At 73.8% G+C, this 56,193-nt stretch carries 52 protein-coding genes (2 of these 52 running past the window's edge); 21 read left to right on the plus strand and 31 right to left on the minus strand.

What is annotated here, in order from left to right; translation table 11 throughout:
* Window positions 1-560 carry the 3' portion of a lactate racemase domain-containing protein gene (locus BMY61_RS18985; RefSeq protein ID WP_042445410.1) on the plus strand. It extends 724 nt beyond the left edge of the window, so the window shows 560 of its 1,284 coding nt (coding positions 725-1,284); the start codon falls outside the window, past its left edge; its stop codon occupies window positions 558-560.
* Between the two features lie 2 nt (window positions 561-562).
* On the plus strand, window positions 563-2,089 hold the full coding sequence (gene larC / locus BMY61_RS18990; RefSeq protein ID WP_075003970.1) for a nickel pincer cofactor biosynthesis protein LarC: 1,527 nt from the start codon (window positions 563-565) through the stop codon (window positions 2,087-2,089).
* Between the two features lie 10 nt (window positions 2,090-2,099).
* Here larC and larB read toward each other — a convergent pair whose 3' ends face one another.
* The 4 genes from larB to BMY61_RS19010 all read right to left on the minus strand — a co-directional run bounded on the left by larB (window position 2,100) and on the right by BMY61_RS19010 (window position 6,049).
* Entirely contained in the window at window positions 2,100-2,783 is a 684-nt protein-coding gene (gene larB, locus BMY61_RS18995; RefSeq protein WP_042445414.1) for a nickel pincer cofactor biosynthesis protein LarB, read from the minus strand.
* A complete protein-coding gene (larE, locus tag BMY61_RS19000; RefSeq protein ID WP_082014906.1) occupies window positions 2,776-3,789 on the minus strand; it encodes an ATP-dependent sacrificial sulfur transferase LarE in 1,014 nt (337 codons plus the stop codon). Before larE ends, larB begins: the two co-directional genes overlap by 8 nt.
* Window positions 3,790-3,952: 163 nt before the next feature.
* Window positions 3,953-4,963, minus strand: coding sequence for a LacI family DNA-binding transcriptional regulator (locus BMY61_RS19005; RefSeq protein WP_042445417.1), 1,011 nt, complete (start codon window positions 4,961-4,963; stop codon window positions 3,953-3,955).
* 9 nt (window positions 4,964-4,972) lie between these two features.
* Window positions 4,973-6,049, minus strand: a complete 1,077-nt coding sequence (locus BMY61_RS19010; protein WP_082014907.1) for an NADP-dependent oxidoreductase — start codon at window positions 6,047-6,049, stop codon at window positions 4,973-4,975.
* Window positions 6,050-6,149: 100 nt separating this feature from the next.
* On the opposite strand from BMY61_RS19010, the gene BMY61_RS19015 reads away from it, so the two are divergent.
* Both BMY61_RS19015 and BMY61_RS19020 read left to right on the plus strand, forming a co-directional pair.
* A complete protein-coding gene (locus BMY61_RS19015) occupies window positions 6,150-7,079 on the plus strand; it encodes a LysR family transcriptional regulator (RefSeq protein ID WP_042445421.1) in 930 nt (309 codons plus the stop codon).
* A 316-nt stretch (window positions 7,080-7,395) separates the two neighbouring features.
* The gene (locus BMY61_RS19020; protein ID WP_161791226.1) at window positions 7,396-9,030 is read left to right on the plus strand and encodes an ABC transporter substrate-binding protein; all 1,635 of its coding nucleotides are present in this window, start codon (window positions 7,396-7,398) and stop codon (window positions 9,028-9,030) included.
* A gap of 79 nt (window positions 9,031-9,109) precedes the next feature.
* Here BMY61_RS19020 and BMY61_RS19025 read toward each other — a convergent pair whose 3' ends face one another.
* From BMY61_RS19025 to BMY61_RS19055, 7 genes are all read right to left on the minus strand, one after another.
* Window positions 9,110-9,682 carry a GNAT family N-acetyltransferase gene (locus tag BMY61_RS19025; RefSeq protein WP_042445427.1) on the minus strand — a complete coding sequence of 191 codons (573 nt, stop codon included), beginning with the start codon at window positions 9,680-9,682 and terminating at the stop codon, window positions 9,110-9,112.
* A 135-nt stretch (window positions 9,683-9,817) separates the two neighbouring features.
* Complete coding sequence (locus tag BMY61_RS19030) at window positions 9,818-10,786, minus strand: hypothetical protein (protein WP_042445430.1); 969 nt, start codon at window positions 10,784-10,786, stop codon at window positions 9,818-9,820.
* The gene (locus BMY61_RS19035; RefSeq protein WP_042445433.1) at window positions 10,783-11,466 is read right to left on the minus strand and encodes a cytochrome b N-terminal domain-containing protein; all 684 of its coding nucleotides are present in this window, start codon (window positions 11,464-11,466) and stop codon (window positions 10,783-10,785) included. Before BMY61_RS19035 ends, BMY61_RS19030 begins: the two co-directional genes overlap by 4 nt.
* The gene (locus tag BMY61_RS19040) at window positions 11,463-11,651 is read right to left on the minus strand and encodes a hypothetical protein (RefSeq protein WP_042445434.1); all 189 of its coding nucleotides are present in this window, start codon (window positions 11,649-11,651) and stop codon (window positions 11,463-11,465) included. The genes BMY61_RS19035 and BMY61_RS19040 overlap by 4 nt, the downstream gene beginning before the upstream one ends.
* 35 nt (window positions 11,652-11,686) lie before the next feature.
* On the minus strand, window positions 11,687-12,556 hold the full coding sequence (locus tag BMY61_RS19045) for a universal stress protein (RefSeq protein WP_042445437.1): 870 nt from the start codon (window positions 12,554-12,556) through the stop codon (window positions 11,687-11,689).
* A 38-nt stretch (window positions 12,557-12,594) separates the two neighbouring features.
* Window positions 12,595-15,345, minus strand: coding sequence for a bifunctional acetate--CoA ligase family protein/GNAT family N-acetyltransferase (locus tag BMY61_RS19050; RefSeq protein ID WP_042445440.1), 2,751 nt, complete (start codon window positions 15,343-15,345; stop codon window positions 12,595-12,597).
* Between the two features lie 112 nt (window positions 15,346-15,457).
* The gene (locus tag BMY61_RS19055) at window positions 15,458-16,438 is read right to left on the minus strand and encodes an Acg family FMN-binding oxidoreductase (protein ID WP_042445443.1); all 981 of its coding nucleotides are present in this window, start codon (window positions 16,436-16,438) and stop codon (window positions 15,458-15,460) included.
* Between the two features lie 404 nt (window positions 16,439-16,842).
* Here BMY61_RS19055 and BMY61_RS19060 point away from each other — a divergent pair, with 404 nt between their 5' ends.
* Window positions 16,843-17,292 (plus strand): DUF6325 family protein, encoded by a 450-nt coding sequence (locus BMY61_RS19060; RefSeq protein ID WP_174514484.1) that lies wholly within the window; start codon window positions 16,843-16,845, stop codon window positions 17,290-17,292.
* A 24-nt stretch (window positions 17,293-17,316) separates the two neighbouring features.
* Complete coding sequence (locus BMY61_RS19065; protein WP_042445446.1) at window positions 17,317-17,649, plus strand: SHOCT domain-containing protein; 333 nt, start codon at window positions 17,317-17,319, stop codon at window positions 17,647-17,649.
* Between the two features lie 118 nt (window positions 17,650-17,767).
* On the opposite strand, the gene BMY61_RS19070 is transcribed toward BMY61_RS19065, so the two are convergent.
* A complete protein-coding gene (locus BMY61_RS19070) occupies window positions 17,768-20,146 on the minus strand; it encodes a phosphoketolase family protein (protein WP_042445449.1) in 2,379 nt (792 codons plus the stop codon).
* A 233-nt stretch (window positions 20,147-20,379) separates the two neighbouring features.
* Between BMY61_RS19070 and BMY61_RS19075 the strand changes: the two genes are divergently transcribed.
* The 8 genes from BMY61_RS19075 (at window position 20,380) to BMY61_RS19105 (ending at window position 27,180) form a co-directional block, all read left to right on the plus strand.
* Window positions 20,380-20,994 (plus strand): Rv1733c family protein, encoded by a 615-nt coding sequence (locus tag BMY61_RS19075; RefSeq protein WP_042445451.1) that lies wholly within the window; start codon window positions 20,380-20,382, stop codon window positions 20,992-20,994.
* Window positions 20,995-21,114: 120 nt separating this feature from the next.
* Window positions 21,115-22,554 (plus strand): MBL fold metallo-hydrolase RNA specificity domain-containing protein, encoded by a 1,440-nt coding sequence (locus tag BMY61_RS19080; RefSeq protein ID WP_042445453.1) that lies wholly within the window; start codon window positions 21,115-21,117, stop codon window positions 22,552-22,554.
* Between the two features lie 133 nt (window positions 22,555-22,687).
* Window positions 22,688-23,206, plus strand: a complete 519-nt coding sequence (locus BMY61_RS19085) for a CBS domain-containing protein (protein WP_052438550.1) — start codon at window positions 22,688-22,690, stop codon at window positions 23,204-23,206.
* Window positions 23,207-23,281: 75 nt separating this feature from the next.
* Window positions 23,282-23,428, plus strand: a complete 147-nt coding sequence (locus tag BMY61_RS46295; RefSeq protein WP_161791227.1) for a hypothetical protein — start codon at window positions 23,282-23,284, stop codon at window positions 23,426-23,428.
* Between the two features lie 20 nt (window positions 23,429-23,448).
* A complete protein-coding gene (locus BMY61_RS19090) occupies window positions 23,449-24,018 on the plus strand; it encodes a flavodoxin domain-containing protein (protein ID WP_042445460.1) in 570 nt (189 codons plus the stop codon).
* Window positions 24,019-24,106: 88 nt separating this feature from the next.
* Window positions 24,107-25,300, plus strand: a complete 1,194-nt coding sequence (gene chrA / locus BMY61_RS19095; RefSeq protein WP_042445463.1) for a chromate efflux transporter — start codon at window positions 24,107-24,109, stop codon at window positions 25,298-25,300.
* 88 nt (window positions 25,301-25,388) lie between these two features.
* On the plus strand, window positions 25,389-25,787 hold the full coding sequence (locus tag BMY61_RS19100; protein WP_042445466.1) for an SHOCT domain-containing protein: 399 nt from the start codon (window positions 25,389-25,391) through the stop codon (window positions 25,785-25,787).
* A gap of 13 nt (window positions 25,788-25,800) precedes the next feature.
* Window positions 25,801-27,180: a cation:proton antiporter domain-containing protein gene (locus tag BMY61_RS19105; RefSeq protein ID WP_042445469.1), complete on the plus strand. Its 1,380-nt coding sequence runs from the start codon at window positions 25,801-25,803 to the stop codon at window positions 27,178-27,180.
* Window positions 27,181-27,183: 3 nt separating this feature from the next.
* Here BMY61_RS19105 and BMY61_RS19110 read toward each other — a convergent pair whose 3' ends face one another.
* The 3 genes from BMY61_RS19110 to BMY61_RS19120 form a co-directional block, all read right to left on the minus strand.
* Window positions 27,184-27,555, minus strand: coding sequence for a pyridoxamine 5'-phosphate oxidase family protein (locus BMY61_RS19110; RefSeq protein WP_075003971.1), 372 nt, complete (start codon window positions 27,553-27,555; stop codon window positions 27,184-27,186).
* A gap of 88 nt (window positions 27,556-27,643) precedes the next feature.
* Window positions 27,644-28,405, minus strand: a complete 762-nt coding sequence (locus BMY61_RS19115) for a response regulator (RefSeq protein WP_082014908.1) — start codon at window positions 28,403-28,405, stop codon at window positions 27,644-27,646.
* 166 nt (window positions 28,406-28,571) lie between these two features.
* Window positions 28,572-29,444 carry a universal stress protein gene (locus tag BMY61_RS19120; RefSeq protein ID WP_042445472.1) on the minus strand — a complete coding sequence of 291 codons (873 nt, stop codon included), beginning with the start codon at window positions 29,442-29,444 and terminating at the stop codon, window positions 28,572-28,574.
* A 333-nt stretch (window positions 29,445-29,777) separates the two neighbouring features.
* On the opposite strand from BMY61_RS19120, the gene BMY61_RS19125 reads away from it, so the two are divergent.
* Window positions 29,778-31,376, plus strand: a complete 1,599-nt coding sequence (locus tag BMY61_RS19125) for an ATP-binding SpoIIE family protein phosphatase (protein WP_075003972.1) — start codon at window positions 29,778-29,780, stop codon at window positions 31,374-31,376.
* On the opposite strand, the gene BMY61_RS19130 is transcribed toward BMY61_RS19125, so the two are convergent.
* The 5 genes from BMY61_RS19130 to BMY61_RS19150 all read right to left on the minus strand — a co-directional run bounded on the left by BMY61_RS19130 (window position 31,361) and on the right by BMY61_RS19150 (window position 37,749).
* Complete coding sequence (locus BMY61_RS19130; RefSeq protein WP_042445475.1) at window positions 31,361-32,110, minus strand: SDR family oxidoreductase; 750 nt, start codon at window positions 32,108-32,110, stop codon at window positions 31,361-31,363. The genes BMY61_RS19125 and BMY61_RS19130 overlap by 16 nt on opposite strands.
* Window positions 32,111-32,189: 79 nt before the next feature.
* Window positions 32,190-32,729 (minus strand): cupin domain-containing protein, encoded by a 540-nt coding sequence (locus tag BMY61_RS48610; protein ID WP_063773220.1) that lies wholly within the window; start codon window positions 32,727-32,729, stop codon window positions 32,190-32,192.
* Window positions 32,730-32,847: 118 nt separating this feature from the next.
* Window positions 32,848-35,628 carry an ATP-binding protein gene (locus BMY61_RS19140; protein WP_082014909.1) on the minus strand — a complete coding sequence of 927 codons (2,781 nt, stop codon included), beginning with the start codon at window positions 35,626-35,628 and terminating at the stop codon, window positions 32,848-32,850.
* A gap of 48 nt (window positions 35,629-35,676) precedes the next feature.
* A complete protein-coding gene (locus tag BMY61_RS19145) occupies window positions 35,677-36,651 on the minus strand; it encodes an AraC family transcriptional regulator (protein WP_042445485.1) in 975 nt (324 codons plus the stop codon).
* A gap of 105 nt (window positions 36,652-36,756) precedes the next feature.
* On the minus strand, window positions 36,757-37,749 hold the full coding sequence (locus tag BMY61_RS19150; RefSeq protein WP_143094431.1) for a hypothetical protein: 993 nt from the start codon (window positions 37,747-37,749) through the stop codon (window positions 36,757-36,759).
* Between the two features lie 295 nt (window positions 37,750-38,044).
* Here BMY61_RS19150 and BMY61_RS19155 point away from each other — a divergent pair, with 295 nt between their 5' ends.
* Window positions 38,045-38,302, plus strand: coding sequence for a hypothetical protein (locus BMY61_RS19155; protein ID WP_042445493.1), 258 nt, complete (start codon window positions 38,045-38,047; stop codon window positions 38,300-38,302).
* Between the two features lie 14 nt (window positions 38,303-38,316).
* Here BMY61_RS19155 and BMY61_RS19160 read toward each other — a convergent pair whose 3' ends face one another.
* From BMY61_RS19160 to BMY61_RS19170, 3 genes are all read right to left on the minus strand, one after another.
* Window positions 38,317-39,822: an MFS transporter gene (locus BMY61_RS19160; RefSeq protein WP_042445496.1), complete on the minus strand. Its 1,506-nt coding sequence runs from the start codon at window positions 39,820-39,822 to the stop codon at window positions 38,317-38,319.
* An 87-nt stretch (window positions 39,823-39,909) separates the two neighbouring features.
* Entirely contained in the window at window positions 39,910-41,154 is a 1,245-nt protein-coding gene (locus BMY61_RS19165; protein ID WP_236655950.1) for an MFS transporter, read from the minus strand.
* Between the two features lie 58 nt (window positions 41,155-41,212).
* Complete coding sequence (locus BMY61_RS19170; protein ID WP_042445499.1) at window positions 41,213-41,764, minus strand: manganese efflux pump MntP; 552 nt, start codon at window positions 41,762-41,764, stop codon at window positions 41,213-41,215.
* 181 nt (window positions 41,765-41,945) lie between these two features.
* Between BMY61_RS19170 and BMY61_RS19175 the strand changes: the two genes are divergently transcribed.
* A complete protein-coding gene (locus tag BMY61_RS19175) occupies window positions 41,946-42,977 on the plus strand; it encodes a DUF6528 family protein (protein WP_042445503.1) in 1,032 nt (343 codons plus the stop codon).
* Between the two features lie 63 nt (window positions 42,978-43,040).
* Here BMY61_RS19175 and BMY61_RS19180 read toward each other — a convergent pair whose 3' ends face one another.
* From BMY61_RS19180 to BMY61_RS19195, 4 genes are all read right to left on the minus strand, one after another.
* On the minus strand, window positions 43,041-43,595 hold the full coding sequence (locus tag BMY61_RS19180) for an adenylate kinase (protein WP_042445506.1): 555 nt from the start codon (window positions 43,593-43,595) through the stop codon (window positions 43,041-43,043).
* Between the two features lie 262 nt (window positions 43,596-43,857).
* Window positions 43,858-44,784 (minus strand): HesA/MoeB/ThiF family protein, encoded by a 927-nt coding sequence (locus tag BMY61_RS19185; RefSeq protein ID WP_042445508.1) that lies wholly within the window; start codon window positions 44,782-44,784, stop codon window positions 43,858-43,860.
* Window positions 44,781-44,960: a hypothetical protein gene (locus BMY61_RS46300; protein ID WP_042445511.1), complete on the minus strand. Its 180-nt coding sequence runs from the start codon at window positions 44,958-44,960 to the stop codon at window positions 44,781-44,783. The genes BMY61_RS19185 and BMY61_RS46300 overlap by 4 nt, the downstream gene beginning before the upstream one ends.
* A 147-nt stretch (window positions 44,961-45,107) precedes the next feature.
* On the minus strand, window positions 45,108-46,259 hold the full coding sequence (locus BMY61_RS19195) for an AI-2E family transporter (protein WP_082014911.1): 1,152 nt from the start codon (window positions 46,257-46,259) through the stop codon (window positions 45,108-45,110).
* Window positions 46,260-46,441: 182 nt separating this feature from the next.
* Between BMY61_RS19195 and BMY61_RS19200 the strand changes: the two genes are divergently transcribed.
* From BMY61_RS19200 to BMY61_RS19210, 3 genes are all read left to right on the plus strand, one after another.
* Entirely contained in the window at window positions 46,442-47,095 is a 654-nt protein-coding gene (locus tag BMY61_RS19200; protein WP_042445514.1) for a GAP family protein, read from the plus strand.
* 156 nt (window positions 47,096-47,251) lie between these two features.
* Entirely contained in the window at window positions 47,252-49,312 is a 2,061-nt protein-coding gene (locus BMY61_RS19205; protein ID WP_236655951.1) for an MMPL family transporter, read from the plus strand.
* A gap of 106 nt (window positions 49,313-49,418) precedes the next feature.
* Complete coding sequence (locus BMY61_RS19210) at window positions 49,419-51,551, plus strand: SpoIIE family protein phosphatase (RefSeq protein ID WP_082014912.1); 2,133 nt, start codon at window positions 49,419-49,421, stop codon at window positions 51,549-51,551.
* 2 nt (window positions 51,552-51,553) lie between these two features.
* On the opposite strand, the gene BMY61_RS19215 is transcribed toward BMY61_RS19210, so the two are convergent.
* Window positions 51,554-52,408, minus strand: a complete 855-nt coding sequence (locus BMY61_RS19215; protein ID WP_042445522.1) for a universal stress protein — start codon at window positions 52,406-52,408, stop codon at window positions 51,554-51,556.
* A 121-nt stretch (window positions 52,409-52,529) separates the two neighbouring features.
* On the opposite strand from BMY61_RS19215, the gene BMY61_RS19220 reads away from it, so the two are divergent.
* Window positions 52,530-53,468: an oxidoreductase gene (locus tag BMY61_RS19220; protein ID WP_042445525.1), complete on the plus strand. Its 939-nt coding sequence runs from the start codon at window positions 52,530-52,532 to the stop codon at window positions 53,466-53,468.
* 73 nt (window positions 53,469-53,541) lie between these two features.
* On the opposite strand, the gene BMY61_RS19225 is transcribed toward BMY61_RS19220, so the two are convergent.
* The 3 genes from BMY61_RS19225 to BMY61_RS19235 all read right to left on the minus strand — a co-directional run.
* Window positions 53,542-54,708, minus strand: coding sequence for a hypothetical protein (locus BMY61_RS19225; protein ID WP_042445527.1), 1,167 nt, complete (start codon window positions 54,706-54,708; stop codon window positions 53,542-53,544).
* A 325-nt stretch (window positions 54,709-55,033) separates the two neighbouring features.
* Window positions 55,034-55,315 carry a hypothetical protein gene (locus BMY61_RS19230; RefSeq protein WP_143094432.1) on the minus strand — a complete coding sequence of 94 codons (282 nt, stop codon included), beginning with the start codon at window positions 55,313-55,315 and terminating at the stop codon, window positions 55,034-55,036.
* Between the two features lie 110 nt (window positions 55,316-55,425).
* Window positions 55,426-56,193 carry the 3' portion of an esterase/lipase family protein gene (locus BMY61_RS19235; RefSeq protein WP_042445531.1) on the minus strand. Its footprint extends 192 nt past the window's final position, so the window shows 768 of its 960 coding nt (coding positions 193-960); its start codon lies beyond the right edge, outside the window; the stop codon is at window positions 55,426-55,428.

The following is a 56,193-nucleotide window of genomic DNA, read 5'->3' on the forward strand; positions in this document are numbered from 1 at the left end:
GCGCCCTGCACGCCGCCGCCTACGGCACCCCCGAGGACGCCTGGGCAGCGGCGGCGGACGTCTCCGCGGAGACGCACGTGCGCTACCTGGACGCGCCGGTGCGCCGCGTGCTGTCGGTGATGCCGGAGAAGTACCAGGACATCTGGACCGCCGCCAAGGGCTTCTACAAGCTGGAGCCCGTCGTCGCCGACGGCGGCGAGGTCATCCTCTACGCCCCTCACGTCACCCGGATCTCCGAGATGCACCCGGAGATCGAGGAGATCGGCTACCACTGCCGCGACTGGTTCACCGGCCAGTGGGACCGCTTCGAGCACCTGCACTGGGGCGTGCTGGCCCACTCCACCCACCTGCGCGGCGCCGGCACCTGGGATCCGCAGCACGGCGAGCGTTGCCGGGTCACGGTCACCCTGGCCACCGGCATCCCCGAGGACGTCGTGCGCGCCGCCAACCTCAACCACCTCGACCCGGCCGCGGTCGACCTCGACGCCTACCGAGCCGACCCCGACACCTTCGTGGTGCCGCAGGCCGGTGAGGTCCTCTACCGGCTGCGGAGCAGCTGAGGATGCACGCTGCCTGGATCGACGCGGGCTCGGGCGTGGCCGGGGACATGCTGCTCGGCGCGCTCGTCGACGCGGGTGCGCGGCTGGACGGCCTGCAGGCCGCGGTGGACGCGGTGGTCCCGGGCTGCGTGCGGCTGCGCGCGGAGCAGGTGATCCGTGCCGGGTTGCGGGCGACCCGCGTCCACGTCGAACCGTTGCAGGCCGACCAGCCGCACCGCACCTGGCGGACGATCCGCGCGCTGCTCGACGACGCGACGCTGGCCGAGCCCGTCCGCACGCGCGCGGTCGCGGTCTTCACCCGGCTCGCCGAGGCAGAGGCCCGCGTCCACGGCGTGACCGCCGACGACGTGCACTTCCACGAGGTCGGCGCGTGGGACTCCATCGCCGACGTGGTCGGCGTCTGCGCGGCGCTGGACGCTTTGGGCGTCGAGCGGTTGACGGCCGGTCAGGTGGCGGTCGGCTCGGGACGGGTCCGGACGGCGCACGGGGAGCTACCGGTGCCGGTTCCGGCGGTTGCGGAACTCGCCGTGGGGTGGCGGGTGTTCGCGGGCGGCGCGGGCGAGCTGGCCACGCCGACGGGGATGGCCCTGGTCACCGCGCTCGCGGCGGTGTGCGAGGACCTGCCGCCGCTGCGCCTGGACGCCGTGGGCGTCGGCGCGGGCGGCCGCGACACCCCGGGGCGGCCCAACGTGGTGCGGGTGCTGGTGGGCTCGGCGCCCGAGCCCGAACCCGAGCCTGAGTCGGAGCCCGAGCCTGAGTCCGAGCCTGAGTCGGAGCCCGAGTCCGAACCCGAGCCTGAGTCGGAGCCCGAGCCTGAGTCCGAGCCTGAGTCGGAGCCCGAGCCCGAGCCTGAGTCCGAGCCTGAGCCTGAGTCCGAGCCTGAGCCTGAGTCCGAGCCTGAGCCTGAGTCCGAGCCTGAGCCTGAGTCCGAGCCTGAGCCTGAGTCCGAGCCTGAGTCTGAGTCGGAGTCCGAGCCTGAGCCTGAGCCTGAGCCTGAGCCTGAGCCTGAGTCCGAGCCTGAGCCTGAGTCCGAGTCCGACACCGGCGATCCCGGTGAGGCCGTCGTCCTGGAGGCGAACGTCGACGACCTCGACCCGCGCGTGTGGCCCGCCGTACTTGCCGCGCTGCTTCACGCGGGCGCGTCCGACGCGTGGTTGACGCCGGTGCTGATGAAGAAGGGCCGCCCCGCGCACACCCTCTCCGTCCTGGCGCGACCCGACCGCGCCGCCGCGCTGCGAGCCGTCGTCTTCCGCGAGACCACGACCCTCGGCGTGCGCGAGCATCGCGTGCGCAAGACCGCGCTCGCGCGCTGCTGGGCCGAGGTCGAGGTCTCCGGCGCCGCACTGCCCGTCAAGGTCGGCCACCAGGACGGCGTGATCGTCCAGGTCACCCCGGAGTTCGACCCCGCCGCGCGCCTCGCCGCCGCGCTCGACCTCCCCGTCCGGACGGTGCTGGCCGCGGCCGAGCACGCCGCCGCCGCGCGCGGTCTGATCCAAGGGCGGCCGATCCCGGCGGACCTCGGCGGCTGAGCCCCGTCGCTCAGGCCTGCGGCGCCGCGATCTGGGCCGCGAGGTGGCCCGCGCCGTAGCCGTTGTCGATGTTGACCACCGCCACGCCGGGGGAGCAGGCGTTGAGCATCGACAGCAGCGGCGCGACCCCGCCGAACGCCGCCCCGTAGCCCACGGAGGTCGGGACGGCCACGACCGGCGCCGACACCAGCCCCGCCACGACGCTCGGCAGCGCCCCGTCCATCCCTGCCGCGACGACGAGCACGCGGGCCCGGCGCAGCAGGTCCAGTCGGGCCAGCACGCGGTGCAGGCCCGCGACGCCCACGTCGACCACCAGCTCGGTGGCGCGGCCCAGGTGAAGCGCGGTCAGCTGTGCCTCGCGGGCGACGGGCAGGTCCGAGGTGCCCGCCGCCAGGACGACCACGAGGCCGCCGGAGGGCTCCGGTGGCAGTGGCGGCCAGGCCAGCAGGCGGGCGTCGGTGTCGTGGCGGGCATCCGGCAGCTCGGCGAGCACGGCACGGGCGAGCTCGGGCGCCGCCCGGGTGAAGAGGGTCGGTGCGGCCCGTTCGGCGACGGCGGCGGCGATCGCGCGGACCTGGTCCGGCGTCTTGCCCTCGCAGTAGACCGCCTCCGGATAGCCACGGCGGGCCGCCCGGTCGTGGTCGAGGTGGGCGAAGTCCTCCAGTGCTGCGGGCGGCGTCCAGCGGTCAGTCACGGGTCGTCACCTCTCCGGCGCGCGGTGCCTCGGTCGTCGGTACGTTGGTGCGCGCTGCCTGGACCGACGGTACCTCGGCCGCCCTTGCCTCGGCGCCCGCTGCCTGGGCCGACGGTGCCTGGGCCGCCCTCACCTCGGCGCGCGGCGTCTCGCCCGGCCGCACCTCGACCAGCGGCAGCGTGAACGCACCGGACTGGATGCCCGCCAGGTCCAGGGCGACCATCCGGAAACCTGCCCCGCGCACCGCCGCAAGCAACGGCTCGCGCAGCGGTCCCGCCGCGCGGGCGAGGTCCTCCACAGGCAGCTCGACGCGGGCCACCTCGCCGTGGTGCCGCACCCGGCCGTCGCCGAAGCCGAGCGCACGCAAGGCGTGTTCGGCCTGCTCGACCTGGGCCAGCTTGGCCGGGGTGACCTCCTCGAAGTGCGGGATCCGCGAGGCCAGGCAGGGTGCGGCCGGCTTGTCCGCGCAGGGCAGCGCGAGAGCGCGGGCGATCCGTCGGACCTGCGCCTTGTCGATCCCCGCGTCCGCGAGGGGACGCAGCACCGCGTGCAGGGTCGCCGCGCGGCTGCCGGGCCGGTCCGGGCGCAGCACGTCGTCGGCGTTCTCGCCGTAGGCGACGGCGGCGAGACCGTGCGCGGCGGCCACGGACTCCGAGATCCGGGTGAACAGCTCGTTCTTGCAGTGGAAGCAGCGGTCCGGGCCGTTGGCCCGGTAGGCGGGCAGCTCGCCCTCGGCGGTCTCCACCTCCACCAGACGGGCGCCCAGGTGCGCGGCGACACGGTGCGCCCCGGCTCGCTCGTCCGAGGCCAGGCTCGGCGAGACACCGAGCACCGCCACGACCTTGTCGCGTCCGAGCGCGCGGAGCGCCAGGGCCAGCAGGACGGAGGAGTCCACACCGCCGGAGAAGGCCACCCCGAGCGGCGCGCACCCGCGCAGCAGCGCGGTCACCCGTTCCTCGGCCCGCGCCTCCGCACCGGACAGGGCGGCTGTCAGGGGGTCGGTCACCTGCTACCTCCTCGACGCACAGGCACACGCGCACATGGGCCCACGCGCACACGCGCCCAAAGCACCGGATCGGCGCCTGTGCGCGACTCTAGGCCGCGCCGCCACCGGGCCGGCAACCTGTTGCCGCGTGTTGTCGTGCGCTTGTGGCCGCTTCCGGCCGACGTCAGTCGGCGTGTCGGCGGCGTGCCGCCGTGGACGCGCGGACGACGAGCTGTGTCGGCAGCGTCAGCACGGGCTGCGCACGCAGCGGTTCGCGGTCGAGCTGGCGGTGCAGCTCCAGGAACGCCTGCGAGCCGATGGCCCGCAACGGCGCGGCGACGGTGGTCAGCGGGGGTGTGCAGATGTCCGCGCCGAAGATGTTGTCGAAGCCCACCACGCTCGTCTGCCCGGGCACGTCGACCCCCGCCTCGGCGAGGCCGCGCAGCAGGCCGATCGCCAGCAGGTCGTTGTAGGCGACGACGGCGGTGGGCCGGGCGCGCAGCAACTCCGCCGTGGCGGCGAGCCCGCCCGAGACGGTGGGTGCGGGGGAGCCGACCCGGGTGACCTTCAGGCCGTGCTCCGGGCCGAGGTCCAGCAGCGCGCGCCAGCGCCGCCCGTCCGCCCAGGACGCGGCCGGGCCGGCGACGTAGGTGACCGCGTGGTGGCCCAGCTCCCGCAGGTGGGCGAGTGCGCTGCGGACCCCCGCCTCGGTGTCGGCCACGACGCAGCGGCTGCCGGGGACGATCCGGTTCAGCACCACCAGGGGCCGCTGCTTGGCGATCGCCCGGATCGCCCGGTCCGAGCTCCGCGAGCTGGCCAGCACCATCCCGTCGACGCCGGGCAGCAGCCGCTCCAGGGCGGTGCGCTCGTGCTCCTCCGACTCCTGTGCGTCGGCCAGCAGCATCGTGTACCCGGCGCGGGCCGCCGCCTCCTCGACGCCGCGGATGATGCCGAAGTGCACGGGATTGGTCACATCCGAGACGATCAGCCCGACAGCGCCCGTCCGTCCGCTCTGCCGCGCCCGCGTGAGCGGGTTCGCCCGGTAACCCAGCTCGCCGGCCGCCGCGTGCACCCGCGCGGCCGTCTCCGCGCCCACCCGCCCGGGCCGCGAGAACGCCCGCGACACCGTCGACGGCGCCACGCCCGCCAGCCGGGCCACGTCGTAGATGGTCGGTGCACGCCCTTCCTCGCTCACCCCCGCATGCTAAGCCCGGCCCGACGACCCCGGCCCGGCCACCAGCTCCGGCCCGACTCCGCGGGGCGCCGGGGCCGGGGTCTCGCTCTCGGCGCGGATGATGATCTTGCCGGTGTGGTGGCCGCGGAGCATGCCGAGGAAGGCGTGGACGAGGTGCTCGAAGCCGTCGACGACGGTGGTGTCCTCCACCAGACGGCCGCTCTGCAGGTGGGGGACCGCGAAGGCGTGAAGCTCGTCCTGGAGGTCGCGGTAGTTGCTGACGAGGAAGCCCTCCATGCGGAGGCTCTTCTCCACCAGGTCGGCGTGGTCGAAGCGGGGTGGCGGGGCGTCCGGGGTGTTGTACTGGCTGATCGTGCCGATGCGGACGATGCGGCCGAACTCGCGGAGCGCGCCCACCGCCGCGGACAGCTGCTCGCCGCCGACGTTGTCGACGAAGACGTCGATGCCGTCCGGGGCGGCCTCGGCGAGCAGGTCGGCGGTGGGGCCGTCGTGGTAGTCGAAGGCCGCGTCGTAGCCCACCTCGCCGGTGAGGTGGGCGACCTTCGCCGCGGAGCCGGCGCTGCCGACAAGGCGTCCCGCGCCGAGCAGGCGGGCGAAGCGGCCGGTGGCGGTGCCGACGCCGCCGGCGGCGCCGGAGACGAAGAGGTCGTCGCCCTCGCGCAGGCGGGCGATGCGGGTCAGGCCGACGTAGGCGGTCAGGCCCGTGCCGCCCAGGATGCTGAGGAACGCGGTCAGCGGGACGCCGTCGAACCGGGGCAGGCGGCGGATCTCCGCAGGAGAGACGACCGCGTGCGTGCGCCAGCCCTGGCGGTGGAGGACGATCTCGCCCTCGGGCAGCTCCGGCGTGCGCGAGGCGACCACGCGTCCGAGCGTGCGGCCCTCCAACGGGGTGTGGAGCGCGAAGCCGCCTGGGGCGTCGTCCATCATCTCGCGGTGGTACGGGTCGACGGACCAGTAGAGGTTCTCCACCAGGGCGGTGCCGGAGGCGGGTGCGGGGAGGGCGGACTCGACGACGGCGAAGTGATCGGTGGTGGGGAAGCCGTACGGGCGGGCGGTCTGGTGGACGGTGAGCGCGGTGTCGTTCATGCGGGGACGGTAGGACGGGAATGCGTTCCCCCGGCAGCGGGTTGCGCTCATATGACGCACCGTTCCATGAGCAGTCCTCATACCGTGAGGTGAGCGCCCTGTGGCCCGCACGACCGAAGGCGATCTCGCCCCCCACGAGCTGCGGATCCTGGTGGCGGTCGCCGATTCCGGCGGCTTCTCGTCCGCCGCGCAGGCGCTGGGGCTGACCCAGTCCGCGGTCTCCCACTCGGTGCGCGGCAGCGAGGGCAAGATCGGCGTGGTGCTCTTCGAGCGCGGGCGCGGCGGGGCCCGTCCCACTCCGGCGGGGGAGAAGGCGGTGACGCACGCGCGCCGCGTCCTGCGGCTGCTGGACGTGCTCGCCGCCGAGGCGCGCGGGGCGGCCCGGGCAGCTGGGGCGGACGGCGTCGGGCCGGAGGCGGCGGGTCCGCTGCGGATCGCAGCGTTCCGCAGTGCGGCGCTGCACCTGCTGCCACCGGTGCTGCAGCGGCTGCGCGCCCGGTGTCCGGGGATCGAGCCGCAGGTGCGGATCGTGCGCGAGGTCGGGCGCGGGACGGCGGGCGAGGTGGCCGACGGACGGGCGGACATCGCCCTCGCGACCTTGGACGGCTCCACGCCGCTGCCGGCGGGGGTGGTGGCGCACGGGCTGCTGGAGGAGGAATACGCGCTGGTGCACCCGGCAGGTCGTGGCGACCCGCGATCCCTCCCGCTGGTCGACTGGGTCGAGAACTGCGGGTCGTACACGCGCGCCTGGTGGGCTGCGCAGGACTGGATCCCGAAGGCGACGGTCGAGGCCGAGGACGACGGAGCGGTGCTCTCGCTTGTGAGCAGTGGTCACGGAATGGCGATCATGCCCGCGCTCTCCCTGATGGGAGCACCGCACTCGGTCGAGATCACCGATCTCGGTCCGGAGCGGCCGACCCGCCGCATCGGATACGTCACCACCCCTGAGCTGGCAGGTTCTGCCGTCGTCCGGGCTCTGGTGCGAGAACTGCGGGCTGTTGGTACGCGGTCGACCGCTGTGGCGCGCTGACCCCTGGCGTGCGGTGAAATCGGCCTGACATCGCGTCGACACCGAATTGACACTGATCCACCATCACACCCACCCGTCCGGCCGGGTGCCGCGGGGCGCGGTGGGCCCGGGCCCAAGTCGGATTTGCGTGGACAGGAGCGCTCAAATCGTCTGCGAACCGGCTGCGTTGGGGTGCGAATGAGCCAGGGGCCGGTTGCATGTGCATGCAAGCGGTATGGGAGGCTGCCACATCACGATCTTCGCGAGCCTGTGGACGCCCTGTGCCGGGGTGCCGCAGGGCGTCGCTGCACAGCCGACCAGGGAGATACGGAACACCATGTCAGCAGTCAAGCGGCTGGCAGCACTGAGCTGCGTAGGCCTGATCGCCACCACCACCGGGTGCGGCTCCTCGAAGCAGGGTTCCTCCGTGGCGGGGGCTCCCAACGTGGTCATCAAGGTGGGCTCGGCCAACGCGTACTCCACCCTCGACCCGGCGCAGGCCTACGACATCGGCGCGTGGGACCTCTACTACAACATCTACCAGGGTCTGATGACCTACCCGCCCGGCTCGAACACCCCGGCCGAGGACGCGGCCCAGAAGTGCGGCTACACCGACACGACCGACGAGACGTACAAGTGCGTCCTGCGCCCGAACATGAAGTTCTCCAACGGTGACCCGCTGAACGCCGCCGCGGTGAAGTTCTCGATCGACCGCGTCATCGCGATCGCCGACGCCCAGGGCCCGTCCCCGATCCTGAGCTCCACCATCAAGTCGGTGGAGACCCAGGGCGACAGCACGGTCGTCTTCCACCTGAAGGTCCCGGACGCCACCATGCCGGCCCGTCTCGCCTCCGGCGTCGCGTCGATCATCGACCCGAAGACGCTGCAGGCGAACAAGGAGGCGGCGACGGACGACACCAACGTCGTCGGCTCCGGCCGCTACATGATCGACTCGGTCAGCTTCACCGGCTCGGGCGCCAACAAGCAGCCCAGCGAGGTCAAGCTCTCGCTGAACCCCAACTACCAGGGTGCCGCCTCGCCCCCGCGCAACTCGGGCATCGACCTGAAGTACTACGCGGACCAGACCGGCACCAAGAAGGCGCTGGACAGCCAGGACGTCGACGCGGTCATCGCCGACCTCAGCGCCGACGACGTCGTCGCCATGCAGCAGAACCAGCAGCTCGGTACGGGCCTGCAGGTGGACTCGGGCCCGGGCGGTGGTATCCACATGCTGGCCCTGAACACCGTCGCCGGCCCCTTCACCAACCCGGCGCTGCGCAAGGCGGTGGCCGAGCTGGTCGACCGGAACGCGATCGTCTCCCAGGCGTTCAACCACACCGTCAACCCGGCCTACACGATCCTCCCCGCGGGGATCACCGACGCGACCAACAGCTTCGCCAACACCTTCGGCCGGCAGGCCTGGACCGCCACCAAGGTCAAGGAGCAGCTGAAGAAGGCCGGGGTGACCCTCCCGGTCACCATCACCTACTCCTACTACAGCAGGGGTGACCAGGCCATCACCAAGGAAGCCCAGCTGCTCCAGCAGGAGCTGGAGCAGGACGGCCTGTTCAAGGTCTCGCTGAAGGACTACATGACGCACGGCAAGCTGGCGGCCGCGCTGCTGAACGTCAAGAAGCCCATCTTCGACATGTACTCGCTGACCTGGTACTCCGACTACCTCGACCCCGACGACTACGTGAACCCGCTGATCGGGAAGCGCAACATCGTCTTCAACGGTTACGCCGTGTCGCAGAGCCTGATCGCCAAGGCCCTGGGGAAGAGCCCGCGCCTGCAGGCCCAGGGTGACTACACGACGATCCAGAACGACGTGGCCGACTACGTGCCGCTGATCCCGCTGTGGGAGAGCAGCCAGTTCGCCGCCACCCAGGCGGACGTCACCGGCGTGCCGCTGACGATGGACAGCTCGGGCAACCCGCGCTGGTGGATGATCGGCAAGAACGGCACCTCCTGATTTCTCAGGGCACCGCGCGACCCCGGCAGGGCAACCCTGCCGGGGTCGCGCGCGTTCCGGCCCGGTCAGGCCGTCATGGTCAGGCCGTCATGGAGAAGCGCCGGCACACGTGGACGCGGGCGAACTCGCCCCGCAGCCTCTCCTCCTGGGCCAAGGGCGCGTGCAGGAACGCGCGGACCGGCCGCAGGTCCGCACCGGCCGTGACGACGGCGCGCTGCGGCTCGGCGGGATCGGTGTACAGGTCGGCGTAGACGTGCAGGTAGTGGTCGCTCTCGGCGAAGCCCACCGACCGGTACCAGGCGAGGGTCGGCTCGTGGTCCCGGGTCCAGGCGTCCAGCACGTCCGCCCCGGCGGCGCGCACCCGCGCGCGGGTCTCCTGCAGCAGCCGCGTGCCCAGCCCCCGGCGCTGGTGGTCGGGGTGGATCGCAACGGTGTCGATCGTCGCGAGGCCGCCCTCGATGCCGGTGTCCATGATGCCGACGACGTGGTCGTCCCCGTCGACCACGACCAGCTCCGGCCCGGGCGCCGCGATCGCGGGCTTGGTCCGCTCGACGGCGTCGAAGTACGGGGTGCTCAGGAAGGACAGGACCCTGCAGCGCAGCCAGGAGTTCTCGTCGTCAGCGGTGTACGTGCGAAGCGTGTAGGTCGTCAAAGTCGTGATCCTCTGCAGGCGTGACGGTGGGCGTACGGCGGCTGCGAGGAGAGGTGATCACGTCCTTGATTCTGAAGGGCTCATGCCAGCCCGACAACCGATTTGCGTGGTGTCGAGCGGGCAGGCCGGACCGCGTCAGGTCCTTGCTGTGCCGGGGTTGGGTGTCGGGTGGTCGCGGTACCAGTCGCGCCAGATGAGCTTGTAGACGCGGGTCAGGCGCGGGATGTCGCGCAGGCCGGGGATGAACGGCAGGAGCAGGAGCAGGGCGCTGAGCAGGGCCATGGTGCCCCAGACCAGGGCGTCGGCGTTGGTCGAGCTCTTGTAGGGCTGGACCTGGTACCAGAACGTGTACAGCCACAGCCAGGCCTGGCCCGGGTAGTTGCCGGTCTCGTTCATCATGCCCCACTGGTCGCCGCCCAGGTGCTGGGTCCGGGCCTGGTCCTGGAGGTAGGAGCCGTCGGCGAGGAAGAGCAGGGCGCGGGTGTAGTCGGTCTGGAAGTAGTGCCCCTCGGCCAGGAGTTGGGCGTCCAGCGTGCCGGACTGACCGAGCTGCAGCAGCCGGGCGGTGAGGACCGGGACGGGGCCGTAGTCACCTGCGGCGACCTTGGCGGGATCGCCGTTCGGCGCCTTGCCGAGCGCGTCGGAGTAGGCGCCGGTCCACTTCGTCTGCTGGTCCGCGGAGGCGGCGTTCCACCGGGCCAGGGCGGCGGTGACGGCGGCCGGCTCCGGGGTCTGCCGCAGTGGCTGGAGCACGAAGTCGTTGGCGGTGTCGATGGGGTGCTTGACGCCCGCCCACGTTTGCAGCGGGAGCGGGCCGAGCTTCTGGCCGTCGGCGGCGGTGTTGTACGGCGGCCCGTACTGCGCGGTGGCGCTGGTGCCGCCGAGCTCGGTCACCGCCGTGGCGGTGAAGTCCGCCGGGTCGGCCTGCGACCAGGTGGCGACGGTGACGGGCTTCTCGTCGGGGGAGGAGAACACGGCCGCGAGGCCGAAGGTGAGCAGGGTGACCGCGATGACGGCGATCACGGCCTCCTTGACCAGGTCGTAGGGCCGGGTCGGGAAGGCGTGGCTGTCCGGGGTCTGCTCGCGGGTGCGTCCGCGCTTCACGGCCGGTCCTCCTTCTCGCTCGTGTTCTCGTCCTCGGGCGGGACGGCGCCGATCGGCGGGACGATGCCGCGCCGGCGGACCAGCACCAGGTGCCAGACCGTCAGCACACCGATCGCTGCGGGCAGCAGCACGATGTGCCACATGAGCATCTGGCCGAAGTCCATGACGTTGAAGTACGCGCCGATGCCGACGGAGTTGAGGCCGTCCTTGGCCTGGGTGGAGATCCACTGCGAGTCGAGGTTCTGCTGGGCCAGGTAGCCGGTGAAGGCCGTGCCGATCGAGGCAAGGAAGGCGACCACACCGGTCATCCAGGTCATCGCGCGCTTGCCGCGCCACGCGGCCATGAAGAACTTGCCCCACAGGTGGATCACCATGAAGGCGAGGAACAGCTCGACGCTCCACAGGTGCATGCTGTTGACGTAGTGGCCGAGCGAGGACAGGTGCCACCACTGCGGGCCCTTCAGCGCCAGCACGCAGCCGGTGCCGATCACGACGGCGAGCGCGGCGACGGTGAGCACGCCGAACAGGTAGATCCACGAGGACATGTAGGCGGGCTGGCTGTCCGGGAGCAGCCGGTCCGGTGGGAGCTCACGCAGTGCCCGGCGGCGCAGCGCGCCGGTCCAGTTGTGCGTGTCCAGGTGCTCGGCGAGGTGCTCAGTGGGGTGCTCGGTGGCGCTCATCTGCGGCCTCGCTTCCGGGGGAAGGGCAGCAGGATCGCCGCGACGAACGCGATCAGCATCAGGCCGATGACCACCAGGTTGGCCACGGATATCTGGATCACGCCCCAGTGCAGGTAGTGGCCGGGGCCGTTCAGGTCGATGGGCGCGGCGAGCAGCCGCGCCGGGAGGGGCGGGAGGGTGAGCATGGGATCACCTCGTCGAGGACCGGAGGGCGGGGGCGTCAGGCGTGCGGGACGATCGCGACGGCGCTGTGGCCGTAGTGGATCGCCGCATGGGCGGCGGGGCCGATCGCGGAGACGGCGCGGTGCCGGCGCCGGCCGAGGACGAGCAGCGCGGCGTGTTCGGCCTCGTCGACCAGGACGTGCGCGGCGCTGCCGGTGCGCACGTCGAAGTGCAGCTTGACGTCGGGGTACTTCTCCGCGAGCGGCTCGACCAGCGTGCGCAGCTTCTCGGTCACGTCCGCGCGCACGGCCGTGCGCTCGGCCTCGCCGGGCGGGATCGGGCCGAGGGCCCACCAGAACGACGGCAGCCACGCGTGCACGATGCGCAGCGCCGTCCGGCGTCGCTCGGCCTCGGCCAGTGCGAACTCGACGACGGGGGCGGTGTCCTGGCCTACCTCGTCCTGGCCTACCTCGAGGCCGAGGACGACACCGTGGCGCGGCAGGCGCGGGTCGGCGTGGTCGCGGACCAGCACCACGGGGTGCTCGGCGCGGGCCGCCACGGACAGGGCCGTCGAGCCGAGCAGTAGGCCGGCGAAGCCGCCGGTGCCGCGCGAGCCGAGGACGAGGGTGTTGCCGCGTTCGGCCGCGTGCAGCAGCTGGGTCGGCGCCTCACCCCCCAGCAGCTCGTAGTCGACCTGGAGGCCGAGGTGCCGGGTGCGCAGGTCCTCGACGGTGCGGGTGAGCAGGTCGACGGCCTCGTTCTGGAGTTGCACGTAGGCGTCGGGCACGGGCGTGCCCTCGCGGTGCGGCCAGTGGGCCAGGACGAGGCGCAGCGGGGCTCCGGTCATCGTGGCCTCGGTCGCGGCCCATTCGGCGGCGGCCAGGCTGGGCTTGGAGCCGTCGAAGCCGACGATCAGGGGGAGTGCCATGGCAACGGTCCTTTCCGTGGGAGAGCGGTGGGCGGGGGTCAGGCGGGCTCGCCGGGGGCGTCGGGAAGGCGGCGCAGACGGCGCAGGTAGGGGTCGGGGGTGCGACGTGGTTCGAGGCGGATCCGGGCGTCGACGCAGACGGCTCCGTCAGGGCCGCAGATCAGTGGGTTGAGGTCGGCCTCGGCGAGCTGCGGGAGGTCGGCGGCTATCCGGCCGAGGCGGGCCAGCAGGTCCGCCAGGCGCTCCAGGTCGACACCCGGGTTGCCGCGGTAGCCGAACAGCAGCGGCGTGGTGCGCAGCGAGGTGATCATCGCGTCGGTGTCGGCGTCGGTGAGGGGCGCGAGTCGGGCGGTGCGGTCGTCGAGCAGGTCGGCGGTGGTGCCGCCCGCGCCGAAGACGACCAGCGGGCCGAAGACCGGGTCCTGGACGACGCCCGCCAGCAGCTCCATGCCGGCCGGCTGGCGGGCCTGGACGAGCACGCCGTCCAGACGCTCGCCGAAGCGCGCGACGAAGTCCGCATACACGGCGCGGACCCGGTCCGGCTCGGCGGCGGTGATCCGCACGGCGCCGAGGTCGCTCTTGTGGACCTGGCCGGGCCAGTGGGCCTTCAGGACGACCTCGCCACCGACGCCGGTTCGGGCGAGCACGGCGGCGGCTTGGACGACCGCCTCCTCGCCGTCGCACCAGATCGCGTCCGCCATCGGCAGGCCGTAGCAGGCCAGCAGTCGGGCGACGAGGGGCGGTTCGAGCCAGCCGCCGTCCGGGTGCTGGGAGAGGTGGCGCTCCACCAGGGCGGCGGCGTCCGTCGGGCGGCAGCCGGGCGTCTCCCGCTCGGTCGAGAGCGGCTGGGCGAGCCAGCGCGAGCGGCGCAGCGCCTGCGCCAAGGCGCGGGCGGCCGACTGCGCGTCGGCGTAGGCGGGAATCCGGGCGCCGTCGGCGCAGGTGAGGAGGCGGACCGGTTCGCGCTGGTCCAGCAGCACGACGGCGACGGGACGGGTCCGGCGGCCGGACTCGGCCAGCAGGGGCGCCAGCGCCTCCTCGGCGCTCTGCCCGGCGCCGAGTGCCGTCGGTGCCAGACAGAGCAGCACGGCCTCGACCGCGCCGCTCTCGGCGAGCGCGTCCACGGCGGCGACCAGGGTCTCGGCCGGCACGGCGGCGGTCGCGTCGACGGGGTTGGCCGTGGCGGCTCCCTCGGGGAGCAGCTCCCCGAGCCGCAGGGCCAGCGGGGCGGGCAGCTCGGGGACGGTCAGGCCGTGGTCGGTGCAGGCGTCGGCGGCGAGGACACCGATGCCGCCCGCGTTGGAGACCACCGCGACGGTTCCGGTCACCCCGGGCAGCGGCTGGGAGTCCATCAGGGCCGCGGTCTCCACGAGTTCGGCGACGGAGCGGGTCGCGGTGATACCGGCCTGGGTGAACAGCGCCTGCCGGGTGACGGTCGGGGTGGCGGCTGCGGCGGTGTGCGAGGCGGCGCCCCGTCGGCCCGCCACCGAGCGGCCCGCGTCGACGGTGAGGATCGGCATGCTGTGGGCGACCCGACGCGCGGTGCGGGAGAAGGCGCGCGGGCTGCCGAAGGACTCCAGGTGCAGCAGGGCGAGCCTGGTCCGGCCGTCCTGCTCCCACCACTGGAGCAGGTCGTTGCCGCTCACGTCGTACTTGTCGCCGAGTGAGACGAAGTCGGACACGCCGATTCCCAGCGCGTCGAGGTGCTCCATCAGTGCGATCCCGACGCCGCCGGACTGGACGGCGACCCCCGCGCCGCCCGGCTTGGGCGCCGCGCGCCCGAACTCGGCGTCGAGGCTGGTGCCGGGGTCGGTGACGGCCAGGCCCAGGCAGTTGGGGCCGACCAGGCGCATGCTGTGGCGGCGGCAGGCGCGCAGCAGGCGGGTGGACTGGGTGCGGGACAGGCCGGCGGTGAGCACCACCAGGGCCCGCACGCCCCGCCCGCCGCACTCCTCGGCCACCGTGGCGACCTGGTTGGCGGGAACGGCGAGGACGGCGAGGTCGGGGGTGCCGGGGAGGGCGTCGAGGGAGGGGAAGCAGAGCAGCCCCTCGATCTGCCCGGCGTGCGGGTTGACCGGCCAGAGCGAGCCGGTGAAGCCGCCGTCGCGGATCTTCAGCAGCAGGCTGTGCCCGACCGTGCCGGGCCGGCGCGAGACGCCGACGACGGCGACGGAGCGCGGCCGCAGCAGCGGCCGCAGGCTGGCGACGTCGGCTCGGCTGCCGCGCGACTCGACGGCGTCGAGATAGGGCGCGGCCGTCTCGTCGAGGACGGCCTCGATGCGCACCTGGGCGTCGGCCCAGTGGCGGTCGGTGGCCAGGCCCAGGTCGGTGAAGACCTTGTGCATGGCGTGGTTGTCGGCGAGCGCGTCGGCGACCAGGACCGTGACGCCCTGGGCCCGGGCGGCGTGCACCAGGTGTTCGATCAGCAGCGTCGCCACGCCACGGTGGTGCCAGTCGTCCGCGACGGCGACGGCGAGCTCGGCCCGGCCGGGGTTGTCGGTCTCGGCCTCGCACTCCACCACGCCCACCAGCCGCCCGCCGTCCGGACCGAACGCGCCGAGCGCGACGAACCCCGGCCGGGGCCCGGCGCACAGCCGGTCGGCCGTCAGTTCCGGGGCGCGGCGGCTGTAGCCGAAGAAGCGCAGCCGCTGGTTCTCCGGCGACATCCGACGGGCGTGCAGGTCGGTGACCGCGTCGTGGTCGCCCCGGGCGAGCGGGCGGATCGTGACGACGGTGCCGTCGGCGAGCAACGCCTCGGCGCTGCGCGGGAGTTCGTGTGACGTGACCATCGTGCGCCGCCTAGGGGTGAGAGCCGGTTGGTGCCCGGGGACGACAGCACTCTGCTCCGTCGCGAGCGCCGTCCTGGAGGGCCGTTCGGCCCCGGGGCGGGGCCGTTCGGGCTCAGTACAGGGAGCCGGCCGCCGTCGCCCGCGGCGTCGGCGGTCCGTCGGGTCCGTAGCCGAGGCGGACGATCATCTGGACGTGCTCGGGTCCGCTGCGCGGGTCGCGCAGCATCCAGCGCAGGTCCGGCCATTCGATCGCCTGGTGCAGCATCGACGCCCGGACCTGGTCCCGGGTGGCCAGCAGCAGCACGTGCTGCAGCGCGAGGCCGGTACGCAGCCAGTCGGCGCAGCGGTCGTGCGGGGTGGAGAGGACGGCCAGTTGCGGGTAGCGCTCGAAGGGCTGAGCGGGCAGCTGCGTCGGCGGCCTCAGGCCGGAGAAGTCCCGCATCGGCAGGTGCCCGGTCGCGTCCTGCGGACCGAGGGCCTCGGGCGGGATGCCGAAGCCGGCCTCGGCACGCGGCCGGATCCACGCGCGGCTCTCGTCGCGGCGGGCCTGGTCCGTCATGGTGCGGACCTCGGCCTCGCGCGTGAGCGCGAGCAGGCGCCGGGCCTCGTCGACGTCGGGCAGGTGGAGCACGGTGCCTTCGGCGAGCGCCGCGTCGACGAGCTCGGCGCGCAGGGCCGGGGGGATCGGCTGCGGGGAGAACGGTTGACGGCTGGTGTGGCGGCGCCAGATCTGGTCGTAGAGCTCGGGCGCGCGGGTGGTCCCGGCCGTGGGGGAGCGGCCGGCCAGGCGGACGGAGGCGAGCAGTTGGGGCTCGTGCGGGTCCGGCAGCAGCCGAAGGACGGGCTCCCAACCGCGGTGCGCGACGGCCAGCCGCAGGTTGAACGCGGCGGCGCCGACGGAGACGTGCAGCCCGCGCCCCTCGGGGTCCTCGGCCCGCAGCTCGCGGTCGAGGGCGGCCCGGATCTCCACGGTGTGGGTCCGCGGCTCCAGGCGGAACCGCCACGGCTGGGTGTTGTGCATGGACGGCGCGGCGACGGCGGCGGAGACGAGCTCCTCCAGGACGGCGGCGTCGAGGGCGGCGGCGGTGGTCATGACGCGCTCCAGCGGCTGAGGAGGCGGCGGGACCACCGCCTTTCTCCGAGCCTGCGCGCCCCGGCGCACCCGGCGGAGGGCCGCCCGGGGTCTCGCGCGCGGCCGAACGGCCCTACCTCGGTGGAACCACGGCGGCTCGGGGACCGTCGCCGCGACGGTCGGCCCGCGGTCCCGGCGCGGGGCCCCGCCCGGCCCTTCTGGCGGGGGTGACGGCGGGGGGAGAGACTGGGGAGTGAGCCCGTCCCCCGCACAGGAGGGACGCTCGTCGAGCCTGACCGCCGACCGGCGTCGGGCCCGAACTCGTCGGAAGGGATGCACGGTCCTTCGGAGGCCGACATGAACCACCCCTGGCTGGACGAGGTGCCGGCCGCCCGAGCGGGCGGTCGCACCACGAAGGAGTCCCCATGAGCGAAACCGAAAGCCTGGAAGAGCTGGGGCCGATCGACTACATCGTGGTCGAGTTCCCCGGAAGCCACATGACCGGTGAGGGGATGCCGCTCCTCGCCGACCTCGTGGACCGCGGCATCATCCGCATCCTCGACCTGGCCTTCTTCCGCAAGGACGAGGACGGCACCGTCACCGGAATCGAGATCGCCCAGTTGGACCCGGACGGCTCCCTCGGCCTCGCGGTCTTCGAGGGCAGCACCTCCGGTCTGCTGGGCGACGACGACCTCCAGGAGGCGGCCGCCGCCCTGGAGCCGGGCAACTCCGCCGGTCTGCTCGTCTACGAGAACCGCTGGGCCGGGCCGTTCGCGGCCGCGCTCCGCCGTGGCGGCGCGCAGTTGGTGGCGAGCGGCCGGATCCCGGTGCAGGCGATCCTCGCCTCCATCGAGGCCGAGTCCGAGGCAGCGTGAGCAGCAGCGCTTAGGAGAGAAGCCATGCCAGGTCTCATCCGTGGGGTCGCCCGTACCGCGGTCGTCGCGGGGACCGCGACCGCCGTGTCCAACCGGGTGTCCCGTCGGCAGGCGGGCCGCTGGGCCAGCCAGGGCGAGCCCGCCCCCGCCTACATGCAGCAGGCCCCGCCGCCACAGCAGCCCGCGCCGGCCTACGCACCGCCGCCGCCCCCGCCCCCGCCGGCTCCGGCAGCGGCACCGGCCGACACGATGGATAACAAGATCACGCAGCTCCAGCAGCTCGGCGAGCTGAAGGAACAGGGCGTGCTCACCCAGGCCGAGTTCGAGGCACAGAAGGCCCGCGTCCTCGCGTCCTGAGGTCCTCACGTCCTGAGGTCCTCACGTCCTGAGACAGCGCGGCTGTCACCGGCCCGGATGACGGTCGGCGGCGGTCGCGCTGCGCGGTCGGGCCGGTGGTGCGGCCTTGCGAGGGCGGTCACCCCGTCCAGGACCAGCCTGCGACCTCCGGGAGGTCCGTGCCGTGAGCCCGGATCCAGGCGGCGTGGCGGGTGCGGGCGTCCGCCATGCGCTGACGCACCGAGGCCGCTCGGGCGGCGAGGCCCGGAACGCGGTCGACGACGTCCATGACGAGCCGGTAGCGGTCCAGGTCGTTGCGGACGACCATGTCGAACGGCGTGGTCGTCGTCCCCGACTCCTTGTAGCCGCGCACGTGCAGCTGCGCGTGGACGGCGCGCCGGTAGGCGAGGCGGTGGATCAGCCAGGGGTAGCCGTGGTAGCCGAAGATCACCGGCTTGTCGCGGGTGAAGACCGCGTCGAACTCGGCGTCCGTGAGCCCGTGCGGGTGCTCCCCGGCGGGCATCAGCCGGGCCAGGTCGACGACGTTCACCACGCGCACGGCCAGCTCCGGCAGCTCGTGGCGCAGCAACTGCGCGGCGGCCAGCACCTCCTGGGTCGGCACGTCGCCCGCGCAGGCCAGCACCACGTCCGGCTCGCGGTCACCGCGCTCGGTGCCCGCCCACTCCCAGATGCCGAGCCCCCGTGCGCAGTGGGCGCGGGCCTCGTCCAGGCTCAGCCAGTCGAAGCACGGCTGCTTGCCCGCCACCACGACGTTGACGTAGTCGCAGCTGCTCAGGACGTGCTCCGCCACGCTCAGCAGCGTGTTGGCGTCCGGCGGGAAGTAGACCCGCACGGCCTCCGGGCTCTTGTTCAGGACGTGGTCGACGAAGCCGGGGTCCTGGTGCGAGAAGCCGTTGTGGTCCTGGCGCCACACGTGCGAGGTGAGCAGGTAGTTGAGCGACGCGATCGGCGCCCGCCACGGGATGGCGCGGGTGGTGCGAAGCCACTTGATGTGCTGGTTGACCATGGAGTCGACGATGTGGACGAACGCCTCGTAGCAGGAGAACAGGCCGTGGCGGCCGGTCAGCAGGTAGCCCTCCAACCAGCCCTGGCACAGGTGCTCGGAGAGCACCTCCATCACCCGTCCGTCGTGGGCCAGGTGCTCGTCCACCGGCAGGACCTCCGCCTGCCAGGCCTTGCCGGTCGCGTCGTAGACGGCCTGGAGCCGGTTGGACGCGGTCTCGTCCGGGCCGACCAGCCGGAAGTCGCGGCGCTGGGCGGTGTCCGCCATGACCTGGGCCAGGTACTCGCCCAGCACGCGGGTCGGCTCGTGCAGCGTCGTGCCGGGCTTGTCGACGGGGACGGCGAACCTCTCCAGCGCGCGCAGCGGCAGGTCGCGCCGGAGCAGGCCGCCGTTGGCGTGCGGGTTGGCACCCAGACGGCGATCCCCGACGGGGATCCGGGCGAGGACGGCCGGCCGCGGCCGGCCCTCGGCGTCGAACAGCTCCTCCGGGCGGTAGGAGCGCAGCCACGCCTCCAACTGCCGCAGGTGCTCGGGGTTCTCCCGGACCTGGTCCAGCGGCACCTGGTGGGCGCGCCACGTCCCCTCGACCGGCACCCCGTCCACCACCGCCGGGCCGGTCCAGCCCTTGGGCGTGCGCAGGACGATCATCGGCCAGCGGGGTCGCTCGGTCGAGCCGTCGACGCGGGCGGCGCGCTGCGCTTCGGCGATCGCGTCCAGCGCCTGGTCGAGGGCCGCGGCCATCGCGCGGTGCACGGTGGCGGGGTCGTCGCCGGTGACGTGGATCGGGGTGTGACCGTAGCCGCGCAGCAGCGCGTCGAGTTCGGCCTCGGGCAGGCGGGACAGGACGGTCGGGTTGGCGATCTTGTAGCCGTTCAGGTGCAGGATCGGCAGCACCGCGCCGTCGTGGACCGGATCGAGGAACTTGTCGGAGTGCCAGGACGCGGCCAGTGGCCCGGTCTCCGCCTCGCCGTCGCCGACGACGCAGGCCACGACCAGGCCCGGGTTGTCGAACGCGGCGCCGTAGGCGTGGGCGAGCGCGTAGCCGAGCTCGCCGCCCTCGTGGATCGAACCCGGCGTCTCCGGTGCGACGTGGGACGGGACCCCGCCGGGAAAGGAGAACTGCCGGAACAGCCGCGCCATCCCCGCCCCGTCCCGGGTGACGCTCGGGTAGTGCTCGGTGTAGCTGCCGTCCAGCCAGGAGCAGGCCAGCACGGCCGGCCCGCCGTGCCCGGGGCCCCACACGCACAGCGCGTCCAGGTCACGGTCGCGGATCACCCGGTTCAGGTGGGTGTGCACCAGGTTGAGGCCGGGGGAGGTGCCCCAGTGGCCGAGGAGCCTGGGCTTGATGTGCTCGGGGCGCAACGGCTCGCGCAGCAGCGGGTTGTCCATCAGGTAGATCTGTCCGACGGCCAGGTAGTTCGCGGCGCGCCAGTGGGCGTCGAGGTCGGCCAGGTCGTCCTCGGTCAGTGCGCCAGTGGTCAGCGATGCGCTCATGGATCGGTTCCCCTCCGGGCGTGCGGGCGTGCGGGCGACGGCGTCGTCCCGTCCACCGTCCACGCTGACGGCCGGGCGTGCCGGTCGGACAGGGCCGACCGGCCCACAGTCCCGGACAGGCAGGGCCGTTCGGCGGCGGGACCGGGCCCGCCCGGTCCTGCCGGGCGCGGCCTAGGAGCGGAAGTCTGAATTCCGCGAGGAACCCACGAGGAACCCACGAGGAGGCGAGACCCGTGGCAACGCCCGCAGCCGCACCCCGTCCGTCCGTCCCCGCCCCGAGGCGCTCCCGTCTCGCCCTGGCCCGGGCCCGCCACCGCAGCCTGCTGCGGCGCCGGACCGACCGCCGGCGATCGGCGGTGGTGGAGCTCCAGGTGCTGGCGTGCCTCGCGGCAGCCGCGCTCTGCGCGCTGCTCGGGCTGTCGGTCTACCAGCACGGTCAGGCCCACTCCCTGCAGCAGGCCCGGCAGCTGCGTCCGGTGCAGGCCAGGCTCGTCGGCGCACCCTACGCGTCCGGCGTCGGCGGCTACCTGGCACAGGTCAGCTGGACGGCTCCCGGCGGCAAGGCCCGGCAGGGCGTCGCGGCCGTACCCGCCGCGGACCAGGTCGGCGACCGGACCCCGATCTGGCTCGACGCGAGCGGTGACCCGGCGGCCGCGCCCGCCTCATCGCAGGACAACGCGGGCACCGCCGTGCTGACCGGCCTGCTGACCCTCGTCTGTGCCTGGAGCGTTGTCGTCGCTGCCGGAGCCGTCGCCCGCACCCGCCTGGACCGCTCGGACGAGCGCGCCTGGGCGAGCGAGTGGCAGGTCTACGAGCCGCTGTGGACGCGCGGCGCAGGTGACAGGTGAGCAGGGCCGTTCGGCCCCGCAGCAGGGACGCCCCGGCCCAAGCCGGGCCGTTCGTCTGCGCGGAGAATGGGAACACCGACCCCTGACGCGGCCACTTCGGCCCCGGAAGCAGGTGATCCCATGAGCGGCGCACTTCCCGACGCCTCGGTCGCCCCCACCCCGACACCCCGGCCGGGGCTGCTGACCTTCCTCGGCGGCGTCGGCACCGTCACGGGCAGCAAGTACCTGGTGGAGACCGACCACGCCCGGGCGCTCGTCGACTGCGGGCTCTTCCAGGGCCAGGCCGAACTGCGGCGCCGCAACTGGCGTCCGCTGCCGCTGGACCCGCGCGACGTCGAGGCCGTGGTGGTCACCCACGCCCACCTCGACCATACCGGCTACCTGCCCCGCCTGGTCCGCGACGGCTTCCACGGCACCGTCTACTGCACCCCCGACACGGCCCGCCTGGCCGAGCTGGTCCTGCGCGACAGCGCCCACCTGATGGAGGAGGAGGCGCTGCACGCCAACCGCGGGGGCTGGTCCAAGCACCGCCCCGCCGAGCCCCTCTACACCCAGAAGGACGCCGAGCAGGTGCTCGCCCGGATCCGCACCGTCGAGATCGGCGCCGACACCGAGATCGCGCCGGGCACCGTGCTGCGCCTGCACCACGGCGGGCACATCCTGGGTTCCAGTTGGGCCCACCTGACCCTGGAGGACGGCGGCACCATCGCCTTCAGCGGGGACCTCGGCCGCCAGGTCCACCCGCTGCTGCTGCCACCCGAGCCGTTCTCCGGCGCCGACGTGCTGCTGGTCGAGTCGACCTACGGCAACCGCCACCACGACGACGCGATCTCCCGGGACGTCTTCGCCGCCGCCCTCACCCGCACCCTCGCCCGCGGCGGCAACGTGCTGATCCCCTCCTTCGCGGTCGACCGTACCGAGGTCGTGCTGCACGAACTGGCCGAGCTGCGCCGCACCGGCGTGCTGCCGGCCCATGTCCCCGTCTATGTGGACAGCCCGATGGCGCTGCGCGCGCTGAAGATCTACCAGGACGCCTTCGACCGGCGCTCGCCGCAGCTGCGGCCCGAACTGCTCGACGACCCGCAACGCGCGCTCGACCCCGAGCCGTTCACCGCCGCGCGCACCCCCGAGGAGTCGGCCGCCATCCAGCACAGCCCCGTTCCGGGCATCATCGTCTCCGCCTCCGGCATGGCCACCGGCGGGCGCGTCGTCCACCACCTGCGCCGCATGCTGCCGGACCCGCGCAACACCGTCCTGGTCGTCGGCTTCGCCGCGCGGGGCACCCGCGCCCGCGACCTGGTCGAGGGCGCCCGCACGCTGAAGATGTTCGGCACCTACGTGCCCGTGCGTGCGGAGGTCGTGGACGTGCCGGGCTTCTCCGCGCACGCCGACGCCGACGAGGTGCTCGCCTGGATGCGCGGCACCGTCGAGCCGCCGCACGCCGTCTTCGTCGTCCACGGCGAGCCCGAGGGATCCGAGCGGCTGCGTGACCGGATCCACGGCGAGCTCGGCTGGAACGCCGTGGTGCCGCGCTCCGGCGAGCGGGTGCTGATCCGCTGAACGGGCGCGACGACGCCACGGATCGGGGCCGGTCGGCCCAGCGGGACGGACCTCGCGGCCCACGCCCCGGCGACCGACCCCGGCGCACCGTGGAAGCAGGAACCCGCTTCGGATCCGGAAGGAGGAACAGGCCATGACCGGCACCGTGAACCGGACCGCTGCCCGTGAGGGCACGACGCCACCCCGCACGTCCGTCCCCAGGCACCGCCTGGTCGGTGAGCTGATGACGCGCCAGGTCTACGCGATCGAGCCCGACGCCGACTTCAGGGCCGCCCTCGCGGCGCTGCGCGAGACCGGCCACCAGGACCTGCCGGTCGTCGACGGGCAGGGCCGCGCCATGGGCATCGTCTGCGCGCCCGACCTGCTCGCCAAGCTCGCCGCGACCGCGCTGCCGCAGCCGTCCGTCTTCGAGACCCGCCGCACCCGCGACATCCGCCGCCGCGCCGCCGCCGTCACCGTCGCCGAGCTGATGACCACCCCGGTCCGCAGCGTCACCGCGCAGGACACCGCCGCCGAGGCGGCGCTGCTGGCGCTGCGTCATCGGATCCACCAGCTGCCCGTCGTCGACGAACACCACCGCCTGGTCGGCGTGGTGACGGTGAACGACCTGCTCGACGCCCTGCGCCGCACCGACGCGGAGATCGAGGCCTAGGTTCGCATCGTCGCGCTCGGCTACGAGTTCGGCGTCAAGGGCGCGACGCTCCACATCACCTGCGAACGCGGGCGGGTGCTGCTCGACGCCCGCACCTCCCTGCGCACCCGGGCCGAGCGCCTGATCGCCAGGGTCCGCACCGTCGAGGGCGTGGTCGACCTCGCCGAGACCGTGCGCTGGGAGATCGACGACACGCTGCGCCCCGGCGCGCCGAAATCCTGAGACGAGAAGGAGAGACCTCGATGTCCCCCGCACCCGCACCCGCACCCGCACCCGCACCCCGACACATCCGGCGGGTCCTGGTCGCCTACGCCGGCCGCAGCGGCTCGACCGCCGAGATCGCGCAGTGGATCGCCGAGCGTCTGCGCGGCGAGGAGGAGAGCTTCGACGTGACCGTCGCCGAGGTCTCGGACAGCCTCGACCCGAGCGGCTACGACGTCGTCGTCCTCGGCTCCGCGCTCTACGAGGGCCGCTGGCTGCGCTCCGCGTCCCGCTTCGCCCGTCGCAACCGCCACGAGCTGGAACACGCCTGGGTCTGGACCTTCAGCAGCGGCCCGCTGGACGACTCCGCGACCACGGGCGAGGTGGTCATCACCAACAGCGCCGACCGCGCCTCCCGCCGCATCCTCGCCCGCGACCACGTCACTTTCGGCGGCCGCCTGGCCCCCGACTCGCGCGGCTGGCTCGCCCACACCCTGGTCGAGGGCGGCCACGGCGGAGACTTCCGCGACCGCGCCCAGATCGACGCCTACGCCGACCAGATCGCCGGCGAACTCTCCGTCCTGCCCCGGCTGCGCCACCCGGTGGCCTGACGGCGCCTCGCCTCACCGCCGGGCGCCCACCGGCGACCACTATCGTGATCGCCGGGTCGAGCAGCACGTCGAGGCGGAGAAACGGGTCGTGACCGGCACAGCACAGGAACAACCCGAGCCGGGGCGAGCAGACGTCCCATCCGTCGCGCTCACCACCATCGGCCGGGAGTGGGGACGGATCGGCTGCGTCGGCTTCGGCGGACCGCCCGCGCACATCGCGTTGCTGCGGCAGCTGTGCGTCGAGCGGCGCGGTTGGATCTCCGCCGGGGAGTTCGAGGACGGCATCGCCGCCACGAACCTGCTGCCCGGCCCCGCCTCCACCCAGCTCGCCATCTACACGGCCTGGCGGTTGCGCGGCGTCGCCGGAGCGGTCGTCGGCGGGGTCTGCTTCATCGTCCCCGGCCTGGTGCTCATCCTCGCGCTGGCCGCGCTCTTCCTCGCGGAGGCCACGCCCTTGTGGGTGCGCGGGGCCGCCGCCGGTGCGGGGTCCGCCGTCGCGGCCGTCGCCGTCCACGCGGCGTGGGGCCTGGTCCCCGGCAGCTGGAAGCGGGTCGGCACCGCCCGTGCGGCGCGGGCCCGATGGGTCGGCTACGCGCTGGCCGGTGGCGTCGCCGCGGCGACCGTCGGGCCCTGGCTGGTGCTGCTGCTGATCGCAGCCGGACTTCTGGAGGTCGCGGTCCGGGCCGACCCGGGGGACGCCCGGGCACGGACGTGGCCGGTGCCGCTCGCCGTGGCCGCGCCCGCCGCGGGTGGGCTGCTCTCGCTCGCCTGGGTGGCCTTCAAGGTCGGCGCCCTCTCCTACGGCGGCGGCTTCGTCATCATCCCGCTCATGCAGGCCGACGCGGTGAACCACTACCACTGGATGACGGCGGCGCAGTTCCTCAACGCCGTCGCGCTGGGCCAGATCACCCCCGGCCCGGTGGTGCAGACCGTCGCCGTCGTCGGGTACGCCGCCGCGGGGGTCGGTGGTGGTCTGCTCGCGGCGCTCGTGGCCTTCACCCCGTCATTCCTGTTCGTGCTCCTGGGCGGGCGCCACTTCGACCGGCTGCGCGCCGACCGGCACGTCCAGGCGTTCCTCACCGGCGCCGGCCCCGCCGTCGTCGGGGCCATCGCGGGATCGGCGATCCCGCTCGCGCTCGCCCTCACCCACGCGTGGCAGTACGCCGTCCTGGCCGCCGCCGGGCTCTGGCTGCTGGTGCTGCGCCGAGGCGTGGTCAGCGCCCTGCTGGCGGCCGGCGTGCTGGGCGTCCTGCTCGCCTTCGCCGGCCTGCCCGTGGGGTGAACCGCCGAGCCATCGGTCACTCGTTCGGACGTGCGCGGGCGGCCGCGTCGTGCGCAAATGGAGGAAAGCCGGAGTCGAGGAGGCGGCCATGAACTATCCGCTGCTGAACGTCTTCTTCACCACCATGTGGGTCTTCCTGTGGGTCATGTGGTTCTTCCTGCTGTTCCGCGTCTTCGCGGACCTGTTCCGGGACGACTCCGTGAGCGGCTGGGGCAAGGCCGGCTGGTGCGTGTTCGTCCTGGTCCTGCCGTTCCTCGGCGTGTTCGTGTACCTGATCGCGCGCGGCAAGGGCATGGGCCGGCGCGACATCAAGCAGTCCCAGGAGGCGGAGGCGAGCTTCCGCGCCTACGTGCAGGAGGCGGCCGCCGGCACCTCGGCGACCTCGAGCCCGGCCGGTGAGCTGACCAAGCTCGCCGAGCTGCGCCAGCACGGCGACATCACCGAGGAGGAGTACCAGCGGGCCAAGGACCACGTCCTGGCCGCGTGACGGGAGATCCGCCGTGAGCGACGCCGCCGCCTGGACCGGGGTGGCCGTGGCCGGGGTCGCGGTCGGGTACACGCTGGTGTCCCGACGCCTGGCCGGCTCGCCGCTGACCGCGCCGATGGTGTTCGTGGGCTTCGGGATCCTCATCGGGCCCGTGGGCCTGGACCTCGTGAGCCTGGGCCGGGACAGCACACAACTGCGCACCTTGGTGGAGGCGGCGCTGACGCTCGTGCTCTTCGCCGACGCCACCACCGTGCGCCCGGCCGAGCTGCGCACCGAGGGCACGCTGTCGGGACGGCTCCTCTCGGTCGGATTGCTGCTCACGATCGGGGTCGGCTGGCTGTTGGCCTGGCCGCTCCTCCCGGGCCTGAGCGTGTGGGAGCTGGCACTCGTCGCGGCGATCCTGGCCCCCACCGACGCGGCTCTCGGCAAGAGCGCGATCTCCGATCCCCGGGTTCCCGGCCTGGTGCGCCAGACCCTGAACGTGGAGAGCGGGCTGAACGACGGCATGGTGCTGCCCTTCTTCGTGCTCATCCTCGCGGGTGTGCCGGAGACCTCGTACGCCCACGAGGGGACGGGCGGGACGTTCTGGCGCGCGCTGCTGCTCAGCCCCGCGCTCGGCCTCGCGGTCGGCGGCGTCGGCGGACGGCTGCTGGCGTGGGCGGGCGCACGGGGCTGGGTCGCGGCGGACTGGCGCCGGCTCTGCCCGCTCGCGGTGGCGGCCGCTGCCTACGGACTGGCCGTCGTCACCGGCGGCAGCGGCTTCATCGCCGCATGGGTGGCGGGATTCGCCTTCGCCTACGCGCTGCGCGGCGGCGAGCAGGCGACGACCGAACCCGCCGGCACGAGCGAACCCGCCGGCACGAGCGAACCCGCCGGCACGACCGAGCCCGCCGGCACGACCGAGCCCGCCCGCACGACGGACCTGACGGAGGACCTGGGCGACCTGCTGGCCATGCTGAGCCTGCTCTTCTTCGGCGCCGTCCTGCTCGGGCCCGCTCTGGAGCACCTGAGCTGGCGCGTCGTCGGCTACGCGGTGCTCAGCCTCACCGTGGTCCGGATGCTGCCGGTCGCGATCGCCCTGCTCGGCAGCGGTCTCAAGCGGCCGACCGTCGCGTACGTCGGCTGGTTCGGGCCGCGCGGGCTCGCCTCCGTCGTCTTCGGGCTCCTGGTCGCGGAGGAACACGTCCACGAGGTCGAGCTGATCAGCGAGGTGGTGGCGGTGACGGTCGGGCTCAGCGTGCTGTTCCACGGCGCCTCGGCGGCCTGGTTCGCCGCGCGTTACGGACGCTGGTACGTGCGGGCCGCCGCCGTGGAGGAGCTGCGCGAGAGCACCGCCACGCCCGTCACCCCGCGGCGGCGCCGGACGGACCCGTTCGAGTCGGTGCGGAACTGATCGTCAGGCGTCGGCCGACGCCGGGAAGCGGCGGCCGTGCACGGCCTCGGGGAGGATGTGGATCTCCAGCGTGCCGGTGGTGTGGTCCTCGGCGCCGACCACGGCGCGGCCGAGAAGGGTGACGCACCAGCCGGTGCCGTCCTCGGTGTGGAGGTCGTCGGCCTCGAAGGCGACGAGGGTGCCGCCGATGGCCTGGGCGAGACCGGAGTCGGCGGCGGTCCGCAGCAGCACGCCCCCGTCCGGGGCGAGGTGGAACAGGGAAGGCCAGACGGCGGGCATCGCGGCGGCGGTGTAGATGACGCGGCCGGACCGCGCGTCGGCCAGGAGGCCCAGCGCGCTGCCGCGGTCGAGGTGCTCTGCTGGCAACGTCTTCATGCCTTCGATGGTCGCCGCCGCCGGGCGGTCGGCGGGAGGGGCCAACGACCCGGGCGTCCCCGCCGACCGGCCCCACCGCGCGGACCGGTCATCGCCGGGCGAACCGCGGGCCACCGCCCACGGCGCCGCCGCCGAAGCCGCCCGGGTGGGTGGCGGCGTGCTCCGCGGCGTGCTCGGCGGCTTGGGAGGCGATCACCGCGGCCTGGACCCGGCGCTCCACGCCCAGCTTGGCCAGCATGCGGGAGATGTGGTTCTTCACCGTCTTCTCGGCCAGGAAGAGGCGCTGTCCGATCTCACGGTTGGTCAGCCCCTCGCCGATCAGGGTCAGGATGTCGCGCTCGCGGTCCGTCAGCTGTGCCAGCGCGTCGGGCTGTTGCGGCGCCTGGGTGGCCTGGCCGCGCAGCCGCGCCATCAGGCGGGTGGCCGCGCCGGGGTCGAGCATCGACTGGCCGGAGCCGACGGTGTGGACGGCGGAGATCAGGTCGGTGCCGCTGATCTGCTTGAGGACGTAGCCCGAGGCGCCGGCCATGATGGCGTCCAACAGCGCGTCCTCGTCGTCGAACGAGGTGAGCATCAGGCAGGCCAGATCGGGGAGCTGGTCGCGCAGCTCGCGGCAGACGGTGATGCCGTCGCCGTCCGGCAGGCGCACGTCCAGCACCGCCACGTCGGGGCGCAGCGCCGGCACCCGGGCCAGCGCCTGCGCGCAGGTGGCCGCCTCGCCGACGACCTCCAGGTCGGGCTCGGCGTCGAGCATGTCGCGCACCCCGCGCCGGACGACCTCGTGGTCGTCGAGCAGGAAGACCCTGATCGTGCCGGTGCCGGCCTGCGCGCCGGCCGTGTCGCCCGTCATCCCACTACCCCATGTCCTCGTCCGTGCGCCGTTCCGGCCGCGCACCGTGGCGCGCGCCGGTGATGCACAAGATCGTCCCGCGCGTCCCGGGACCTTCGATAGGGCCGAACGGTCCCATCATCGCGCGATCGGCGCCGGGCGGCACGGACCGAGCGGGCCTGCGGTCTCAGTGGGGCACCACCGCGACCGGTGCGTGGGCGAGGTGCAGCACGCGGTGCGGAACCCGGCCGATCGGCAGGCTGAAGTGCTGCGTGTGCTTGCGGTGCGCGCCGACGACGACCAGCGACGCGTCCTTCGACGCGTTCACGACGGCCTCCTCGGCGAGCCCCAGCTCGATCCGGACCGCCACCTCCACCTTCGGGTGGGCCGCCCGGGCCGGTGCCAGCAGCTTCTCCAGCTCGGCCGTCTCCTCGGCGGTGCGCCGGGCCTCCTCCTGCGGCGGGACCGCCACATGGCCGGGGAAGGCCTGCGGGTACATCCAGGTCCGGACGACCTTCAGCACGACGCCGCGCCGCTCGGCCTCGGCGAAGGCGAACTCGACCGGTTCGGGCTCACCGGGGGCGACGCCGACGACGACGGGCCCCCGGGGGTCCGGGGCGCCCTCGGTGGGCACCAGCACGGCCGGGACCGGGGTGTGCGCGGCGACTCCCTCGCTGACCGACCCCAGCAGGACGGTCATGAAGGGGTTGAGCCCGCGCCGGCCGGTGACCAGCAGGCCGGAGTCGTTGGCCGCCATCCGCAGCAGGCCCTCCACCGCCGCCTCGTCGATCAGCTCCGGCTCCACCTCGAGGCCGGGGTGGCGCTTGCGCATGTCCTCGGCCGCGCTCTCCAGGAAGGTCCAGGCGGCCTTGCGGGCGTCCTCCCTGATGTCCGTCTTGTAGGCCTCGGGCAGGCGGTAGGCCTGCATGCTCCACGCGTGTCCGACGCGCAGCACGGCACCGCGCAGGTGCGCCTCGTCGGCGGCCCATTCCAGGGCCACCCGGGCGTTCTCGGAAGTGTCGAGGCCCACCACCACGGCCTCGGTCGGCGAGCTGTTCATCAGTGCCTCCAGCCTGGCGGCGTCGGGGAGGCACGGACCTCGCCGAGGGTGTCACCGCCATCGGTGTCACCTCCAGCCTGGCACCGGCGGGCTGCTCACGCGCAGGGCTGACCGGGCCGCACCTCAGGGCCGGTCGGCCCGGACCGGGGGCGGTCGGCGGGTGAACGTCGGGATCGTCCGGGCCGGCGCCGGTTCCGGAACAGTCCGTTCCCGACAGGTCGGACTCATGTTCGCTCGTGTTGCGGCAATATGTGGCAACTGTCATGCGGCATAGTCCGATTGAGGTGGGATTGGCGCCCGGACGTCGTACGGCACGAGGCAGCTGGGGTCGACATGGGCAGAAGACAGGGGCCGACCATCGCCCCGCTGGAGAGCGACGCCGCCTCGCCGGCCGGCGAGGAGCGGTTCCGGGGGTTGCTGGAGGCGGCCCCCGACGCGATGGTCATCGTGGACGACACCGGGGCGATCACGTTGGTGAACGCCCAGACGGAGGCGCTGTTCGGGTACCGGCGCCAGGAGCTGCTGGGGCGGCCGGTCGAACTGCTGATCCCGGGCCGGTTCCGGTCCCACCACGCCCGGCACCGCAGCGACTACGCGGCCAACCGACAGGTGCGGCCGATGGGGGCGGGGCTGGACCTGCACGGATTGCGCAAGGACGGCACCGAGTTCCCCGTCGAGATCAGCCTCAGTCCGCTGGAGACGAGCGACGGTCTGCTGTTCTCGGCGGCGGTCCGCGACGTCAGCGACCGCAAGGCCGCCGAGGCCGAGCTGACGGTGCTCTACGAGCAGCAGCGGCACATCGCCCTCACCCTCCAGCGCAGCCTGATGGGCACCCCGCCCGCCATTCCGGGCCTCACAGCGGCGCACCGCTACCGGCCCGCCACCCAGGGCGCCGGCGTCGGCGGAGACTGGTTCGACCTGATCCCGCTGGGCGCCGGCCGGGTCGGCATCCTCATCGGCGACGTCATGGGCCGGGGCCTGGAGGCGGCCGCGGTGATGGGGCAGCTGCGCTCGGCCGCCCACGCCCTGGCCACCACGGGCATGGAGCCGCGCGACCTGATGCAGTCCCTGGAAACCTTCGTCGGCGACCTGCCCGTCCCCGACCAGCTCGTCACCTGCTGCTATCTCGTCATCGCACCCGACACGCGGGAGGTGTGCGTCTGCTCGGCCGGGCACCTCCCCGTCCTGGTCGCCGCCCCGGGCCACCGTGCCCGGATCCTGCCGGCCCCGGTGAGCGCGCCGCTCGGGGTCGGCGGCATCCCGCACCAGCAGACCTCGGCGGTCCTGTCCCCGCACACCGTCATCGCCCTGTACACGGACGGCCTGATCGAGACCCCGGGCTGTGACATCGAGGACCGCCTGAACATCCTCATGGACACCATCGACACCGCCCCCGACACGGGTGACCTGGAGGCGGCGGCCGACCACATCCTGACCGCCCTGCTGCCGCCCGGGCCCGGGTACGACGACGACGTCACCCTGCTGCTGGCCCAGGTCCCCGCCGCCCCCGACGCCGCCGCCGGGCTCGACCTGCCCGCCGTGCCCACGTCCGCCGCCGAGGCGCGCACCTTCGTCGAGAAGGTGCTCGTCTCCTGGGGCCAGTCGCACCTGGCCGACGACATCAAGCTGCTGACGTCCGAGACGGTCACCAACGCCGTCCGGCACGGCAGCGGTCCCGTCCGGCTGCAGATGCGCCGGCATCCCACCGAGCTGGCCGTCGAGGTCACCGACCGCAGCCCCCGCCTGCCGCACCCCCGCCTGGCCGAGGCGGACGAGGAGTCGGGCCGCGGCCTCACGCTGGTCGAGGCCCTCGCCGAGCACTGGGGCACCCGGCTGGTCGACGGGGGCAAGACCACCTGGTTCACCGTTCCGCTGGGCGGCGCCCCGGGAGCCGCCCAAGGCGGCAGGGAGTGGCGTCAGCGGCTCCGGTAGGTGCGGTCCAGCCATGCGTCGAAGGTCTCCGTGCCGCGCTGTCCCGGGCCGGTGGGCAGCAGGCCGTCGCCCGCCATGGCCCGGCCGGCCGCGCCCGGCAGGCGCAGCGGCAGGACGGGGGTGCGGCGTCCCTGGGCGCGCAGGACGCGGCGGACGAGCACCGTCATGTCCTCCTCCTGCGGCCCGGCCAGTTCCGGGGCCGGGCCGACGGGGTCCTGCTCGGCGAGCCGGACCAGTGCCTCGGCGACCTCCCGGGCCGCGACCGGCTGGGCGCGCATCACCGGCACCACGGCGACGGGTCCGCGGGTGCGCTCCAGCAGCTGCGCCGCGAACTCGTGGAACTGCGTCGCCCGCAGCACGCTGCCGGGAACCCCGTCCGCGAGCACGAGCTCCTCCTGACGGCGCTTGCCCAGGTAGTAGCCGAAGTCGACCCGGTCGCAGCCGACGATCGACAGCGCGACGTGGTGGCCGACCCCGGCCCGCCGCCCGGCCTCCAGCAGGCGACCGGTGGCCTGCTCGAAGAAGGCCACCGACTTGCGGGCGCCCATGGTCGTCACGTTGCTCACGTCGATGACGGCCTGCGCGCCCTTCAGCGCCGGGTCGAGGCCGTCGCCGCTGAGCAGGTCGACGCCGGCCGACCGGGCCAGCACGACGGTCTCGTGCCCGGCCGCGTGCGCGGCCTCCACCACCGTCCGTCCGACGGCTCCGGTTCCGCCTGCCACCGCGATACGCATGTCCTGGTCCTCTCCGCTGCGGGATCTCTCTCATCAGAGAGGACAGGACGGCCCGGACGGATGTGACATGCCGCTCGGATCAGTACGCGGTGAGTTCGGCGAGGATCAGCTCGCGGGAGAGGTCGGTGCCGTGGGAGTCGGCGGCGTGCGCGTGGACGGCGGCGACGATGTGGTCCGTGCCCTCGCCGTCGGCGAGCGCGACACGGAACTCGACCCCGCACGGGCAGCGGCCCTGCAGGCCCTCGCCGGTGCCGAGCCCGGTGGCGGTGTCGATGCCGATGACGGGCTCGTCGCCGACGACCCAGGCGTCGTGGCCGGGCGGGACGGAGAAGGCGTCGCCGGGGCCGTAGTCGGTCTCGACGCCGTCGTCCATGCGGACCCGGAGCGTGCCCGCGACGATGTAGCCGTTGTGGGCGATCTGGCAGGAGTCGGTTCCGGCGAGCGGCTTCAGGTCGACGGACCAGCGCCAGCCGGGCTCGAACACGGCCCGGCCGACGAGGGCGCCGGGGAACCGGGCGAAGTCGACGTGTCCGTGGTCGAAGGTCATGCGCTCGTCCGGGTCGTCCATGCTGCGGCGGCCCGGTGCTGCGGTGGTGGGGGCACTCGGTGCGGTGGTCATGACGGGCTCCTCCTCGGGATCCCAGCGGAATCCTCGGCGCGGATTCCGATAGCGCGATCGTCGCCCGGCACGTGTGCGGCGCGCATCGGTGGTCCTACCCGTCCGTTCCCGTCCGCGCCTACGTGTTTCCCCCACCCGGTCCGCCCAGCCCCCGGGCGACCAGCTGGGTGCGAGAGCGGGCGCCGGACTTCCGCAGCAGTCCCTCCACGTGCTTCTCGACGGTGCGCGGCGAGAGCCGGAGCCGGGCGGCGATCTCCTTGTTGGACAGGCCCGTGGTGAGCAGGTCCAGCACCTCGCGCTCCCGCTCCGTCGCGCCCGGGGCGGCGGGGTGCGCAGGTGGGGCACCGTGTGCGGCCAGGCCGGGCATCCCCAGCCGCGTGAAGGTGCTCTCCCCCGCATGCAGCCACTCCTCCGGTCGTCCCCAACCGTCCGACCGGGCGCGGTCGACAGCCAGGAGGCGTGCGAGATCGCCCCAGACGGGGAAGCCGTCGAGGGCGGCGTCGGCCGTGTGCACCAGCTCCTCGGCGCGCCCGACGGCTCCGGCGCGGCCGCAGAGCACGGCTTCGGCGTAGCCGAGGAGTCCGCGGTTGGCGAAGCCGACCCGCACGTCCGAGCGCAGCGCCTCGTCGAGTGCGCCGGGCGCACGCGGGTCGTCCAGCGCGGCCAGCAACAGCGGCCAGATCGCCCGGTACTCCGCCGGGTTGGCGCGGGGGAGTGGACGCAGCAGCGCCATGCCGCGGTCCATCGCCGCGACGGCTTCGGACCAGGCGCCGGTGAACAGGGCCAGCATGCCGCGACAGCCCGCCCACGCGCCCGCCTCCAGCTCCGGTTCGACGGGCGCGGACCCGGCGAGCAGCGTGAGGTAGCGCTCCATCTCGTCGCGCTCGCAGCGGAAGGCACGGATCTCGGCCAGGAAGTACAGGGCCGCCGCGTGGATCGCCGACAGGCCCAGACGCTCGCTCAGGTCCAGGGCCCGACGGGCGTGCAGGTCGGCCCGTCCGCGCTCGAAACGCGACTGCAGGCCCGCACAGATCTGGATGTCGAGGACCGCCGCGGTGCCCAGGGCGCCCAGCTCCACCGCCGTCCTGTGCGCCTGCTCCAACTGCCGTGTTCCGGCCGTTCGGTAGAGCTCGATGGTGCCGAGCTCGTGCAGGGCCCGGAGACGCCACAGCGGCAGCCTGGCGACGGTGGCGACGGTCAGCGCCTCCTGGAAGGAGCATCGGGCCGCCTCCAGGTCCACCGGACGGTCGATCCGGCCCAGCACCTCGTGCGCCTGGCACGCGGTCTCCGGAGCCGCGTGCCCGGAGTCCAGCGCCGCGCCCGCCAGCTGTCGTGCCGTCACCGTGTCGTCGGCCGCGAGCGCGAGCTCGGAGGCCAGTACACCGGCGCGCGCGTCCCAGGCCGGCTCACCCGCCTCCTCCCGGGCGGGCACGGACAGCTCCAGCCAGCGCCCGGCCTCCCCGCTGCGGGCCGCCGCCACCAGGGCTCCCGCCACCGTCAGCGTCACCTCGGCCAGGAGTGCGGCGCTCTCCCGGTCGGGCCCGAGCTGCAGGAGCAGTTGCTCGCCGGCCTCGACCGTCTCGTCGACGCGTCCTGCCAGGGCGAGCGCGCGGACCAGCAGCCGTCCCGTGTCGGCGCCCTGACCGGTGTCGACAAGCAGGGCACGGGCCGCACGCAGTGTCCCGACCGCGGTGTCCAGGGCGCCGCGGTCCAGGGCGGCGCGACCCGACTGCGCCAGCAGCGCGCCGGCCCGCGCGACGTCACCGGCCTGCGACGCCAGCTCGGCGGCGAGGTCGCGCCAGTGCGCCCCCAGGTCGGGGTGGGCCTCGGTGAGCGCGGCGAGTGCGGCCGCTGCCAGCGGTTCGCGCGCTGGTGGGAGCAGGTCGGCGAGCAGGGCGTCGCGGGTGAGGGCGTGGCGGAACTCGAACGCGGCGCCGTTCACGGCCAGCAGCCCGCAGGCGGTGCCCTCCGCCAACGACGCCGACACGGTCTCGCGGGGCAGCGCGGTGATCCGAGGAAGCAGCTCCCAGTCGAAGCGGCGCCCGAGCACCGCGGCGGCGTTCAGGACCAGGCGCGTCGACGGGGCGAGCCGGGCCGTGCGCGCGCGCACGGTCGCGGCGAAGGACTCCGGCACACCGGGCCCGGCCAGCAACTCCTCGACCAGGAACGGGACGCCCTCCGCGCCCCGGCACACGCGGGTGAGGCGGTCGTCGTCGACCTGTGGGTCGCAGGCCCGCGCCATGCGGGCGACGTCCTCGTCGCCCAGACGGTCCAGGGCCACGGTCGCGTCGACGCCGCGCCGGTCGTGGCACCGGCGGGCCAGGTCCGCCGCGGCGCCCTCGCCGTCCCGTGCGGTGAGCAGCCACAGGGCCCTTCCGCCGCGTTCGGTGTCCGCGAGCAGGTCCAGCACGGCGAGGGTGTCCGGGTCCACCCAGTGCAGATCCTCCAGCACGACCAGCAGCCCGAGGGGCTCGGCCAGTCGCCGCACCAGGCGCGTCAGCGCCGCCGCCCGGACGGGCGCGGAGATCTCGCCCCCGGCGACGGCGGAGACGGCCTTACCGTTGGCGTCCGGCAGCACGGCGGCAAGAGCGGCCTGCCAGGTCTCCGCCTCGGCCACGGTGGGGGCCGGGCCACGGTCGAGGACCGGCAGCAGCGCCTGGGTCAGCGGCAGGAAGGGCACGTTCGCGCCCTCGGGTGCGGCGCGGCCCACCGTGACCGGGACGTGCCGGCCGTCGGCGAGGCCCGCGAGCTCGCGGGCCAGCCGTGTTTTGCCGATCCCCGGCCGGCCGACCAGCCACACCAGCCCCCCGCGCCCGGCCGACGCCTCGTCCAGCGCCCCGCGCAGCACCTCCAGCTCCGCGTCGCGCCCGCACACCACCGGGCACCCGAGCCGACCCACCCCACCAGTCTGCGCCGCCCCGCCGCTGCCGGGCCACCGCCGCGTCCGTCAGCGGCCGCGGAGCGTCTCGGAGGGGTTGCGGTGGTAGCGGCGGCGGTAGGCGGCGGCGAAGCGCGGCTGGTGGGTGAACCCCCAACGCTCGGCGATCTCCGCTACGCCGGTGACGGTGGGGTCGGCGGCCTGCAGGTCGGCGTGGGCGCGCTCGAGGCGCACGTCGCGCAGGAAGGCGGTCGGGGTGCGGCCGAGGTGGCGGCGGAAGGCGGCCTGCAGGGCGCGCGGCCCGATGCTGACCAGAGCCGCCAACTCGGCGGTGGTCCACGGGTGGGCGGGGTCGGCGCGCACGGCGTCGACGGCCTGGACCACCAGGCGTGGCGGCGTGGTCGGCGTCGAGGTCAGCAGGCTCTCCCGCCACGGGTGTTCGGAGCTCAGCAGGAGACCGGTGAGCAGTGCTTCGAGCAACTGGGGGCGGAGCAGCGGGCTGGCCCACAGGCCCGGCCCGGGACCGGTGAGGTCGCCGACCGCGTCGGTGAGCAGCCCGGCCCAGGAGCGGCCGGGGCCCTGGCCGAGGTCGAGCCGCGGCCCGAGGCGCAGCGGGCGCGTCGGAGTCCGGTCGAGCAGGTGTTCCAGGTGGCGTTCCAGTCGTTCGCGGGAGGTCACCAGGGCGGCGATCTCCCCGGAGGACCACCGGCGCATGGTGACCGGGGTGCCCTCCTGCATGACCAGGCCGTGCCCGCCTCCGGTCTCCCCGGCCGTTCCGGCGTGCTCCCAGCGGATGCTGCCGCGAACGGACACGTCCACGCTGATGATGCCGAGTTCGGCCACGACGGACACGTCGGACCAGGTCCGGGCGCGGACGAGCATCGTGCCGGTCTCCAGCTCCGCGTTGTCGAAGCAGGCGCGGAAGCCCGTCCGGTCGTCCAGGGACCGCAGTCCGCGCACGTCGTAGAACCGACCGAGGACCCCGGCGGCCTCGTCGAGGTCGTGGGTGTCGAAGGAGACCCGCTCGCCGCGCAGTGACCGCATGCGACCCCCTCGACCAACCGCCCGCGGCGGGCGCCGGTTTCGTCCCGCCTCGTGGTGGCGTGGACACGGCGCCAGATTAGATGATCTTCGTGGGGTGACCTACCGTCAAGTGGTGACAGGTCGGCGCCGCGGCAGTCGCAACAGCGGACCGTCCTTGAAACATGCTGTCACCAGCGTGAGTTCACCCCGGACGGCACGCCAGTGAGCACGGTCGCGCGCGCCGTGCGCGCGGAGGTTCACCCGCTGCGCGCGGGCCAGGCCGCGCGCGACGGCGGGCACGTCGACGTACCGGGCCCCGGGGAGCCGGAGCGCGGCGGGGGCTTCGACGCCTGCCAGCGACGCCACCTCGGCGACCGCGCGGTTGAGGCGGCGCAGTGCCGCCAGGTAGCCGGCCTCGTCCTCGAGGGTGGACCAGTCGCGCGGCAGGCGTGCCAGCATGCGCGTCACGACGTCGGCCTGGACGGGGTTGGGCGGCGTGTCAGGTGACGGTGCGGCGGCGGCGCCTGGGCCGGGGAGCGCGGGGTCGGCGAGGGCCGGGTCGGCGGCGACCTCCAGCAGGCCGGCGAAGGGCGCGCCGGTGCCGGTCGCGTGCGGCAGGCTGGGCTGCGGCGGACGGTGCGGCCGACGGTCGCCGTGCCGACAGGCGGGCCAGTCGCGTCCGGCGTTGCGCGACTGTCGCAGGCAGATCAGCGCGGGGTTCGGCTGTTCGGCGACACCGAGCAGGCGGACGCCCTCACAGCGGTCGCTGACCTGGCACTCGACGGTGACCTGCACCGGGCAGTCGCCCGGCAGCCCGAGCGCGTGCAGGTGGTCGAGCTCTGTGGCCAGCTCCGCCCAGTCGACGACGTCGGCCGTGCCGTCCGCGTCCCGGGCTGCGGCGTGCAGTCGGACGACGGGACGGGCGCAGTCCGCGCGGGTCGCGCTGATCGCCGTCAGCGCGAGCCGATGGGTCCGCACGTCCGCCCCGACCGTGACCACGGCCACGTCGACGGCCCCGGGGACCCCCGGGGTGGGCGCCTGCAGCCGACGCAGTCGGGCCGCCGCCGCGAGTTCGAGCAGGTGCATGCCAGTGCCCTGGGCTCGGTTTCGGCGATCCATGTTCCCTCACCTGTCGGGGGCCGGGTCGGACCGAGGGAACGGGCACTCGGCTCCTGGCTGTGTGTGGAATGTAGGCCCGGCAACGCCGGGATGTCCGCCTAATCGCCGAGCCGTGCGCTGGACGGATGGAGCTCTGCGTTCCCTGTATGTCCCTCTGGCGATCGGCCCCATCCGTTTTCCGCAGCCGCGCTCGGCGCCAAAGGCGCGCAGGACACTCCCGTGCGCCGGTGTGAAGCCTTCTGCGCGCCGGTCGCGCGCCCTGACGCGCGGGTCGCCCGCGGCTGAGCATTCAGGCATGGCGATCCAACTCGGGGACGACGCGCACTACGTGCACTCGACCGCCCGGCTGTTCGGCTGGCAGGTGGACTGGCAGCCGCGGGGACTGCTCTTCTTACGGCGTGGCGAGTGGGTGGCCCGGGTGTACTTCGCACCGGGTGGGGGCTTCGTGCGCAGCACGGTGCACGGGGACGCCCACGAGGCGCGGGAACTCGGGCTGTCTGACGTGATCAGGCTGCTGGAACGGGAGGGTTTCGCGATACGACCCTCCGCCTGAGTCGCGGTCCCGGCTCAGCGCCGGTGGATGAAGTCCTTGTCGCGGATCAGCAGCGCGGACGCCACGCCGCCGACCAGCGCGAGGACCGCGGTGACCACCAGCAGGACGTTGAGCGCCCCCGCGAAGCTCGACCGGATGGCGCTCTGCACCTCCCCGCGCAGCGCCGCCGGCACGGCGGTACTGCCCGCCCCGACCTGGCCCTGGCGGACGGCGGCCAGGATCTGGCCCGCGTGGGCGGCGAGCGGGGTGCCGGACAGAGCGTCCCCGAGCCGGCTGCGCAGCGACGTGGCGAAGATCGAGCCGAGGGCGGCGATGCTGGTGGCCAGGCCGATCTGGCGGAAGGTGGAGTTGATGCCGGAGGCCATGCCCGCCCGTTCCGGCTCGACCACGCCGATCGCGGTGGAGGCGAGCGGCGGGTTGACGAAGCCGGCGCCGAGCCCGGAGACGATGAATCCGGGGATGAGGTCCGTCCAGGTGCTGTCCCCGTTCAGGCCGGTCATCAGCAGCAGGCCCGCGCCCACCGCGAGCAGTCCGGGCCCGATCAGCCACCGTGGCGACACCCGTTCGCTCAGCCGGCCCGCCACCGTCGCCGCGACCAGCAGCGCGCCGCTGTTGACCAGCAGACGCGCACCGGTGGCCAGCGCCGAGTAGCCCAGCACGTCCTGGAGGTAGAGGACCAGGTAGAGCAGCATCGCGAAGAGCGAGCCGTTCATGGCGAACGCCGCGCACAGGCCGCCGACGAAGGTCGGCTTGCGGAACAGGCCGAGGTCGAACATCGGGTCCTTGACGGTGCCTTCGGCGACGACGAAGCCCACCAGCAGCGCCGTGCCGACCGCCAGGGCGGTGATCGCCCCGGTGTCGCTCCACGAGGTCTCCCCGGCCCGGATCAGCCCGTAGACCAGGCCCACCAGGCCGAACGTCAGCAGCACGAAGCCGAGGACGTCCAGCCGTCCGGGATGCGCGGCGCGCGACTCCTCCACCCGCCAGCGGGTGACGGCCAGCGCCGCGATCCCGATGGGCACGTTGACCAGGAAGATGCCGCGCCAACTGATGCCGGTGGTGATCAGGCCCCCGAGGATCGGGCCGAGCGACACGGCCGCGCCCGTGATCGCCCCCCACACCCCGAAGGCGACGCCCCGGTCACGACCCCGGAAGCTGTGGCCGAGCAGCGCCAGCGAGGTGGCGAACATGATCGCCCCGCCGACGCCCTGGCCCGCCCGGGACAGGATCAGCATCAGCGACGACTGCGCCAGACCGCACAGCAGCGACCCGGCGGTGAACACGACCAGCCCGATCAGGAACAGCAGCCTGCGCCCGTACCGGTCCGCCAGCACACCGGAGGTGAGCAGGAACGAGGCGAGCGCGAGCGCATAGGCGTCGACCACCCACTGGACGTCGCTGAAGCTCGCGTGCAGGGCGCGCTGGATGTCCGGCAGCGCCACCACCACGATCGTCACGTCCAGCAGCAGCATGAACGTGCCGACGCACACCGCGACGAGCGTCCACCACTTGGTCTCCATGCGGTCCGCCTTCCGGGGCTGCCCCTTTCCAGGGTTGCCCGCGGCGCGGCCCGTGTCGCGCGGAAGGGGCCGGGTGGCGGGTGGGGCTCAGCCGTCGGTGGGAGGCCGTACGCCCTGGCGCGCGAGGGGGACGAACAGCACCAGCGCCACCGCCTGGGTGATCGCGGTGAAGACGACCACGGCCGTGATCGAGTGGCTGTACAGGGCGCCGATCAGGGTGGAGCCCGCCAGCCAGGCCAGGCCGTAGACGGCGGTGAAGACGCCGTAGCCGGTGCCGCGTCGGTGCGCGGGGACCAGGTCCGCCACGGCCGCCCGCAGGGTCGACTCGTGGATGCCCATCGCCGCGCCCCACACGACCGCCCCGACCCACACCAGGGCCGGGCGGGTCGAGAACGACAGCAGCGGGACGGCGGCGGACAGGGGCAGCGCGACGACGAGGCCGCGCAGCCCGACACGGTCGTAGAGATGTCCCGAGGCCAGCGCGGCGAGCGCCGCGGCACCCATGGCGGCGGCGTAGACGACGGGGATCACCGCCACGGGCACGACGTGGCGGGTCTGCAGGTGGTAGCCGAGGACGCCGAAGGTGGCGAATCCGGCCATGGAGGTGGCGGTGAAGGCCGCGTAGAGCCAGAAGCGTCCCGGCAGCGCCGCCGACGTCGGTCGTGCCGAGGATTGCTGGTCGGCCCGCGCGGCCGGGTGGGGCTTCTCGTACGCCTCCGGCCGGGGGACCGCGCGGCGCAGCCACGCCAGGGTGAGCAACGCCAGGGCGCCGGGCACGGCCAGGACGGCGAAGCCCAGTCGGTACCCGGAGACGGCGATCATCGCGGCGACCAGCAGCGGTCCCAGCAGCGCCCCGGACTGGTCCAGCGCCTCGTGCAGCGCGAACGCCCGGCCACGCCCGCCCTCGGTGCTGGCCTGCGCGAGCATCGTGTCGCGGGCCGGGGTGCGCACGGCCTTGCCGAACCGCTCGGCAACGACCAGCGCGGCGGCCGGCCACAGCGCCTGGGTGACCGCGAGCAGCGGCACCGCCACGATGGTGATCGCGTAGCCGGTGATGGACTGCGCCCAGTGGCCGCGGGTGCGGTCGGCCAGCGGGCCGGTCAGCAGCCGGAGGACGAGCGCGACGGCCTCGCCGAACCCCGTCACGAACCCGACGAGCGCGGCGGAGGCGCCGAAGGTGGCCAGGTAGGGGCCGGTGACCGAGCGGGCACCCTCGTAGACGAAGTCGGCGAGCATGCTGACGACGCCGAAGGCGAGCACGAACCGGGTCGGCGCGAGGCGGTTGGGGCCCTGCTCGGCGGCGGGCGGGGAGCCGGGGCTGTTGATCGTCACCCGACGAGGCTAGGGGAGGTGACCTCCGCGTTACCTGCCTCACCGATGCGGCGTCGCCTCAGAGTGCGCCCGCCGCCACGGCGACGCCGACGCCGACGAGGATCGCCCCGCCCAGGAGCTCGCCCCGCTGCCCGGCCACCGCGCCGAGCCGGCCGCCGAGCTCGAGGCCGAGCAGCGTCAGCGCGACGCTGACGGCCCCGATCACCAGGGCCGCCGTCAGCAGGCCGACGCGGTAGGAGCCGAGCGAGAAACCGACGGCCAGGTTGTCCACGCTCAGCGCCAGCCCGGACACCAGCAGGCGGCCCCACGACTGCCCGAACCCGACCGCGCTGCTCGCCGACTGCTCCGGGCCGCCGCGTGCCTGCCACAGGGCGTAGGCGCCGGTCGCGATCAGCAGGCCCGCGCCGATCCAGCGGGTGACGTGGCCGAGGGAGTCGGCCACCGCGTGGCCGAGCGCGAGCCCCACGATCGGCATCGCTGTCTCGAACAGGCCGAAGACGACGCCGGTCCGCCACCGCGTACGCCGGTCCACGCCGGACATGCCGATCCCGATGGCGGCCGCGAAGTTCGACAGGCCGAGCGCTGCGGCGACCAGCAGCAGTTCGATCACCCGATGACCCTACCCACCTGGCTTCGCGGTCAACGATCCTGCCATGGGGAGCGGGCACACCAGGTACGGGTGGGCCGGTCCGGTGATCTGCGCGTGAGTCGTCCCGCCGCTCACTGGCGGGCCACGCGGCCGCGCGTACGGTCGGGGGCGGACCGTGGCGGACGCAGGGAGGGGAGTCGGCATGCGCGAGCGCCCGCCACGGGCGGACCGCGTCCTGACCCGGCGGCAGCTCCTGTCCGGTGCGGCGGTCTCCCTCGTCGGGGCGCTGGCACCGGCCGTCCCGGCCGCCTTGGCCGCGGCGGACACCGGACCCGTCGACGGCAGCCGGATCGTCACCGGCGACCAGGTCGGCTCCCGCATCCTGGTCGTCGACCCGGTCCGGGCCCCCGGCACTCCCGACGCCGCACCGGCGGCGGTCCTCGCCTGTCTGCGGTGGACCTGGTCGCCGCTGCTCGCGCCCGAGCTCGGTGACCTCGACCCGCCGGTCACCTGGCGCAACGTCAGCGAGGCCAAGCCACGCACCGTGGACGGTCGGCGCCTGCTGCTGTGCGGAGCGTCGGAGGGGCTGGCCCTGGCGGTCGACCATCCCACCGGGCGGGTGCGTTGGGCCGCGGTGGCCCGCGACGTCAACGTGCACACCCTCGAACTGCTGCCCGACGGCGACGTCGCCGTCGCCGGCAGTGAACCCGGCGAGGTCCGCGTCTACCCGGCCGCGTGCGGGCCGCGCGGTGACCGGTTCGCGTCGCTCGCCCTGCCCGGGGCACGCGGGCTGTGCTGGGACGCGGCGCACGGCGTGCTGTGGGCGCTCGGGGCCCGGCAGTTGGTCGCCCTCACGGTCGGGGGCACGACCGCGGCGCCGACGTTGGAGACGGCGGCCCGCGTCGCCCTGCCGACGCCGACCGGCCACGACCTCGACCATGTCGCAGCCTCACGCGGACGGCTCTGGGTGACCACGGTCGAACAGGTCCTGCAGTTCGACACCGCGACCGCCTCCTTCGTCGGCTACCCCGAGCAGGGCGACGTGGACACCCCGGACACCAAGAGCGTCGGCGACGACCCGTACACCGGCCGGATCCTCACCACCCGCCCCGAACCCGGCAACCCGTGCACCTGGTGCACCAGCGTGCTGCGCCTGCACGCCCCGGACGCCGAACTGCACCTCCCGGGCACCGGCCTGTACAAGGCCCGCTGGCTCGGACCGCCGGACGCGTGACCACCGCCGGATGATCCGGGACGCGGCAAGCTCCAGCGCCACCCGGGGCCGGGGGCGCGCCGGTCACGGGGTCTGCGCGGGCAGGGCGGCGAGCACCTCCGCGGCGATCCGCTCGACGGGTCCCACCGCCTCGACCGAGAGCAGGAGGTCGGCGTAGTAGGCCAACAGCGGCGCGGTGTCGCGGTGGTAGACGTGTTGGCGGTTGCGGATGACGTCCTCGGTGTCGTCGGGCCGGCCGCGGCCCAGCAGCCGGTCCACCAGGACCTGCTCGGGCGCGGTGAACTCGACCACGGCGTCGAGCCGGTGCCCGCCCGCCCCCAGCAGCAGCGTCAGCTCGTCGGCCTGGCGGACCGTCCGGGGGAAGCCGTCGAGGACGAAGCCCGCCTCGGTGTCCGGTTCGCGGAGCCGGAGCCGGACCATCTCCACCGTGACGGAGTCCGGGACCAGTTCGCCGGCGGCAACGAAGCGCCGGGCGTCGCGGCCGAGGGGTGTGTCCCGGTCTCCGTGGTCGCGGAACAGCTCGCCGGTGGAGATGTGGGGGACGCCGAGCTTCGCGCTGAGCAGGGCCGCCTGGGTTCCCTTGCCTGCGCCGGGCGGGCCGATGAGGACGAGTCGCATGGTCGCGGGGCTGCCTTTCCTGGGCTTGGATCAGGGTACGGGTGATGGTCTGTACCCAGTTCCCCGCGCGGCATGCCTGCCCGCCCGCCTCGGGCCGCGCGCTCCCCTGCGGCGCGCGGTCCGAGGCGGTGGGGGCGTGCAGCGGCTCCCGCGCTGTTCGGGGGGAACCGGCGCGCGGGAGCGCTCCCAAGAGGATCCCGTGCCTCCGGACCGCTGTCCAGACGGTGGGAACGGCCCGTTCGCCGGCGACCGACTCAGCCGCTCATCCGTGTCCGAACGCGGCCGACACGAGCAGCACGACGACCGCCACGGTCAGCGCGGCGAGTGCGATGCCCACGGCCAGCTTGCCGGGCGCGGTCGCGGGGAGGTCGCCGACCGGGCCGAGGGAGGGGAAGCGGCTGCGCCGGCAGGCGGGGCACGGCCGCGTGGGGAACGGGACCCGAACCGGGCGGCTGCTCAGGCCCGGCAACGGGAAGGTGGCCCGGACGCCGGCGGAGGTCGGCGTGAACCCGTGCAGGTAGATCGCGGTGCGCTCGGGGTCGAGGATCGCCGCGTGGTCGTCCTCCGCATGCGCGAGCGCCGTCACGACCTGGGCGGTGGCCAGGGCGACGAGCTGGATGTCGACCCGGGCGCCGCGCGCCGCCTGGGCGTCGGCGGCGCCGCGCCGGAACGCCGCCGCGCACGCGTAGCAGGGGGTGGGGCGCTGCGGGTCCACCCACAGGATCTCGCCGACCTCCGCGTCCCGGATCCGCGGGTCCACCCACACGCCGGGGAAGACGGCGGGCGTCCCGGTCTGAAGGGCCACGAGGTTCACGGCGTGCTGGCAGTCCGCCGAGTCGGTGGCCGCCACGACCACGTCGGCGCTCGCGACCAGCGCGCGTCGCTCGTCGGCGGGCAGCGCGGTGAAGTCGGCCTGCAGGCCGGTCGCCGCGCAGGGCGGGAAGTCGGTGCGGATCTTCGCCGCCAGGGCGGGGGCCTTGGGTCGGTCCAACGCCGGGGCGCCGAGCGGATGCCGCAGGAGGTTCTCCACCGCCAGCCGCTCCGGGTCGACCAGCACCAGCGGGCTGAAGCCGATCCGGGCCAACTCCTCGGCCAGGAAGCCGCCGACGGCCCCCGCGCCGACGACGAGGACCGCGCCCGTCAGGGGCCGGTGCCGCGCCCAGACACGGTCCTGGTCCAGGCCGGTCAATCGAAGATCCAGCGGGCCACCCGGATCGGGCGGGGCAGGTCCTCCGGCTCGCCGTCGGGGTTCTCCTCCGGCCTCAGCTCCCCGCTCTCGGCGTCGAGAAACCACTCCTGATCGCTCTCCCGCGCCTCCTGCGGCGTCAGTTCCGCCTCCTGCAGGATCTCCGGTGCCGCGCCCATGGGAACCCTCCTTCCAGCCCTCGCGGGCTGTCACGGACCGTCGGAGACGACCAGGTCCGCCGTCCCTCCACGCTACCGCGCGGTACGCCGCCCGGCGCGGCCGAGGCCCAGGTCAGCCGGACGGCGCCGTGGTCACGGCGTGGTCCGTCAAGGGAGGACGGGCTCGCGCAGCGCCTGGATGACGGCCCAGGCGACGGAGACGGCGGGAACGGCGATGACCGCGCCGACGAAGCCGAGCGCGAGCGTGCCGGTGATGACGGACACCGCGACGACGACCGGGTGCAGCGACACCGCCCAGCTCATGATCAGCGGATGCAGCAGGTGGCCCTCGATCTGTCCGATCACCACGATCAGCGCGAGCACGATCAGCGCCGTCACCGGTCCGCGCGCCGCGAGCGCGACCACGCTGGCGACGGCCAGCGCGAACGGGGAGCCGATCAGCGGCACGAACGCCGCCAGGAACTCCAGCACCGCCAGCGGCAGGGCGAACGGCACCCGCAGCACGAACAGGGCGATGCCGACCAGAATGGCGTTGGTCGCGGCCACCAGGATGATGCCGCGGATGTAGCCGGCGAACGTCCGCCACGCCGCGCGCCCGGCCCGGTCCCACCGGACGCGACCGCTCGCCGGGAGCTGGTCGCGGGTCCACGACCACATCCGCTCGCCCGAGTGGACGAAGAACACCGAGCAGAACAGGCCCAGCGCGGCCACGGTCAGCGCCTCCACCACCTGCGTGGCGCCGCTGACGGCGTTCTGGATGAGCGTGGACCGGTGGGACGAGACGAACGACGACACCTTGTGCTGCAGGTCCGTCAGGGCGGACGGGTGCACGTGGAACGGCCGGCCCTCGAGCCAGACCTTCAGCCGGTCCACCCCGGAGTCGAACTGCGTGGCCACGTGTCCGGACTCGCCCGCCACCAGGAAGCCCGTCAGCGCGCCCGCCCCGGCGATGAACAGCAGGCAGAGCACGTAGGCGGCAACGACGGCCAGCGGCCTGGGCATGAACTGGTTCAGACGGTCCGCCAGCGGGCGCAGCACCGCCGCGACGACCAGCCCGAGGAAGACCGCGATCGCGACCGGCTGGAACCGCGCCAGCAGCCGGTACAGCACGTAGGCGAGCGTGCCGAGCACCAGCAGCCGCCACGCCCACCCGGCCGCAACCTGCAGTCCGAGCGGGATCCGCTGTCGGGCCGGGGTGCTCTCGGCGTCGAGGGCCCGCGTCGGCCTCGGCCCGCGGATCGCGTGGCGCGTGGCCGTGGCGCGCCGACGGGGCGAGGCCCGAACGGACGGGCGCGTCATCCGGTCTCCTTCCCCTCGGTCCCCTCGGGGCGGGTCCGCGGCCCCGCCACCGGCCGCGCTCCTCCCACTCTCCCCGCGTACCCGCCGCGCCGCGACTGCGGACCGTCCGCTCCGCCGGGTCGCCCTTTCGGGACCGCCCGGGTTCCATGGAACCAAGGGCCCGAGGAACCCCGGAGGCGCTCATGGTCCTCGACCTGACCCTGATCGGTCTCGCGATCACGCTGGAGCCGGTCCCGGTGCTGGCCTTCATCCTGGTGCTCGCCGGCGACCGTGGGCTGCTCAAGGGCCTCGCCTTCATCCTCGCCTGGCTGGCCTGCCTGGTGCTGGTGATCGTGGTCGTCACCACGATCACCGGCGGCAAGCCGCTGAAGCCGCACACGTCGCCCTCCGTCGCGGCCGTGGCCGTCAAGCTGGCGATCGGCGTCGGACTGGTCGTCTACGGCGAGCGAAGACGACGACGGCTGCGCCGGCCTCGGCCTGCCCGCAGCTCGCCGGCCTGGATGGCCCGCCTGGACCGGGCCTCGGTGTGGACGGCGGCCGGGATGGCCGTGCTGCTCCAGCCCTGGGGGCTGGTCGCGGCCGGGGCGGCGACCGTCACCGAGGCCCACCTGTCGGGCCTGGCCGACTATCTGGTGCTGTGCGGGTTCTGCCTGCTGGCCACGGCGAGCCTGCTGGTCATGGAGCTGTGGACGGTGTTCGCCCCCGAGCGCTCGTCCCGTGCCTTCACGGCGCTGCGCACCTGGATCGAAGGGCATCAGGAGCAGGCGATCGTGCTGCTGTCCCTGCTGGTCGGCCTGTGGTTGGTGGGCAAGAGCATCTCCGAGTTGGCGAGCTGAGCCGGTTGGCGAGCCGAGCGTTTGCGGGCCCCGCGCGAGGGGCGGAAGGTTGAACGAGGGACGGCCGGGGGGGTCCTCGGGCAGAGGTAGGCGAGCACGACGAATGCTTGGACGCGGATCACCGCGCTGCCGTGCGGGCGGCGCGGCAAGTGGGTCGTGCTCGCCCTCTGGCTGGTCCTGCTCGTCCTCGCCGCGCCGCTCGCCGGGAAGCTGACCGGCGCCGAGGACAACCAGGCCTCCAGCTGGCTGCCCGGCAGCGCGGAGTCGACGCAGGTCCTGCGGCTCCAGGAGCAGTTCGGCACCGCCGACACCGCGACCGCCGTCGTGCTCTACACCCGCCCGAGCGGCATCACACCCACCGACCACGCCAAGGCCGTCGCCGACGCTGCGGCGTTCACGCACGCCCCGCACGTCGTGGCGCCGATCCGCGGCCCGGTCGCCTCGGCCGACGGACGGGCCCTGCAGACCGTCGTCCCCATCAGCATCGGCAACGGCGGCTGGACCAACCTGACCCCGGCCGTGAACAGCCTGCGGACCACCGCGACCACCGGAGATCCGGGCCTTGCCGTCCACGTGACCGGCCCCGCCGGAGTGGGCGCCGACGAGGCCAAGGCCTTCTCCGGGATCGACTCCACGCTGCTGTACGCCACGGTGACCGTGGTGATCGTGCTGCTCCTGCTCACCTACCGAAGTCCGGTCCTGTGGCTGCTGCCACTGCTGTCGGCCGGGTGCGCCCTGTTCGCGGCCGAGGCGGTGATCTACCTGCTCGCCGCGCACGCCGGGCTGACCGTCAACGCCCAGAGCGCGGGCATCCTGATCGTGCTGGTGATCGGCGCGGGCACGGACTACGCGCTGCTCATCACCGCCCGTTACCGCGAGGAGTTGCGGCGTCACGAGGACCGGCACGAGGCGATGGCGTACGCGCTGCGCCGGGCCGCGCCCGCCATCCTCGCCAGCGCGGGGACGGTGGGGATGGGGATGCTCTGCCTGCTGGTCGCCGAGATGAACTCCACCGCGAGCCTCGGCCCCGTCTGCGCGATCGGCGTCGGCGTCGGCCTGCTCTCCATGCTGACCCTGCTGCCGGCGCTGCTGGTGATCTGCGGGCGCTGGGTCTTCTGGCCGGTCAAACCGGGCTACGGCACGCCGGAGCCGACCGCGACGGGCGTGTGGGCGCACGTCGGCGACCGCATCGGACACCGGCCGCGTGTCGTGTGGATCGCGACGGCACTGGTGCTGGGCGTGTTCGCCCTCGGAATGGTCGCCCTGCGGGCCGACGGGCTCAGCACGGCCTCGAGCTTCACCGGGAAGCCCGAGTCGGTCACCGGGCAGCAGGTGCTGGCGCAGCACTTCCCCGCCGGGTCGGGCTCGCCCGTGGTCGTGATCTCGAACGCGGCCGAGGCCGCACCCGTCCGCCAGGCGTTGGCGGGCACCCCGGGCATCGCCTCGACCACGACGCCCGTCGTGCGCAACGGCTACGCGTACACCGAGGGCACCCTCGCCTCGGCACCCGACAGCAAGGCGGCGCAGGACACCGTCGACGCCGTCCGGGCCAACATCCATGCCGTGCCTGGAGCCCAGGCCAAGGCGGGCGGCAACACCGCCGTGCAGCTCGACACCCAGCGCGCCTCCCAGCACGACAACCTGGTCGTGATCCCGCTGGTGCTCTCGGTGGTGCTGGTCATCCTCGGTCTGCTGCTGCGCGCGCTGGTGGCGCCCCTGGTGTTGATCGCCACCGTCGTGCTGTCCTACGCGGCGGCGCTCGGCATGAGCGCCTTCGCCTTCCGGCACCTGTTCCACTTCGGCGGCGAGGACAGCGCGTTCCCGCTGTTCGTCTTCGTCTTCCTGGTGGCGCTCGGTGTGGACTACAACATCTTCCTGATGACCCGCGTCCGTGAGGAGTCGCGACGCCTGGGCACCCGGGCCGGCGCCAGGGCGGGTCTGGCCGCGACCGGCGGCGTGATCACCTCGGCGGGCCTGATCCTCGCCAGCACCTTCGCCGTGCTCGGCACGCTGCCCGTGGTGGCCTTCGCCGAGATCGGCTTCGCGGTCGCGCTCGGGGTGCTGCTCGACGCGCTGGTCGTGCGCTCGGTGCTGGTCACCGCGCTCACCATGGACCTCGACCACCGCATCTGGTGGCCGAGCGCGCTCTCCCGGGCGGGCGGACCACCCGCGCAGCGTCGCGAACGCGCGGCACCGTCCGTGACGCACGAGCGCTGAGCCGTGCCGTCCGGGCGCGACCTGCCCCGCCCGCGTGCACGATGGAGTCAAGGACCCGCGAGGCTCCGCCGCCGGACATGCGGCACGCAGGGCTGGAAAGGCGGCCATGGAACACAGGCCCAGGCCTGGGGGCGGCCACACGGCCGTTGCGCCACTCGACGCGACGGCTGCGGAGGTGCTCGACGGCCTGTTCGAGGCGACGCCGAGCGGGCTGGCCGTCTACGACACCGACCTCCGGCTGGTCCGGATGAACGCCGCGCTGGAGCGGATCCTCGGCGCCCCCGCCGTCACCGCGCTCGGACGCCGCATGGACGAGGTCTTCCCGTCCGGTGAGGGCGAGCGGATGGTGGCCCGGCTCGCCGCCGTCCTGAGGACCGGCATTCCGGTCCTCACGACCGAACACCGCGGTCGTACCGCGGCCGACCCGGCTCGGGACCACGTCTGGGCGATCTCCTCCTTCCGGCTCGCCGCCGCCGACGGGCGGATTCTCGGCGTGGCGTCCTCGATCGTCGACGTCACCGAGGTCGACCACACCAGGGAGCGCCTGCTCACCCTCAAGCAGGCCGCCGAACGGATCGGTTCGACGCTCGACGTCATCGGCACGGCGGAGGAGCTGGCCGAGGTCGCCGTACCCAGGCTGGCCGACTTCGTCGCCGTCGACCTGCTCGACGGAGTCGCCGAGGGGGCGCCGCCCCCGCGCGGACCGGTCCCCGGCACGGCGGTGCTGCGTCGCGCCGCGGTGCGCTCGGTCACCGAGAACGCACCGGAGTCCGCGGTGCCGGTCGGCACGGTGACGACCTATCCGCCGGACACGCCCTACGCGCGCTGTCTGAGCTCGGGCGAGTCCCTGCTGCTGCCGGTGCTGGACCGGGCCGCGGACTGGCTCGCCCAGGGCGGCGAGCGGGCCGCGAAGATCCTCCGGGTGGGCGCGCACACGCTGATGACCGTGCCGCTCAAGGCCCGCGACGTGACGCTGGGCCTCGCCCACTTCTACCGCTGGGAGCTGCCCGAACCCTTCGACGGCGAGGACCTGGCCCTCGCGGAGGACCTGGTCAGCCGCGCCGCGGTCTGCATCGACAACGCCCGCCGCTACACCGAGGAGCACCGCGCCACGCTGACCCTCCAGCGCAGTCTGCTGCTGCGCGGCAGCATCCCGGTGCCCGGCCTGATGGAGACCGCCCACCGTTATGTCCCGGCCCGCGCCCACGCGGGAGCCGCGGGGGACTGGTTCGACGTGGTCCCGCTCTCCGGGGCGCGCGTCGGTCTCGTCGTCGGGGACGTCGTGGGCCGCGGCATCGAGGCCGTCGCCCGGGCCGGCCGGCTGCGCACCGCCATCCGCACCCTGGCCAGCCTCGACCTGCCGCCTGACGAACTCCTGTCCCGCCTGGACGCCTTGGCGCGCCGTCAGATCGACGCCCCGTCGGTCGCCGGGTCGGCGGACGAGTCGGTGGGGCCGGGGCTCAGCGGCACCTGCCTCTACCTCGTCCACGACCGGGTCACGGGGCAGTGCACCATGGCCAGCGCCGGCCATCCGCCGCCGATCGTCGTCCGCGAGGGCCGCGGCGCCGAACTCGTGCCGCTGCAACCGGGGCCACCGCTGGGCCTGGGCACGCTGCCGTTCGAGGCGACCGAGATGCAGCTGCCCGAGGACGCGGTCCTCGCGCTGTGGACGGACGGTCTCGTCGGCGCGCGCGACCAGGACCCGGACGCGGCCGTCGCCCGACTTCTGGGCGCGCTGGCCTCGCCCGCGGGCTCGCTCGACGAGCTGTGCGGGACGGCCTTCGCCGCGGCCCTCGCGACGCGCCGGCCGGACGACGACGCGATCCTGCTCCTGGCCCGCCCGCAGCGGCTCCCGTCCGATCAGGTCGCCACCTGGGAGCTGCCCGTCGACCCGGCCGTCGTCGCCCGCGCCCGGGACGAGGTGTCGCTGCGGCTGGCGTCCTGGGGGCTGGCCGACGAGGGCATGGTGACCGAACTCATCGTCAGCGAGCTGGTGACCAACGCGATCCGCTACGGCAAGGAACCGATCCTGCTGCGCCTGATCCGCGACGGCGGGGAGCTGATCAGCGAGGTGTTCGACCGCTCCAGCACCTCACCCCACCTGCGCCGGGCGGCCGACACCGACGAGGGCGGGCGCGGCCTGTTCATGGTCGCCCAACTCGCGGACGCCTGGGGCACGCGCTACGCCCCGCGGGGCAAGACCATCTGGGCCAAGCAGGCGCTCCCCGCCCCGCAGTGACCTCAGCCGTGTGGGACGGTGACCACCGGGCACAGGGCGTGGTGGATCGCCGCGTGGGTGACCGGGCCGATGTGCGGGCCGATGGCGGGGTGGTGGCCGCGCCCCACCACGAGCAGGCCGGCGCCCGGGGCGACGCCCACCACGGCACGGGCCGGACTCTCGTGGCTGAGGTGCTCGACGACGTGGACGGTGGGGAACTTGTCGCGCCACGGGCGCAGCGTCTCGTGGAGCTGCTCGACGTCCCTGTCCGCGCCGGCGTGGTGCCCCAGCTCGTCGCGGCCGATCAGCGCCGGATGGCGGCTCGCGGCGTGGACCGCGACCAGCGGCGTCCCGTGGCGTGAGGCCGCCGCGAAGGCGAACTCCAGCACGGCCTCCTGGCCGGTCCGCGAGCTCACGCCGACCGCGACCGGACCGGGCCCGGAGCGGGACGGGTCGTCGACCGCTCGGACGAGGACGACGGGGCAGGTGGCGTGGGCGACGCCGTGCAGGCCGACGGAGCCGAGGAGGAAGCCGGGCACGGCGCCGAGCCCCTGGGAGCCGAGCACCAGCATCTCGTTCTGCGCGCTGTCCCCGCCTGCGGTCAGCAGGGCGTCGGGCGTCTCGGTGCTGACCAGCTCGCTGGTCACCCGAACGGTCGGGAACCGCGTCCGGACGTCCGTCTCCGACTCGTCCAGGAGCCGTTGCGCCGCTCGGAGCAGGGCCTCCTCGTGCGGGATGGTCTGGGCGGTCATCGAGCGCAGCAGCCACAGGTGGACCAGGTGCAGCGGGAGCCGGCGCTGTGCCGCCTCCTCCGCCGCCCAGCGCACGGCCGCGGTGCTCTCCGGGGACGCGTCGACACCGACGGTGATCTGCTTCATGCGCCTCTCCTCCAGCTGCTCCCGCTGCTCCCGCTCGCTCCAGCTTGCGCGACCGGGCTCCGCGGCGCCCGGCGTGCGGACCGGACGCGGGGCGTCGAGGATGGCGGTCAGGAGGCGAGCGATGAGTTGGACGGCAGCACGGATCCCGGACCAGCACGGCCGGACCGCCGTGGTCACCGGGTCCAACGGCGGGCTCGGGCTGGTGACGGCACGGGAGCTCGCCGCGAAGGGCGCGCACGTGGTGATGGCGGTGCGCAACCAGGAGAAGGCCGCCGCCGCGGTCGAGGAGATCAGGACGTTCGTTCCCGACGCCTCCCTGGAGCTGGTCGCGCTCGACCTGTCGGCGCAGGAGTCGGTGAAGGACGCCGCCGGGCGGATCCTGGCCGCCCACGACCGCCTCGACCTGTTGGTCAACAACGCGGGCGTGATGGCGATCGCCGAGGCGCGAACGGTCGACGGGTACGAGACGCAGTTCGGTGTCGACCACCTCGGTCACTGGACGCTGACCGCGCTGCTGCTGCCCGCGTTGCTGCGCACGCCCGGCTCCCGCGTCGTGACGGTGACCAGCACCGCCCACCACATGGGTCGCGCGGTCGATCCGGACAACCCGCATCTGCGCGGCCGCTACGGCCCCTGGCGCGCCTACGGACAGGCGAAGCTCGCCAACTTCCACTTCGGGCTGGGCCTGCAGCAGGAGCTGGAGCGGGCCGGCGCGGGGACGGCGAGCCTGATCGCGCACCCGGGCCTGTCGAACACCGACCTGCAGGCGGTCAGCGTGGCCGGATCCGGCGGCGGCGCCTCCCAGCGGTTCTTCCACACCATGGCCGCCCGCACCGGTATGTCCGCAGCCGACGGTGCGCTGTCGCAGCTGCGCGCCGCCACGGACCCGGCCGCGAAGGGCGGGGAGTTCTACGGCCCGCTCTTCGTCAACAACGGTGCCCCGGTGCGCAAGCCGGTCCTGCGCCGGATCGGGATGGACCGGGCGATCGCCACGCTGTGGCAGGTCTCCCGGCGCGAGACCGGGGTCGCACTGGAGGTCCGCACCCGGACGGGCGACTGAGCGCGGCAGAGCCGGGTGCGGGGTGGGGCCCGCACCCGGCCTCTTTCACGGCTGGGTCCTCAATCGGCCTGCGTCAGTGCAGGATGGCGTGCGAGATCGCGCAGTTGTTGGTGTCGTTGGACCAGCTCGCCTGCTCCGCGTAGGTGCCGTAGGAGCCGAACGAGATGTTGGCCGCGCCGCCCGAGGTGCCGGGGGCCAGCCAGGCGCACTCGTCGGAGTTCTCCTGGCCCTGGTAGGAGCTGCCGGTGTTGTTGGTCCAGCCGCCCGCCGGGTTCATGTCCGACATCATCTCGTGCCACTCGTGACCCAGCGTCATGGTGTACCCGTCGAGGGTGCCCGCGGAGCCGGAGTTGACGAAGTCGATGCCGCACTCGCTCTGGCCGAGGTACTTGAAGTCCATGTTGTACGGCTGGTTGGAGAAGGCGATGTCGCCGTAGTTGGACGTGACCGCACCGCCGGTGAGGGTGGTGTCACCGTTCCAGTCGTGCCAGGCGCAGAACCCGGTGTTGAGGTTCTGGTAGTCGTCCGGGTTGGTGCCGTGCGGGGAGAGGATGACGTAGTAGGCGTTGCGGTTCGACGCGGCCGTGGTGTTGCCGAAGTGCGCGGCCGCGTTGACGGCCTCCACGCCCAGCTGGTGGCCGGTGGCCTGGGACGGGGACTTGGCCGAGTTGTCGTACCAGACGCCGGAGAGCACGCCGCCGCTCTGGTACGGGATGAAGTTGGCGTTGCTCGGGCAGCTCGTCGCGCCGGTGGTCACGTTGGGGCCGTCGCACCACTGGGTCAGGTCGGCCGACCAGGTCTCGTTGTTGGTGCCGATGCCCTTGAACATCTGCTGGGCGGCGGAGGCGGCGTGGTCCGGGTCGCCGGTGAAGGCAGCGTTGCCGTTGGCGTCGGTGCTCTTGGTGCCCCACTGGGTCCCGTAGAAGACCAGGTAGACCTTGGCGTGGCCGCTGTTGACGCCGATGCCGTCGATGCCGCCGCCGAAGGACAGCGTCTCGGAACCGGTGGCGGTCGCCGCGGCGTGGGTCTTGGCCCAGCCCTTGATCTTGGTGTTGCCGTCGATGGTGGGGATCGCGCCGTGCCGGTAGGCGTGCTGGTAGCTCGGGCTGTAGGGGTTCGCCGAGGGGGCGGCGGTGGCCGAGGACTGGGCGGCGGCGAGCAGGCCGCCGGTGAGCAGGGTCAGCGAGGCGGCTGCGGTGAGGAGCTTGTGGCTCGCGCCACGCTTGCGGGGGTGACCCATGGAAGGGTGTTCCTCTCTGCGCTCTGCGCCGCTCCGGATGGAGACAGCGCCTGTCTGCCGGTTGGCCGGAGGCCGGGATTGCCGACCTCGAAGTGCCAACTGGCAAGTGGGGGAAGGTACTTGAGACAGTGCAGGTGGAGCCGGCGAGTGGTGCACCACTGGCCGTGGTGTAGACAAGCAGAGTTGATCAGACCGGGTCAATGGCAGGAGCGAAATTCACAGTTCCGTTAACGGGAACGAAACGAGGGATGGACGAACGGACCCGGCGCCGGCGCTCGTAGTGAGCGCCGACGCCGGGTCGGGTCGGGGGAGGGGTGTCGGCTGCCTACTCCGGGAGGTTCAGCGGATTGCCCGGGTGCCAGACCACCTGCGGGCCGAAGCCGCGCCGCGTGCGGCTGAGCAGGCCGGCGATCTGCTCGTGCAGGAGCTCCCTGACACGCTCCGGTGTGCCCGGCGGCAGATAGACGGACAGGGTCGAACCGGAGCCACGGTCGTCCGAGGAGTCGCCGGTGTGCGGGGCCGCGAGGTCCGACGCCTGGCAGACGGCCGGACGGCCAAGGCGGCCGTGCCGGACCGTGACCGGCGGGAAAGGGGTGGTCTCGTCCACCGGGCGAGGGTACGGCACGAAGCCGTGACTTGTCTGCACACGGGCAAGCTTCGTGGTGATCTCTGAGCGGTCTGAGAGGAAACGGTGACCATGACCGCCCGTCACCGGCGCTACAGGCCGGGCGAGTACCAGACGCAGGGCACCCACACCGGATGGGCGGGGTCGAGCGCGTTCAGCACGTCCCCGAGCGCATTGGGATCGAAGGCGATCCCGACGTGCCCGGTGAAGTCCAGGGCGCACTGCTGCTGGAGATCGATGTCGTGAACCCCGGAGCCGCTGAGGAACGAGGACTGATACGGCGTCACCACCGCGTCGTACTCGGTCTCGATGACGGTGTAGTTCACGCCCGCGACCGTGTCGGGCAGCGAGTCCAGTCGGCTGACGAACCCCGAGCCCGACTCCTGCTGGACGCAGGCCGTGCAGGCGGCCGAGACCAGCGAGTTGACCAGCCCCTGGGTGCCGGTGTTCTGAGCCAGCGTCACCAGGCCGTCCAGGGTGGTGCCGTGGCTGGACGGCGCGAGGCCGACCAGGGTGTGCACCTTGGCCGCGCCGCCGAGGAAGCCGATGTAGTAGCGCGGCATCATGCCGCCCTGGGAGTGGCCGACGATGTCGACCTTGGCCGCGCCGGTCGCGGCGAGCACCTGGTCGACGAAGGCGGAGAGCTGGGCGGCGCCGGTGGGGATGTCGTCGATGCCCTGGATGACGTTCCCGGACGGGCCGCCGTAGTTGAGCGCGAAGACGCAGTAGCCGTTGTCGTACAGCAGCGGCGCCATCGAGTCCCAGTTGTCGCGCATGTCGCCGAACGTCCCGTGGACCAGGACCACCGGGTAGGGATGGGCGCTGCTGGGCCTGCAGGACCAGTCGTTGGCGCCGGGCGG

The sequence above is a fragment of the Streptacidiphilus jiangxiensis genome (assembly GCF_900109465.1).
Lineage (GTDB): Bacteria > Actinomycetota > Actinomycetes > Streptomycetales > Streptomycetaceae > Streptacidiphilus > Streptacidiphilus jiangxiensis.

Excerpts from the sequence above, each read along its gene's own strand:
- larC (WP_075003970.1), top strand. The coding sequence starts at position 563 with ATGCACGCTGCCTGGATCGACGCGGGCTCGGGCGTGGCCGGGGACATG.
- BMY61_RS19010 (WP_082014907.1), bottom strand. The coding sequence starts at position 6,049 with ATGAACGACACCGCGCTCACCGTCCACCAGACCGCCCGCCCGTACGGC.
- BMY61_RS19020 (WP_161791226.1), top strand. The coding sequence starts at position 7,396 with ATGTCAGCAGTCAAGCGGCTGGCAGCACTGAGCTGCGTAGGCCTGATC.
- BMY61_RS19035 (WP_042445433.1), bottom strand. The coding sequence starts at position 11,466 with ATGAGCGCCACCGAGCACCCCACTGAGCACCTCGCCGAGCACCTGGAC.
- BMY61_RS19040 (WP_042445434.1), bottom strand. The coding sequence starts at position 11,651 with ATGCTCACCCTCCCGCCCCTCCCGGCGCGGCTGCTCGCCGCGCCCATC.
- BMY61_RS19045 (WP_042445437.1), bottom strand. The coding sequence starts at position 12,556 with ATGGCACTCCCCCTGATCGTCGGCTTCGACGGCTCCAAGCCCAGCCTG.
- BMY61_RS19050 (WP_042445440.1), bottom strand. The coding sequence starts at position 15,345 with ATGGTCACGTCACACGAACTCCCGCGCAGCGCCGAGGCGTTGCTCGCC.
- BMY61_RS19055 (WP_042445443.1), bottom strand. The coding sequence starts at position 16,438 with ATGACCACCGCCGCCGCCCTCGACGCCGCCGTCCTGGAGGAGCTCGTC.
- BMY61_RS19060 (WP_174514484.1), top strand. The coding sequence starts at position 16,843 with ATGAGCGAAACCGAAAGCCTGGAAGAGCTGGGGCCGATCGACTACATC.
- BMY61_RS19065 (WP_042445446.1), top strand. The coding sequence starts at position 17,317 with ATGCCAGGTCTCATCCGTGGGGTCGCCCGTACCGCGGTCGTCGCGGGG.
- BMY61_RS19070 (WP_042445449.1), bottom strand. The coding sequence starts at position 20,146 with ATGAGCGCATCGCTGACCACTGGCGCACTGACCGAGGACGACCTGGCC.
- BMY61_RS19080 (WP_042445453.1), top strand. The coding sequence starts at position 21,115 with ATGAGCGGCGCACTTCCCGACGCCTCGGTCGCCCCCACCCCGACACCC.
- BMY61_RS19085 (WP_052438550.1), top strand. The coding sequence starts at position 22,688 with ATGACCGGCACCGTGAACCGGACCGCTGCCCGTGAGGGCACGACGCCA.
- BMY61_RS19090 (WP_042445460.1), top strand. The coding sequence starts at position 23,449 with ATGTCCCCCGCACCCGCACCCGCACCCGCACCCGCACCCCGACACATC.
- BMY61_RS19100 (WP_042445466.1), top strand. The coding sequence starts at position 25,389 with ATGAACTATCCGCTGCTGAACGTCTTCTTCACCACCATGTGGGTCTTC.
- BMY61_RS19110 (WP_075003971.1), bottom strand. The coding sequence starts at position 27,555 with ATGAAGACGTTGCCAGCAGAGCACCTCGACCGCGGCAGCGCGCTGGGC.
- BMY61_RS19115 (WP_082014908.1), bottom strand. The coding sequence starts at position 28,405 with ATGACGGGCGACACGGCCGGCGCGCAGGCCGGCACCGGCACGATCAGG.
- BMY61_RS19120 (WP_042445472.1), bottom strand. The coding sequence starts at position 29,444 with ATGAACAGCTCGCCGACCGAGGCCGTGGTGGTGGGCCTCGACACTTCC.
- BMY61_RS19125 (WP_075003972.1), top strand. The coding sequence starts at position 29,778 with ATGGGCAGAAGACAGGGGCCGACCATCGCCCCGCTGGAGAGCGACGCC.
- BMY61_RS19130 (WP_042445475.1), bottom strand. The coding sequence starts at position 32,110 with ATGCGTATCGCGGTGGCAGGCGGAACCGGAGCCGTCGGACGGACGGTG.
- BMY61_RS48610 (WP_063773220.1), bottom strand. The coding sequence starts at position 32,729 with ATGACCACCGCACCGAGTGCCCCCACCACCGCAGCACCGGGCCGCCGC.
- BMY61_RS19145 (WP_042445485.1), bottom strand. The coding sequence starts at position 36,651 with ATGCGGTCACTGCGCGGCGAGCGGGTCTCCTTCGACACCCACGACCTC.
- BMY61_RS19150 (WP_143094431.1), bottom strand. The coding sequence starts at position 37,749 with ATGGATCGCCGAAACCGAGCCCAGGGCACTGGCATGCACCTGCTCGAA.
- BMY61_RS19155 (WP_042445493.1), top strand. The coding sequence starts at position 38,045 with ATGGCGATCCAACTCGGGGACGACGCGCACTACGTGCACTCGACCGCC.
- BMY61_RS19160 (WP_042445496.1), bottom strand. The coding sequence starts at position 39,822 with ATGGAGACCAAGTGGTGGACGCTCGTCGCGGTGTGCGTCGGCACGTTC.
- BMY61_RS19175 (WP_042445503.1), top strand. The coding sequence starts at position 41,946 with ATGCGCGAGCGCCCGCCACGGGCGGACCGCGTCCTGACCCGGCGGCAG.
- BMY61_RS19180 (WP_042445506.1), bottom strand. The coding sequence starts at position 43,595 with ATGCGACTCGTCCTCATCGGCCCGCCCGGCGCAGGCAAGGGAACCCAG.
- BMY61_RS46300 (WP_042445511.1), bottom strand. The coding sequence starts at position 44,960 with ATGGGCGCGGCACCGGAGATCCTGCAGGAGGCGGAACTGACGCCGCAG.
- BMY61_RS19195 (WP_082014911.1), bottom strand. The coding sequence starts at position 46,259 with ATGACGCGCCCGTCCGTTCGGGCCTCGCCCCGTCGGCGCGCCACGGCC.
- BMY61_RS19200 (WP_042445514.1), top strand. The coding sequence starts at position 46,442 with ATGGTCCTCGACCTGACCCTGATCGGTCTCGCGATCACGCTGGAGCCG.
- BMY61_RS19210 (WP_082014912.1), top strand. The coding sequence starts at position 49,419 with ATGGAACACAGGCCCAGGCCTGGGGGCGGCCACACGGCCGTTGCGCCA.
- BMY61_RS19215 (WP_042445522.1), bottom strand. The coding sequence starts at position 52,408 with ATGAAGCAGATCACCGTCGGTGTCGACGCGTCCCCGGAGAGCACCGCG.
- BMY61_RS19220 (WP_042445525.1), top strand. The coding sequence starts at position 52,530 with ATGAGTTGGACGGCAGCACGGATCCCGGACCAGCACGGCCGGACCGCC.
- BMY61_RS19225 (WP_042445527.1), bottom strand. The coding sequence starts at position 54,708 with ATGGGTCACCCCCGCAAGCGTGGCGCGAGCCACAAGCTCCTCACCGCA.